This is a genomic window from Planctomonas psychrotolerans (assembly GCF_008642235.1).
GTDB classification, from domain to species: Bacteria; Actinomycetota; Actinomycetes; order Actinomycetales; family Microbacteriaceae; genus Planctomonas; species Planctomonas psychrotolerans.
The window spans coordinates 1,381,143-1,437,587 of sequence record NZ_SJEV01000001.1 but is presented as its reverse complement, the minus strand read 5'-3'; the positions used below and the strand labels follow the sequence as shown (position 1 = coordinate 1,437,587).

At 67.3% G+C, this 56,445-nt stretch carries 57 protein-coding genes and 1 tRNA gene (1 of these 58 cut by a window edge); 23 read left to right on the top strand and 35 right to left on the bottom strand.

The genetic code is table 11. The features are described 5' to 3' along the window. Positions 1-115: 115 nt before the first annotated feature. The 6 genes from EY822_RS06480 to EY822_RS06455 all read right to left on the bottom strand — a co-directional run bounded on the left by EY822_RS06480 (position 116) and on the right by EY822_RS06455 (position 5,834). Positions 116-550 carry a heat shock protein transcriptional repressor HspR gene (locus EY822_RS06480; protein ID WP_150307518.1) on the bottom strand — a complete coding sequence of 145 codons (435 nt, stop codon included), beginning with the start codon at positions 548-550 and terminating at the stop codon, positions 116-118. 64 nt (positions 551-614) lie between these two features. Then, positions 615-1,619 carry a DnaJ C-terminal domain-containing protein gene (locus EY822_RS06475; RefSeq protein ID WP_150307517.1) on the bottom strand — a complete coding sequence of 335 codons (1,005 nt, stop codon included), beginning with the start codon at positions 1,617-1,619 and terminating at the stop codon, positions 615-617. An 8-nt stretch (positions 1,620-1,627) separates the two neighbouring features. After that, positions 1,628-2,266 (bottom strand): nucleotide exchange factor GrpE, encoded by a 639-nt coding sequence (locus tag EY822_RS06470; RefSeq protein ID WP_150307516.1) that lies wholly within the window; start codon positions 2,264-2,266, stop codon positions 1,628-1,630. 2 nt (positions 2,267-2,268) lie between these two features. Continuing rightward, complete coding sequence (gene dnaK, locus EY822_RS06465; RefSeq protein WP_150307515.1) at positions 2,269-4,158, bottom strand: molecular chaperone DnaK; 1,890 nt, start codon at positions 4,156-4,158, stop codon at positions 2,269-2,271. Positions 4,159-4,462: 304 nt separating this feature from the next. Continuing rightward, positions 4,463-5,035 carry a TetR/AcrR family transcriptional regulator gene (locus tag EY822_RS06460; RefSeq protein ID WP_150307514.1) on the bottom strand — a complete coding sequence of 191 codons (573 nt, stop codon included), beginning with the start codon at positions 5,033-5,035 and terminating at the stop codon, positions 4,463-4,465. Further along, a complete protein-coding gene (locus EY822_RS06455) occupies positions 5,028-5,834 on the bottom strand; it encodes an alpha/beta fold hydrolase (RefSeq protein ID WP_150307513.1) in 807 nt (268 codons plus the stop codon). The genes EY822_RS06460 and EY822_RS06455 overlap by 8 nt, the downstream gene beginning before the upstream one ends. A gap of 83 nt (positions 5,835-5,917) precedes the next feature. On the opposite strand from EY822_RS06455, the gene EY822_RS06450 reads away from it, so the two are divergent. Next, the gene (locus EY822_RS06450; RefSeq protein WP_150307512.1) at positions 5,918-7,345 is read left to right on the top strand and encodes an MFS transporter; all 1,428 of its coding nucleotides are present in this window, start codon (positions 5,918-5,920) and stop codon (positions 7,343-7,345) included. Positions 7,346-7,532: 187 nt separating this feature from the next. Here the strand turns inward: EY822_RS06450 and EY822_RS06445 are convergent, their stop codons facing one another. Beyond that, positions 7,533-8,552, bottom strand: coding sequence for a sigma-70 family RNA polymerase sigma factor (locus tag EY822_RS06445; RefSeq protein WP_150307511.1), 1,020 nt, complete (start codon positions 8,550-8,552; stop codon positions 7,533-7,535). Between the two features lie 140 nt (positions 8,553-8,692). Between EY822_RS06445 and EY822_RS06440 the strand changes: the two genes are divergently transcribed. The 3 genes from EY822_RS06440 (at position 8,693) to EY822_RS06430 (ending at position 10,609) form a co-directional block, all read left to right on the top strand. Continuing rightward, positions 8,693-9,409 carry a TetR/AcrR family transcriptional regulator C-terminal domain-containing protein gene (locus tag EY822_RS06440; RefSeq protein ID WP_150307510.1) on the top strand — a complete coding sequence of 239 codons (717 nt, stop codon included), beginning with the start codon at positions 8,693-8,695 and terminating at the stop codon, positions 9,407-9,409. A 191-nt stretch (positions 9,410-9,600) separates the two neighbouring features. Next, entirely contained in the window at positions 9,601-10,098 is a 498-nt protein-coding gene (locus EY822_RS06435; protein ID WP_150307509.1) for a MarR family winged helix-turn-helix transcriptional regulator, read from the top strand. A 67-nt stretch (positions 10,099-10,165) separates the two neighbouring features. Beyond that, the gene (locus EY822_RS06430) at positions 10,166-10,609 is read left to right on the top strand and encodes a DoxX family protein (protein WP_150307508.1); all 444 of its coding nucleotides are present in this window, start codon (positions 10,166-10,168) and stop codon (positions 10,607-10,609) included. A gap of 102 nt (positions 10,610-10,711) precedes the next feature. On the opposite strand, the gene EY822_RS06425 is transcribed toward EY822_RS06430, so the two are convergent. After that, the gene (locus EY822_RS06425) at positions 10,712-12,472 is read right to left on the bottom strand and encodes a glycoside hydrolase family 35 protein (RefSeq protein WP_406610047.1); all 1,761 of its coding nucleotides are present in this window, start codon (positions 12,470-12,472) and stop codon (positions 10,712-10,714) included. 151 nt (positions 12,473-12,623) lie between these two features. Between EY822_RS06425 and EY822_RS06420 the strand changes: the two genes are divergently transcribed. The 5 genes from EY822_RS06420 (at position 12,624) to EY822_RS06400 (ending at position 18,504) form a co-directional block, all read left to right on the top strand. Next, positions 12,624-14,153, top strand: a complete 1,530-nt coding sequence (locus EY822_RS06420; protein ID WP_227497077.1) for an alpha-N-arabinofuranosidase — start codon at positions 12,624-12,626, stop codon at positions 14,151-14,153. Between the two features lie 36 nt (positions 14,154-14,189). Next, entirely contained in the window at positions 14,190-15,194 is a 1,005-nt protein-coding gene (locus EY822_RS06415; RefSeq protein WP_227497076.1) for a LacI family DNA-binding transcriptional regulator, read from the top strand. An 88-nt stretch (positions 15,195-15,282) separates the two neighbouring features. Continuing rightward, positions 15,283-16,266: a carbohydrate ABC transporter permease gene (locus EY822_RS06410; protein WP_227497075.1), complete on the top strand. Its 984-nt coding sequence runs from the start codon at positions 15,283-15,285 to the stop codon at positions 16,264-16,266. Further along, positions 16,263-17,099, top strand: coding sequence for a carbohydrate ABC transporter permease (locus EY822_RS06405; RefSeq protein ID WP_227497074.1), 837 nt, complete (start codon positions 16,263-16,265; stop codon positions 17,097-17,099). The genes EY822_RS06410 and EY822_RS06405 overlap by 4 nt, the downstream gene beginning before the upstream one ends. Positions 17,100-17,262: 163 nt before the next feature. Then, positions 17,263-18,504 carry an ABC transporter substrate-binding protein gene (locus EY822_RS06400; protein ID WP_227497073.1) on the top strand — a complete coding sequence of 414 codons (1,242 nt, stop codon included), beginning with the start codon at positions 17,263-17,265 and terminating at the stop codon, positions 18,502-18,504. Between the two features lie 343 nt (positions 18,505-18,847). Here EY822_RS06400 and EY822_RS06395 read toward each other — a convergent pair whose 3' ends face one another. The 3 genes from EY822_RS06395 to EY822_RS06385 form a co-directional block, all read right to left on the bottom strand. Then, on the bottom strand, positions 18,848-19,879 hold the full coding sequence (locus EY822_RS06395) for an NADPH:quinone reductase (protein ID WP_150307505.1): 1,032 nt from the start codon (positions 19,877-19,879) through the stop codon (positions 18,848-18,850). A gap of 58 nt (positions 19,880-19,937) precedes the next feature. Then, the gene (locus tag EY822_RS06390; protein WP_150307504.1) at positions 19,938-20,981 is read right to left on the bottom strand and encodes an aldo/keto reductase; all 1,044 of its coding nucleotides are present in this window, start codon (positions 20,979-20,981) and stop codon (positions 19,938-19,940) included. 83 nt (positions 20,982-21,064) lie between these two features. Further along, positions 21,065-21,310 carry a hypothetical protein gene (locus EY822_RS06385; RefSeq protein ID WP_150307503.1) on the bottom strand — a complete coding sequence of 82 codons (246 nt, stop codon included), beginning with the start codon at positions 21,308-21,310 and terminating at the stop codon, positions 21,065-21,067. On the opposite strand from EY822_RS06385, the gene EY822_RS06380 reads away from it, so the two are divergent. Further along, positions 21,303-21,551, top strand: coding sequence for a hypothetical protein (locus tag EY822_RS06380; RefSeq protein ID WP_150307502.1), 249 nt, complete (start codon positions 21,303-21,305; stop codon positions 21,549-21,551). The genes EY822_RS06385 and EY822_RS06380 overlap by 8 nt on opposite strands. Before the next feature lie 72 nt (positions 21,552-21,623). Here EY822_RS06380 and EY822_RS06375 read toward each other — a convergent pair whose 3' ends face one another. After that, positions 21,624-22,124 (bottom strand): MarR family winged helix-turn-helix transcriptional regulator, encoded by a 501-nt coding sequence (locus EY822_RS06375; RefSeq protein WP_150307501.1) that lies wholly within the window; start codon positions 22,122-22,124, stop codon positions 21,624-21,626. A 114-nt stretch (positions 22,125-22,238) separates the two neighbouring features. Here EY822_RS06375 and EY822_RS06370 point away from each other — a divergent pair, with 114 nt between their 5' ends. The 4 genes from EY822_RS06370 (at position 22,239) to EY822_RS06355 (ending at position 25,980) form a co-directional block, all read left to right on the top strand. Continuing rightward, a complete protein-coding gene (locus tag EY822_RS06370) occupies positions 22,239-23,183 on the top strand; it encodes an NADP-dependent oxidoreductase (protein WP_150307500.1) in 945 nt (314 codons plus the stop codon). A gap of 114 nt (positions 23,184-23,297) precedes the next feature. Then, positions 23,298-24,944, top strand: coding sequence for an alpha-amylase family protein (locus tag EY822_RS06365; RefSeq protein WP_150307499.1), 1,647 nt, complete (start codon positions 23,298-23,300; stop codon positions 24,942-24,944). A 97-nt stretch (positions 24,945-25,041) separates the two neighbouring features. Further along, positions 25,042-25,335, top strand: a complete 294-nt coding sequence (locus EY822_RS06360; RefSeq protein ID WP_150307498.1) for a DUF4287 domain-containing protein — start codon at positions 25,042-25,044, stop codon at positions 25,333-25,335. A 51-nt stretch (positions 25,336-25,386) separates the two neighbouring features. Further along, positions 25,387-25,980: a GNAT family N-acetyltransferase gene (locus EY822_RS06355; RefSeq protein ID WP_150307497.1), complete on the top strand. Its 594-nt coding sequence runs from the start codon at positions 25,387-25,389 to the stop codon at positions 25,978-25,980. A gap of 91 nt (positions 25,981-26,071) precedes the next feature. Here EY822_RS06355 and EY822_RS06350 read toward each other — a convergent pair whose 3' ends face one another. The 8 genes from EY822_RS06350 to EY822_RS06315 all read right to left on the bottom strand — a co-directional run bounded on the left by EY822_RS06350 (position 26,072) and on the right by EY822_RS06315 (position 33,768). Next, on the bottom strand, positions 26,072-26,611 hold the full coding sequence (locus EY822_RS06350) for a dihydrofolate reductase family protein (protein ID WP_319803462.1): 540 nt from the start codon (positions 26,609-26,611) through the stop codon (positions 26,072-26,074). A 75-nt stretch (positions 26,612-26,686) separates the two neighbouring features. Further along, complete coding sequence (locus tag EY822_RS06345) at positions 26,687-27,862, bottom strand: zinc-dependent alcohol dehydrogenase (protein ID WP_150307496.1); 1,176 nt, start codon at positions 27,860-27,862, stop codon at positions 26,687-26,689. 106 nt (positions 27,863-27,968) lie between these two features. Then, on the bottom strand, positions 27,969-28,847 hold the full coding sequence (locus EY822_RS06340) for a carbohydrate ABC transporter permease (RefSeq protein WP_150307495.1): 879 nt from the start codon (positions 28,845-28,847) through the stop codon (positions 27,969-27,971). Further along, positions 28,844-29,665, bottom strand: coding sequence for a carbohydrate ABC transporter permease (locus EY822_RS06335; protein ID WP_227497072.1), 822 nt, complete (start codon positions 29,663-29,665; stop codon positions 28,844-28,846). Before EY822_RS06335 ends, EY822_RS06340 begins: the two co-directional genes overlap by 4 nt. A gap of 109 nt (positions 29,666-29,774) precedes the next feature. Next, positions 29,775-31,097, bottom strand: a complete 1,323-nt coding sequence (locus tag EY822_RS06330; protein ID WP_150307493.1) for an ABC transporter substrate-binding protein — start codon at positions 31,095-31,097, stop codon at positions 29,775-29,777. Between the two features lie 56 nt (positions 31,098-31,153). Continuing rightward, on the bottom strand, positions 31,154-32,182 hold the full coding sequence (locus EY822_RS06325) for a Gfo/Idh/MocA family protein (protein ID WP_227497071.1): 1,029 nt from the start codon (positions 32,180-32,182) through the stop codon (positions 31,154-31,156). Then, a complete protein-coding gene (locus EY822_RS06320; RefSeq protein ID WP_150307491.1) occupies positions 32,179-32,868 on the bottom strand; it encodes a ThuA domain-containing protein in 690 nt (229 codons plus the stop codon). The genes EY822_RS06325 and EY822_RS06320 overlap by 4 nt, the downstream gene beginning before the upstream one ends. 48 nt (positions 32,869-32,916) lie before the next feature. Further along, on the bottom strand, positions 32,917-33,768 hold the full coding sequence (locus EY822_RS06315; RefSeq protein ID WP_227497070.1) for a sugar phosphate isomerase/epimerase family protein: 852 nt from the start codon (positions 33,766-33,768) through the stop codon (positions 32,917-32,919). 161 nt (positions 33,769-33,929) lie between these two features. Between EY822_RS06315 and EY822_RS06310 the strand changes: the two genes are divergently transcribed. Further along, positions 33,930-34,946, top strand: coding sequence for an AraC family transcriptional regulator (locus EY822_RS06310; protein ID WP_150307490.1), 1,017 nt, complete (start codon positions 33,930-33,932; stop codon positions 34,944-34,946). Between the two features lie 23 nt (positions 34,947-34,969). Here EY822_RS06310 and pdxA read toward each other — a convergent pair whose 3' ends face one another. From pdxA to EY822_RS06290, 4 genes are all read right to left on the bottom strand, one after another. After that, positions 34,970-36,028 (bottom strand): 4-hydroxythreonine-4-phosphate dehydrogenase PdxA, encoded by a 1,059-nt coding sequence (gene pdxA, locus EY822_RS06305; RefSeq protein ID WP_150307489.1) that lies wholly within the window; start codon positions 36,026-36,028, stop codon positions 34,970-34,972. 139 nt (positions 36,029-36,167) lie between these two features. After that, positions 36,168-37,787: an ABC transporter permease gene (locus tag EY822_RS06300; RefSeq protein ID WP_150307488.1), complete on the bottom strand. Its 1,620-nt coding sequence runs from the start codon at positions 37,785-37,787 to the stop codon at positions 36,168-36,170. Further along, positions 37,784-38,806: an ABC transporter ATP-binding protein gene (locus EY822_RS06295; protein ID WP_150307487.1), complete on the bottom strand. Its 1,023-nt coding sequence runs from the start codon at positions 38,804-38,806 to the stop codon at positions 37,784-37,786. Before EY822_RS06295 ends, EY822_RS06300 begins: the two co-directional genes overlap by 4 nt. Before the next feature lie 135 nt (positions 38,807-38,941). Next, the gene (locus EY822_RS06290) at positions 38,942-40,324 is read right to left on the bottom strand and encodes a four-carbon acid sugar kinase family protein (protein WP_150307486.1); all 1,383 of its coding nucleotides are present in this window, start codon (positions 40,322-40,324) and stop codon (positions 38,942-38,944) included. Between the two features lie 102 nt (positions 40,325-40,426). Here EY822_RS06290 and EY822_RS06285 point away from each other — a divergent pair, with 102 nt between their 5' ends. Next, positions 40,427-41,398 (top strand): SDR family NAD(P)-dependent oxidoreductase, encoded by a 972-nt coding sequence (locus tag EY822_RS06285; protein ID WP_150307485.1) that lies wholly within the window; start codon positions 40,427-40,429, stop codon positions 41,396-41,398. Between the two features lie 93 nt (positions 41,399-41,491). Here the strand turns inward: EY822_RS06285 and EY822_RS06280 are convergent, their stop codons facing one another. The 7 genes from EY822_RS06280 to EY822_RS06255 are packed head-to-tail and all read right to left on the bottom strand — an operon-like array spanning position 41,492 to position 48,069. Then, positions 41,492-42,667: a zinc-dependent alcohol dehydrogenase gene (locus tag EY822_RS06280; RefSeq protein ID WP_150307484.1), complete on the bottom strand. Its 1,176-nt coding sequence runs from the start codon at positions 42,665-42,667 to the stop codon at positions 41,492-41,494. 51 nt (positions 42,668-42,718) lie between these two features. Further along, complete coding sequence (locus EY822_RS06275) at positions 42,719-43,606, bottom strand: prenyltransferase (RefSeq protein ID WP_150307483.1); 888 nt, start codon at positions 43,604-43,606, stop codon at positions 42,719-42,721. Next, positions 43,599-43,964 (bottom strand): lycopene cyclase domain-containing protein, encoded by a 366-nt coding sequence (locus EY822_RS06270; RefSeq protein ID WP_150307482.1) that lies wholly within the window; start codon positions 43,962-43,964, stop codon positions 43,599-43,601. Before EY822_RS06270 ends, EY822_RS06275 begins: the two co-directional genes overlap by 8 nt. Further along, entirely contained in the window at positions 43,961-44,305 is a 345-nt protein-coding gene (locus EY822_RS06265; RefSeq protein WP_150307481.1) for a lycopene cyclase domain-containing protein, read from the bottom strand. Before EY822_RS06265 ends, EY822_RS06270 begins: the two co-directional genes overlap by 4 nt. Further along, the gene (gene crtI, locus EY822_RS06260; protein WP_227497069.1) at positions 44,305-46,059 is read right to left on the bottom strand and encodes a phytoene desaturase family protein; all 1,755 of its coding nucleotides are present in this window, start codon (positions 46,057-46,059) and stop codon (positions 44,305-44,307) included. Before crtI ends, EY822_RS06265 begins: the two co-directional genes overlap by 1 nt. Beyond that, complete coding sequence (locus EY822_RS15340) at positions 46,056-46,997, bottom strand: phytoene/squalene synthase family protein (protein WP_227497068.1); 942 nt, start codon at positions 46,995-46,997, stop codon at positions 46,056-46,058. Before EY822_RS15340 ends, crtI begins: the two co-directional genes overlap by 4 nt. A 1-nt stretch (position 46,998) precedes the next feature. Next, positions 46,999-48,069, bottom strand: coding sequence for a polyprenyl synthetase family protein (locus EY822_RS06255; RefSeq protein ID WP_227497067.1), 1,071 nt, complete (start codon positions 48,067-48,069; stop codon positions 46,999-47,001). A 52-nt stretch (positions 48,070-48,121) separates the two neighbouring features. Here EY822_RS06255 and idi point away from each other — a divergent pair, with 52 nt between their 5' ends. After that, positions 48,122-48,640, top strand: a complete 519-nt coding sequence (gene idi / locus EY822_RS06250; RefSeq protein WP_150307480.1) for an isopentenyl-diphosphate Delta-isomerase — start codon at positions 48,122-48,124, stop codon at positions 48,638-48,640. A 119-nt stretch (positions 48,641-48,759) separates the two neighbouring features. Here the strand turns inward: idi and dcd are convergent, their stop codons facing one another. Then, positions 48,760-49,365: a dCTP deaminase gene (gene dcd / locus EY822_RS06245; RefSeq protein ID WP_150307479.1), complete on the bottom strand. Its 606-nt coding sequence runs from the start codon at positions 49,363-49,365 to the stop codon at positions 48,760-48,762. 42 nt (positions 49,366-49,407) lie between these two features. Between dcd and EY822_RS06240 the strand changes: the two genes are divergently transcribed. After that, a tRNA-Gly gene (locus EY822_RS06240) sits at positions 49,408-49,478 on the top strand. A 38-nt stretch (positions 49,479-49,516) separates the two neighbouring features. Beyond that, positions 49,517-49,759, top strand: a complete 243-nt coding sequence (locus EY822_RS06235) for a hypothetical protein (RefSeq protein ID WP_150307478.1) — start codon at positions 49,517-49,519, stop codon at positions 49,757-49,759. A gap of 253 nt (positions 49,760-50,012) precedes the next feature. On the opposite strand, the gene EY822_RS06230 is transcribed toward EY822_RS06235, so the two are convergent. Further along, positions 50,013-50,969: an aldo/keto reductase gene (locus EY822_RS06230; protein ID WP_150307477.1), complete on the bottom strand. Its 957-nt coding sequence runs from the start codon at positions 50,967-50,969 to the stop codon at positions 50,013-50,015. Between the two features lie 133 nt (positions 50,970-51,102). Then, a complete protein-coding gene (locus EY822_RS06225) occupies positions 51,103-51,354 on the bottom strand; it encodes a hypothetical protein (protein WP_150307476.1) in 252 nt (83 codons plus the stop codon). 423 nt (positions 51,355-51,777) lie between these two features. Here EY822_RS06225 and alr point away from each other — a divergent pair, with 423 nt between their 5' ends. The 4 genes from alr (at position 51,778) to EY822_RS06205 (ending at position 55,735) form a co-directional block, all read left to right on the top strand. Next, entirely contained in the window at positions 51,778-52,953 is a 1,176-nt protein-coding gene (alr, locus tag EY822_RS06220) for an alanine racemase (RefSeq protein WP_150307475.1), read from the top strand. Continuing rightward, a complete protein-coding gene (locus EY822_RS06215) occupies positions 52,937-53,944 on the top strand; it encodes a D-alanine--D-alanine ligase family protein (protein ID WP_150307474.1) in 1,008 nt (335 codons plus the stop codon). Before alr ends, EY822_RS06215 begins: the two co-directional genes overlap by 17 nt. A gap of 277 nt (positions 53,945-54,221) precedes the next feature. Continuing rightward, entirely contained in the window at positions 54,222-55,445 is a 1,224-nt protein-coding gene (locus EY822_RS06210; protein ID WP_150307473.1) for an MFS transporter, read from the top strand. 164 nt (positions 55,446-55,609) lie between these two features. Continuing rightward, the gene (locus tag EY822_RS06205) at positions 55,610-55,735 is read left to right on the top strand and encodes a fibronectin type III-like domain-contianing protein (RefSeq protein ID WP_150307472.1); all 126 of its coding nucleotides are present in this window, start codon (positions 55,610-55,612) and stop codon (positions 55,733-55,735) included. Positions 55,736-55,804: 69 nt separating this feature from the next. Here the strand turns inward: EY822_RS06205 and EY822_RS06200 are convergent, their stop codons facing one another. Continuing rightward, a protein-coding gene (locus EY822_RS06200; protein ID WP_150307471.1) for an NAD(P)-dependent alcohol dehydrogenase crosses the window boundary here: on the bottom strand, positions 55,805-56,445 show its 3' portion. It continues 460 nt past the right edge of the window; the window shows 641 of its 1,101 coding nt (coding positions 461-1,101); its start codon lies beyond the right edge, outside the window; it ends in the stop codon at positions 55,805-55,807.

The window sequence follows — 56,445 nt, the reverse complement described above, 5'->3', positions numbered from 1 at the left end:
GGTGCCGCCGGCATCCGCGGGACCGTCCTGCCCCCTATCGGCCGCTCCTCTGAGCTCGCTCACTGCCCCCGACGTTGCGCTGCATGCAACGCGCGATCCGGGTGGATGCGGCCCGCTACTCGAGGCGGTTGGGGCGCCACACCACCAGATCGGTGGGCCGGTGCGCGCGGGTGCCGGCGCGCAACGAGATCACGTCGCCGTCGCCGCGCGCGGCGAACACCCGGCGTCCGGGGCGCTGCAGCAGTTCGTCGGCGAGCGCGCCCTCCAGCTCGCGCACCCGGCTCCGCAGCGCGATCACCTCGTTCTCCAGTTCGAGGATGCGGCTGATGCCCGCGAGGCTCACGCCCTCGGCGCCGAGCCGCGCCACCTCGCGAAGCTGCAGGATGTCGCGCATCGAGTAGCGGCGCGACTTGCCCGCCGTGCGCGTGGGGCTCACGAGACCCAGCCGGTCGTACTGACGCAGCGTCTGCGGGTGCATGCCCGCGAGTTCCGCCGCCACGGAGATGACGAAGATCGGGACGCTCTCGTCCACGGGACCCGGTCCGCTCATGATCCGCTCGTCCTCCCCCGGCGCGGGCGAACCCGCGCCGGTCGGAGGGTCCGGGCGCTCGTGGTCATGCCGATCGCGCACTCTCGAGCAGCCCGTCGCGGGGATTCTCGGCCGGACCGCCGGCGGCGAAGGCTTCGAGGGCCGTGCGCTGCGCATCCGTGAGTCGGCCGGGAACGGCCACCTCGATGCGGGCGAGCAGATCGCCCTCCCCCTTCGCGGTGTGCACTCCCCGACCCTTGACGCGCAGCACCTTGCCGCTCGAGGTGCCGGGCGCGACACGAAGCCGCACCGGATCACCACCGAGCGTGGGGACCTCGATGGTGGCGCCGAGCGCCGCCTCGAGGAAGGTCACCGGCACGTTCACGCGCAGGTTCAGTCCGTCGCGTTCGAACACCGGGTGCTTGCGCACCGTGACGGTGAGCATGAGGTCGCCGGGAGCACCGCCGTCGGGACTCGGCTCGCCCTTGCCGGGCAGCCGGATCTTCTGACCGTTGGTCACGCCCGGGGGGATGCGCACGCTGATCGGCTTGCCGTCCGCGGTCTGCAGGCGCACGGTGTCGCCCTTGGTGGCGGTGATGAAGTCGACCGTCGTCGTCGCGGTGAGGTCGCGCCCGGGGGTCGGACCGCCGAAACCGCGGAAGCCACCGGAGGGCTGGCCGAAGCCGCCGCCCCGATTGGCCCCGCCGAACATGCCGCCGAGGATGTCCTCGAAACCACCCTGCGAGTATGTGGTCCGTCCGCGCTGGGCGCCCCCGCCGAACATGTTGCCGAACACGTCCTCGAAACCGCCCTGGCCGCCCGGGGCGCCGGAGGGCGCACTGAAGCGCGCCCCGGAGCCCATCGCCCGCACCTGGTCGTACTCGCGCCGCTGCTCGGGATCGCTCAGCACGGAATGCGCCTCGCTGATCTCCTTGAACTGCGCTTCGGCCTTCGCATCGCCCGGGTTCGCATCCGGATGATACTTACGGGCGAGCTTGCGGTAGGCCTTCTTCAGGTCTCCCGCAGAGACGTCCTTCGGCACGCCAAGGATCTTGTAGAAGTCCTTGTCGAACCAGTCCTGGCTAGCCATGGTGCGAGCTAGCCGTTGTCCGGCGTGTCCACGACGACCTTGGCCGCGCGCAGCAGCGAGTCGCCGACGAAGTATCCGCTCTCGACCACGTCGGCAACGGTCGCCACGGTGACCTCGGGGTTGTGCTTCTGGAAGATCGCGTCGTGCAGTGTGGGATCGAACGGGTCGCCCACCGCACCGACCGGCGCGAGGCCGAGCGCCGCGATGCTCGACCGGAGCTTTTGCGCGATCGCGGAGAACGCGGTTCCCTCGGCGAGGTCGCCGTGCTTCTCGGCGCGATCGAGGTCATCGAGCACGGGGAGCAGCATCTTGGCCACGTCACCGATCGCCCGACTGCGGTCGAGCTCCCGGTTGGCCTCCGTGCGCTTGCGGTAGTTCGCGTATTCCGCCGTGACGCGCTTGAGGTCCACGAGGTGCTCGTTCTGCTGCGCGGCCGGCTCGGACGGCGCTGCCGCCTCGGCGTTCAGCAGGTCTTCGAGTTCTTCGTCCAGTTCGGTGGAGGACGTCTCCACATCGGGCCCCTCGGCCTCGATGAAGGCGGCATCCTCGACCGGCTGCCCGGTGGACGGGTCCGCGGCGGCTGCCCCGGACCCGTCCTCGGCGCGACCGTCCGCGAACTCGTCGTTGTTGGACTTGTCGGTCGCCATGGTTACTTGTTTCCGTCCTTCTCGTCTTCGTCAACGACCTCGGCGTCGACGATGTCCTCGTCGCTGGAGTCGGTGGCGCTGTCGGCGCCGGACGCACCGTCGGTGCCTTCGGGTCCGGCCGCTCCGGCCGCGGCATCCGCCTGGCTGGAGGCGTAGATGGCCTCGCCGAGCTTGGTCTGACTCTCGTTCAGCTTGTCGAACGCGGTCTTGACCGCGTCGTCGTCGTCACCGGCGAGCGCGCTCTTCAGCGCGTCGACGTCGCCCTGCACGTCGGACTTCACGTCGTCCGGCAGCTTGTCGTCGTTCTCCTTGATGAGCTTGTCGATCGAGTAGGCGAGCTGCTCGGCGCTGTTGCGGGTCTCGGCCGCCTCGCGGCGCTTCTTGTCCTCCGCCGCGTGCTCTTCGCCCTCGCGCACCATGCGCTCGATGTCCTCCTTCGCGAGCGAGGATCCGCCCGTGATGGTCATCGACTGCTCCTTGCCGGTGCCCTTGTCCTTCGCCGACACGTGCACGATGCCGTTGGCGTCGATGTCGAACGTGACCTCGACCTGCGGGATGCCGCGGGGGGCCGGGGCGATACCGGTGAGCTCGAAGGTGCCCAGGTTCTTGTTGTCGCGGGTGAACTCGCGCTCGCCCTGGAAGACCTGGATCGCCACGGACGGCTGGTTGTCATCCGCCGTGGTGAAGGTCTCGCTGCGCTTGGTGGGGATGGCGGTGTTGCGCTCGATGAGCTTCGTCATGATGCCGCCCTTGGTCTCGATACCGAGGCTCAGGGGGGTCACGTCGATGAGCAGCACGTCCTTGCGCTCACCCTTCAGCACGCCGGCCTGCAAGGCGGCACCCACGGCGACGACCTCGTCGGGGTTCACACCCTTGTTCGGCTCCTTGCCGCCGGTGAGCTTCTTGACGAGCTCGGCCACAGCGGGCATGCGGGTCGAGCCACCGACGAGCACCACGTGAGCGATGTCGTTGACCGAGACGCCGGCCTCGCGGATGACGTCCTCGAACGGCTTGCGGGTGCGGTCGATGAGGTCGCTGGTGAGCTCTTCGAACTTCGCTCGTGTGAGCGACTCGTCGAGGTTCGCCGGGCCGTTGGCGGTGAGCGAGAGGTACGGCAGCTGGATGCTGGCGCTCATCGAGGAGGACAGTTCCTTCTTGGCCTGCTCCGCGGCCTCCTTGAGGCGCTGCTTGGCGATCTTGTCGTTGGAGACGTCGACGCCCGTGGACTCCTTGAACCGCTTGATCAGGTGATCGACGATCCGCTGGTCCCAGTCGTCGCCACCGAGGCGGTTGTCACCGGCGGTGGAGCGCACCTGGATGGTGGAGAAGTCCTCGTCCTTACCCACTTCGAGCAGCGACACGTCGAACGTTCCGCCACCGAGGTCGAAGACCAGGATGAGCTCGTCCTCCTTGCCCTTGTCGAGGCCGTAGGCCAGCGCGGCTGCGGTGGGCTCGTTGATGATGCGGAGCACGTTGAGGCCCGCGATCTCACCCGCCTCCTTGGTGGCCTGACGCTCGGCGTCGTTGAAGTACGCGGGAACGGTGACCACCGCGTCGGTGACGGTGTCGCCGAGGTACTGCTCTGCGTCGCGCTTCAGCTTCGCGAGGATGCGGGCAGAGATCTCCTGCGGCGTGTACTTCTTGCCGTCGACCTCGGTGTTCCAGTTGGTGCCCATGTGACGCTTGACCGACGCGATGGTGCGGTCGACGTTCGTGACGGCCTGGCGCTTGGCGGTCTCACCGACCAGCACCTCGCCATCCTTCGTGAATGCGACGACGGAGGGCGTGGTGCGCGCTCCTTCGGCGTTGGCGATGACGGTGGGTTCTCCACCCTCGAGGACCGATACCACCGAGTTGGTGGTACCGAGGTCGATTCCTACTGCACGAGCCATGCGCGTGTGTCTCCTTATGTCGTGGTGCGGGATGCGAAAAGCTTGGGGGTGCGGCCACCCCTCCAAGGGTTGAGCCGCGATGACTCAAGTTTACCGGTCGCGTGATTCGCGTCAAGTTCGCCCGCTGCAAAGTTGATGTGAGCCGACTCAACTCCGTCGCGGTCTCCGCGCTGTCCACGGTCCCTGAACCGAATGGACGCCCAATACGGTCCCTGAGCCTGTCGAAGGGACGGAAGGACGACACACGCGCCGCTTCGACAAGCTCAGCGACCGCATCCCCGGTCGAGGGGATGGAACGCAGCGCTCAGCGCCCGCCCGTCCACCCGTCGAGGGCCGCATGCAGGCTGTCGACGAGGCGAGCGAAGGACGCATCGATGTCGCGGGGCAGGCCGAATCCCCCGGATCGTTCGATGTCGACGAATCCATGCAGAGAGCTCCGCACCACGCGCGCGGCGTCGACCGCGTCATCACCGTCGATCCCGTAGCCGCGCAGGATTGCGAACACGGAGCCCACCACGCGATCCGCGTGGGCAACATGCGGGGCGTCATCCGGCAGGGGCACCCGTTGCGTCGCCGGATACAGTCGGGGCCGCTCGAGCGCATAGGAGCGGTATGCCGCCGCGACGGACCGCAGCGCATCCTCTCCGGCGCGTCCCTCCGTCGCCGCGGCGAGCGCATTCCCCAGTTCCTCCGTGGCGAGCGCCGAGAGGCGGCGGTGCAGCGCGGCGATGCTCGGCACATGCTTGTAGAGGCTCGGCACAGCAACACCCACGCGGGAGGCGAGGGCGGCGAAGGTGAGCGACTCGAGACCGACCTCGTCCACGAGGGCGGCCGCTTCCCGGGTCACCACGTCGGGCGTGAGCCCGGCCCTAGGCACGCGCGAACACCGAGCTGACGAACGCCACGAGGCGCGGGTTGACGAGTTCCGGATACTCGGTCATCGGATAGTGGCCGGCCTCCGGCACCATCAGCAGCTCCGCATCCACCGCAGCCGCGACGAACGACGCCTCCGCCGTCGCGTCCTTCCAGTCGGGATCTCTGGCTCCCATGACCACGAGCGCAGGGCAGCGCACCTCGCCAAGACGGGCCTCGGCCGGTGCGTGACTCGTGCGAGCGGTGCGGCGGAAGGAACGCCAGTGCGTGCCCCGGGAGAAGCTCGCGGACATGGCGGCGCGGTGCTCCGCCATGTCCACCGGCTGGCGGCCGGGAAAGAGCCGGCGGTAATAGGCGCCCCACACGTGCGGTCCCCACGGTTTCAGCAGCAGGGCGCGCATCGTGAGGCCGACGAGCGCATTCGACGAAGGGTTCCGAACGAACGGGGCGAGTAGCGCGAGACCGACGATGGAGTCCGGATGGTCGGCATGGGCGATCACCGCAGCTCCCGCCGCCATGGAGTTGCCGATGACGATCGCGGGGCCGTCGAGGTGCCGCACGAGCGCACCGATGTCAGAGGCGAGAGCCGCGTGGTCGAAGGTGTCGAAGTCGTCGTCGCTATCACCGTGACCGCGAAGGTCCATCGTTGCGACGCGGTACCCGGCGGCAACCAGGGCAGGGACGGTGAAGCGGTAGGCGGAGCGGAGCTCCCCCATACCGGGAACGCAGAGCACGAGGGGGCCGGAGCCGTGGACGTCGTAGGCGATGCGTCCGCGTCCGCGTGAGAGGTGGCTAATGGTCATGTCCTAAAAGCTAATGCAATTAGCCAACCGACACAAGGGGGTAATCGATGGGTTCGCGCGGAAGCCCCAGTAGGTTGTGAGTCATGACCGACTCGCCCCGCACGCCCGCGTCGGTTCCGGAGCCCGACGGAGGGCGAGCCCAGACCCTCGCCGACGGCACCCGGGTTCCCCGCGGGCGCGTCGTCTCGTGGGCCCTGTGGGACTGGGGGTCGGCCGCGTTCAACGCGGTGGTCACCACCTTCGTCTTCAGCACCTACCTCGCGAGCACCCTGTTCATCGACGCGGACATCCTTGCCGCCGCCGGGGACGACGCGCGCGACCCGGCGCTCGTGCGGGCCCTCGCCGAGAACGCGACCGTCATCTCCACGGCACTCGCCATCGCCGGGGTGCTGGTGGCCCTGTTCGCGCCGGTACTCGGCCAGCGCTCCGACGGATCGGGTCGGCGCAAATTCTGGCTCGGCATCAACACCGCCATCGTGGTGCTGGCGATGGCGGCCATGTTCTTCGTGCTCCCCGAGCCGAATTACCTCGTGTTCGGTGCCGCCCTGCTCGCTGCGGGCAATCTGTTCTTCGAGTTCGCCGGCGTCAACTACAACGCGATGCTCGTGCAGGTGTCGACGCCGCGCACGGTGGGACGCGTCTCGGGATTCGGCTGGGGAATGGGGTACGTGGGCGGCATCGTGCTGCTGGCCGTGCTGCTCGCCCTCTTCCTCTTCAACTTCGGAAGCGACACCACCCGCGGAATCCTCGCATTGCCGACGGGCGAGGCCGGTGGATCGCTCGACGTGCGGATCGCCATCCTGGTGGCCGCCGCCTGGTTCGGGCTGTTCGCGCTGCCCGTGCTGTTCCGGGTGCCGGAGATCCCGCCCGCGCGCCGCGAGGCGAAGGTCGGGTTCTTCGCGTCCTACGCGCTGCTGTTCCGCACGATTCGGGCGCTCGCCCGTCGAAGCCCGCAGGTGCTGCTGTTCCTGCTCGCGAGCGCGGTGTTCCGCGACGGGCTCGCCGCCGTGTTCACCTTCGGCGCGATCATCGCCGCACAGGTATTCGGCTTCACCTTCACCGAGGTCCTCTTGTTCGGCATCGCCGCCAACGTGGTTGCCGGCATCGGAACCTTCCTCGGCGGCATCGTCGACGACCGCTTCGGCGCGAAGACCGTCATCCTCGCCTCACTCGTGTGCCTCGTGCTCGGCGGCACATCCGTGTTACTCGTCGGCGACGAGAAGGGCGGATTCTGGATCGCGGGACTCTTCCTCTGCCTGTTCGTCGGCCCCATCCAGGCGTCGAGCCGCAGCTTCCTCGCCCGCATCACGCCGCCCGGACGCGAAGGCGAAATCTTCGGCCTGTATGCGACCACCGGTCGCGCGGTGAGTTTCCTCGCACCCGCCCTCTTCGGCCTCGCCGTCGCGATCACGGGCGACACCCGGTTCGGCATCATCGGCATCGTGGTGGTGCTCCTGATCGGCCTGTTGCTGATGATCCCCGTGAAGCCGCGCCCCGCCGTCATCGACTGACGCGTCGCACGCCGCACGGTCGCTGAGTCGATGAGCCTGTCGAAGCGGCGCACGTCGGGTCCCCACGGTCGCTGAGCCTGTCGAAGCGGCGCACGTCGCGTCCCCACGGTCGCTGAGCCTGTCGAAGCGGCGCACGTCACGTCCCTTCGACAAGCTCAGGGACCGGAGAGGCGATGCAGCCTCGCGGTCAGTCCTCGAGGTACCCGCGATCGGCACGCTGTCGCAGGTGGACGAGGATCTTCGCCTCGAGTTGGCGGATCCGCTCCCGGGTGACGCCGTGGATCGTGCCGATCTGCTCGTAGGTTCTTGTGTGCGCGCCGTCGAGACCGAAGCGCATGGTGATGATGTCGCGGTCCCGGGCGGGCAATGAGTCGATGAGCGAGGAGACGTGCTGATTCATCATCGCGTCCGCCACCAGGTCGAGAGGCTCCGTCGCATTCGCGTCCTCGACGACGTCACCGAGCTCACCGCCCGTGACGTCGTCACCCAGTGCGATGTGCAGCGAGATCGGGTCGCGACCCTGAGCCCGCAGGGTGTTCACGACGTCCACGGACAGGCTCGCCCCGGCTGCGACCTCGCGCATGGTCGGTTCGCGACCGGACTCCGTGCGCAGTTCGGCCTCGACGTGGGCGATCTTGTTGATCGCTTCCACGGTGTGCACGGGGATGCGGATGGTCCGGGCCTGGTTGGCCAAGGCGCGGGTGATGGACTGGCGGATCCACCAGGAACCGTAGGTGGAGAACTTGAACCCGGTGGTGAAATCGAACTTCTCGACCGCGCGAACGAGGCCGATGTTGCCCTCCTGGATGACGTCCATGAAGTGCATGCCGCGGCCGGCGTAACGCTTGGCGATACTGACCACCAGGCGGAGGTTCGCGCGAACCAGGGCCTCCTTGGCCACCTTGCCGTCATGCGCGAGCCACGTGAGGTTGCCGCGGAGTTCGTCTGCGAGGTCCGCATCGGTGTCCAGCCTCTCCTGCGCCAGCACGCCGGCCTCGATGCGCTTGGCGAGGGAGACCTCCTCCTCGGCCGTCAGCAATGGCACCTTCGACAACTGGCGCAGGTAATCCTTCACCGCATCCGTCGAGGCACCCGCGATTCCCCCTGCACGAGACTCGATGTCATCGTCCTCGCCGGGCCCGAAGCGGAGGACGACGTCCCCGTCGGGGGCGGCTGTAGCCGCTGGTGCGTCCCCGGCGAGCGTCATGTGTCATTCCCTCGTGATGGTCGGTGCCACTCCCCCGCGGCTTACGTCGTAAGTCCCGGCGCGAGCTTACAGCGTAAGCACGCTCGCGGGTCGTCTGGGCGCGCACCGAGCTAGGTTGGACGAAAGGAAAAGGTGCAGCTGTGACGGAACGCGGGACGAGGGCCGGAAATCGATCGGCAGCACCCAAACTCAGCCGGGATGTGATCGTGCGGACGGCCCTGGCTCAGATCGACCGGTCGGGCGCGCAAGGACTCTCGATGAGGTCCCTCGCGCAGGAGCTCGGCGTCGAAGCCATGTCCCTGTATCGCTACGTGCACGGGAGGGAAGATCTCCTCGAAGGGGTCGTGGCGCTCCTGATGGGCGACCTCACGTCGAGTCTCGACGACGAGCTCAGTGAGCACTGGCAGGGGTTCCTTCAGACGGTCGCACACGAGGTGCGCCTCATCGCGATCGACCATCCGATGGCCTTTCCGCTGGTCGCCACCCGTCATCCGTCGGCACCGTGGCTCCGCCCGCCACTGCGGAGCGTGGATGTGGTCGACACCTTCCTGAGAACCCTGATCGGTCACGGATTCTCCGATGCCCAGGCCGTGAGCGCCTACCGGTCGTTCAGCAGCTTCCTGCTCGGCCACCTGCTTCTCGAATCGGCGGTCCGCGGGGCGGAGACCGGTCCGGTGGAGGAACCCCTCGACGAAGGGAACGCCGCCATCCCCGAGGGCGACGGCAAGCTCGGGCTGGACGACGCGCCAGAAGTCCGCAGGCTGCGCAGCCTGCTCAGCGAGGATCGTAGCGATGAGGAGTTCGAGATCTCCCTCGAACTCCTGCTCGATCGCTTGAACCGGCAGCTCACGCAATAGTCGCGCCCCCCGAATGGACGCCCGCCCGCCGCCGGCTGGTGCGACCTCGGTTCGGAAGATTCGACCGCCGGGCGACTGACGCGCGGATGACGGCTGGCTGTCGGCCCGCATTTACTTGACGCTTCAAGGATACCGCCGCTGATATACTTGAAGCTTCAACAAGTAGCCGCACCACCGCAGGGAAGGTCGACGTGTCCGAACCACGGTGGTTGACCGACGCCGAGATGCAGGCGTGGCTGCGGGTCCTCCGGCTCGTCATGCTGCTGCCGGGCTCGCTGGACCGTCACCTGCGGCGCGCCGCAGGCCTGACACACGCGTCGTACACGATCCTCGCGATCCTGTCCGACGCACCCGAACGATCGATGAGGATGGCCGAGCTCGCCCGCCAGTCCGCGACGTCCCAGAGCCGGCTCTCTCACGTGGTCGCCGCTCTCGAGCAGCGCGGCTGGGTGACCCGCAGTCCGAGCCCCTCCGACGGGCGCGGGCTGATCGCCGCACTCACCGAGGAAGGCGTGCGAGTGCTCGAGCGAACGGCTCCCGGGCACGTCGCGCAGGTCCGCGCCACCGTCCTGGATCCGCTCAGCCCGGACGAGATCGCCCAGCTCTCGACGCTGCTCGGCAAGATCGTCGACTCGATCGAGGCCGACGACGTCCGCACCACCGACCCCGACGCACCCGCCACCCCCTGAGCACCCGGCACGGCACCGAGCCAACCCGCCCTACGAGCACCACCCCTCACCGACAGGAGAACTTTCCATGCGCACCCTGCTCCACCCCGCCCGCACGACACCGGCCCTCCACGACATCACCCTGCTGCTCGCCCGGATCGCGATCGGCATCATCCTGCTGGCCCACGGCTGGCAGAAGTACAGCGAGTTCACCCTCGACGGCACCACCGCCGCGTTCGGCGACATGGGCGTTCCTGTGCCGGCCGCGGCCGCGCTGTTCGCGACCGTCGTCGAGATCCTCGGTGGGCTGGCACTGATCCTCGGCATCCTCACGCCGGTGTTCGCCGCATTGAACATCGTCAACCTGCTCGGGGCTTTCCTGATCGTGCACGCGGGGAACGGTCTGTTCATCGACAACGGTGGGTACGAACTGGTGCTCGCGCTGATCGCCGGCCTCGTGCTCATCTTCGCCCTCGGCGCCGGTCGGTTCAGCGCCGATCGACTGATCACCCGTCGCCTGCGCGCCTCCTGAAAAACTCAGGTCCAGTGCTCGTCGAGCCACCTCCGTCACTGGTCAGCACATCGCGCCCGACGGAGATCACCGAGCGGATAGGCGCCAAGCACCGAGCACCGCTCAGATCTCGGTGTGTCCGAGACCCGGCGCGGGCACGAGGCGGAGCACCGGGTCGGCGGACGACTCGAGTTCGAGCACGGCCACGTCGTTCCATCCTGCGCGGGTGACGGGTGCTGGCACGTACAGGGTGCGCTGCGGGCCGCGACGCCAGTACCGGCCGAGCAGGAAGCCGTTCACCCAGACCAGTCCCTTGCCCCAGTGCAGGGTGTCCAGGAAGAGGTCGGCGGGTTCGTCAAGCTCGAACGAGGCCGATGCGAGCGACGGTCCCGCTGACGGAGCGCTCCGCTCGGTGGCGAGGCCCGGGATCCGATCGAGGTTCACCGCGCGCGCGGTCCACGTGCCGACATCGATGCCGTTCACGGCGACGCCGCCGATGAGGCCCTTGTGCTCGCCGATGCGAGTCCCGTAGTTCACTCGCCCCTGGTTCTCGACGAGGATGGCCAGCTCTCCGGAGCCGCTCGGCAGCATGATCGCGCGCTCGTGACTGTCCCGCGCGAGCACGCCGACGGGTTGGCCGTTCAGCAGGACCCAGGCGCGGTCCCGCACTTCCTCGCCGATCACGAGGCGAGCGGGATCGGAACCGCCGTCGAGGGACGTCGTGAAGAGGACGTAGCCGTCCGAGAATCCGAGCTCGTCGAATGTCGCCAGGCGATCGAGCGACACGGCCTCCCCCACCCCGTCAGCGACGTCGAGCAGGGACGGTCCGGGTAGCAGCGGTGTCGTTCGTGCGGGGGCCGTGGGTCGCGTGCCCGGCTCCTCCTCGGGAACGGGGAAGTACCGTGCGATCACCTCGCGGAACATCCAGAACTTCTCCGTCGGGTGTCCGCTCTCGTCGAGCGGCGCGTCGTAGTCGTAGCTCGTCGTGATCGCCGCGTAGCGGCCCTTGTCGTTGGCGCCGCTCGTGAGGCCGAAATTCGTGCCGCCGTGGAACATGTACACGTTGACGGACGCGCCGGCCGCCAGGAGTGCGTCCAACTCCGCCGCCGAGGACTCGCCGGGAGTGGTGTGGTGCTGCGTACCCCAGTCGTCGAACCACCCGCACCAGAACTCCATGCACATGAGCGGCCCGGTGGGCTGGAACTCCCGAAGCGTTCCCAGCCGCTCGACCGCCCGCGAGCCGAACGACCCGGTCAGGTGGAGCCCGGGCAGGCTGCCGTCGGCGAGCATGCCCGGGGTCGGCTGATCGATCGTCGTGAGCGGCACGGTGATCCCCGCGTCGCGCGTGTTCCGCACCAGCTCGGCGAGATAGTCCTTGTCCGAGCCGTACGCGCCGTACTCGTTCTCGATCTGCACCAGCACCACCGGACCGCCGACGTCGATCTGCCGCGGAGCGACGATTCCGTAGACCTGCTGGAGGTACTCCCCCACGGCATCCAGGTACTGCGGCTCGGCGCGGCGCACTCCGACGTCGGACGTGCGGAACAACCATGCCGGCAGCCCGCCGTTGTCCCACTCGGCGCAGATGTACGGACCGGGTCGCACGATGGCGTGCATTCCCTCCGCGGCCACCAGGTCGAGGAAGCGCCCGAGATCGAGCCCGCCATCGGCCCGCCACTCGCCTCGCGCGGGCTCATGGGCGTTCCATGCGACGTAGGTCTCGATGGTGTTGAGACCCATCAAACGGGCCTTGTGAATGCGGTCCGCCCACAGGTCGGGGTGGATGCGGAAGTAGTGCAGCGCCCCCGACAGGATGCGCACCGGGCGGCCGTCGAGTTCGAAATCCGTCGCGCCGATGGCGAAGCGACTGGCGGGTGCGGTCATGGGCATCCGTTCGGTGGGGGACGGGGAAGCGTCGACCGCGAGGCGGCAGCGAATCGAAATCACACGCCGCTTCCCGTGTCGAGGGCTGCCACGAACTGGTTTATATCGATACAGTACGACAATCGCGCATCGCATTCGAAGGAGAATTTACGTGACAACCCCCGCAGAAGCCAGAATCGTCATCAATCTCGATGTCCCCGGCGCGGTGATCAGCCGCCACCTGTACGGACACTTCGCGGAGCACCTCGGCCGGTGCATCTACGGCGGATTCTGGGTGGGCGAGGACTCCGACATCCCGAACGAGGGCGGCATCCGCCTCGACGTCGTGGACGCCCTCAAGCGCCTCGGCATCCCCAACCTCCGGTGGCCGGGCGGATGCTTCGCCGACGAGTACCACTGGCGGGATGGGATCGGCCCCAAGGAAGAACGTCCCCGCATGGTCAACACGCACTGGGGCGACGTGGAGGAGAACAATCACTTCGGCACGCACGAGTTCATGCAGCTGTGCGAACTGCTCGGCGCCGACCCGTACGTGAACGGGAACGTCGGAAGCGGCACCGTGCAGGAGATGAGCGAATGGGTCGAGTACCTCACGCGAGCCGGTGACAGCCCGATGGCTCGACTGCGCCGGGAGAACGGCCGGGAAGAACCGTGGCGGGTGCCGTTCTGGGGCATCGGAAACGAGGCCTGGGGATGCGGTGGCAACATGAGCGCCGACCACTACGCCAATGAAGCTCGCCGGTACGCCACGTTCTGCCGCGATCACGGCGACAACCGGCTCTACCGCATCGCGGCAGGCGCTGCCGACGACGACGTGCGTTGGACGCGGTCGCTCATGGAGGCGCTCAACTGCTTGGGCTGCCAGCGCGAGCCGAAGTCGATCTTCCAGGCGGTGTCGTTCCACTACTACACGATCACCGGCCCGTGGGAGCACAAGGGCAGCGCGACCGAGTTCTCCATCGACGAGTACTACACGACGATGAGCAAGGCGCAGGAGGTGGAGCGTGTGCTTCAGGCGCACGCGACCATCATGGACGCCTACGATCCGGGAAAGCGGATCGGACTGGTGCTCGACGAGTGGGGCACCTGGTGGGACGTCGAACCCGGCACGAACCCCGGCTTCCTGTACCAGCAGAACACCATGCGCGATGCGCTCGTCGCCGGTGTGCACTTCGACGTCTTCCACCGGCACGCCGACCGGCTCACCATGGCGACGATCGCCCAGACCGTCAACGTGCTGCAGGCCATGATCCTCACCGACGAGGAGTCGGGCGCACTGGTGCTCACCCCGACCTACCACGTGTTCGAGATGAACCGGGGGCACCACGATGCGACCTCGGTCGCCGCGCACATCGTCGCCAAGCCCGACGCGCGGGCGACGGACGGTCGTACGGTCGAACTCGTATCCGCGTCGGCGTCGGTGAAGGACGGTGCGGGCCTGGTGTCTCTCAGCAACCTGGACGCCGAGGTTCCGCTCGACGTGGTCCTCGATCTCCGCGGTCTCACGGTGTCGGGGGCGAGCGGGCGCGTGCTGGCGGCGGCGGACGTCGCCGCTCACAACGATCCCTCCGCACCGGACGCCGTGGCACCGGCAGCGCTTCAGGTGACGGTGGACGGGCAGGGACTGCGCGTGACGCTTCCGCCGTCCTCGTTCGCCACCGTCTCCTTCGAGGTGGCCTGAGCGCACCACCTCTCGAGCGGCCCGTAGAGTGCCTCCATGGTGACGATGCAGGACGTGGCACGCGCCGCAGGCGTGTCGCCGATGACCGTGAGCAACGTGCTGAACGGGTATCCCCATGTGCGCGAGGACACGAGGGACAAAGTCCTCCGCGCCGTCGACGACCTGGACTACCGGGTGAACGTGGCGGCCCGCAACCTGCGTGCGGGCCGCACGAAGACGATCGGCTTCGCCGTGCCCGAGGCCGATCGCCCGTACTTCGGCCAGCTGGGCGCGAAGATCATCGCGCACGCAGCCACCCGGGGTTACCACGTGGTCATCGAACAGACCGGCGCCGACCGCGAGCGGGAGCTGCACACCATTGCGGGGTCGCGCAACCGGATGTACGACGGGCTCATCCTCTCGGTCGTGGGCCTCGGGACCCGCGACCGGGACCTGCTGCGCACGAACTTCCCCATGGTCATCCTCGGGGAGAGGGTCTTCTCCGGACCGGCCGATCACATCGCGCTGCCCAACACCGAGGGCACCTACGCCGCCACGCGGCACCTCATCGAGCGCGGCTGCCGCGACATCGCGATGGTCAAGGGGAATGACGACCTGTCGGACGCCAGCGTGACTGCCCTGCGTTACGACGGATTCCGGCGTGCTCTGCGGGACAGCGGTCTGGAGCACGACCCCGCCCGCGACATCGCAATCGAGGAGCTCACCATGGCGGGTGGACGGGAGGGAACGATGCGCCTCGTGGACTCCGGCGTCCGGTTCGACGGAGTCGTCTGCATCACTGACACGGTGGCGCTCGGTGTCATCCGCGGCCTCGTCGACGCCGGTGTATCCGTTCCCGGAGACGCGCGGGTCATCGGCTTCGACGGCATCGATGAGAGCGAGTTCAGCGTGCCCCGGCTGTCGACCATCGCCCCGGACCATGACGAGGTGGCCGCCCGCGCAGTCGACCTGCTTCTCGATCGGATCGCCGGCGGGGAGGACTGGCAGGCGCAGGAGTTCGTCGCGTCGTTCCGTCTGATCGAACGCGAGTCGACTGTCTGAGCCGATTTCAGCTGACCGAAAATTTTCTTTACTTTCTGTATCGATCCAGATACCGTACCGACAGCACGTCGATCGAAGGAGATCACAGTTGACACTCACTGACCCGCGTCCGGTCGTGACGCCGAAAATGTCGACCCGCTCGGGTCGCGGAACGCGGTGGTGGCGCGCTCCCTCGTCGCCGTCCGGCTCCTCCCCCGGCGGGAACCGGCTCACGCTCCGTCTCTTCCTCGTTCCCGTGATCATCGTCTTCATCGTGCTGTTCGCGATACCCCTGGTGCAGTCGATCTGGTGGAGCTTCACCGACTTCAACGGGTACAGCGCCGAGACGAACTTCATCGGCCTGCGCAACTACGCGAACGTCTTCAGCGATCCGTCCATGCTCGCCGGCCTGAGCTTCACGATCTTCTTCACGCTGGGCACCACGATCCTCATCACCATCTTCGCGATGCCGCTCGCGGTGGTGCTCAACCGAGCGTTCCTCGGGCGCAACTTCGTGCGCGCGATCTTCTTCTTCCCCGCGATCCCATCCGTCGCGATCCTCGGTCTCGTCTGGGGCTTCATCCTGAACCCCCTCGGCTCAGGTGCCCTGAACTCGCTGCTCAGCTCCCTCGCCGGCATCGGCCCGGTGCCGTGGCTGTCCGACTCGACCCTCGCCCAGATCAGCGTGATCGTCGTCGGGGTCTGGACCAGCACCGGGTGGCACTCCATCCTCTATCTGGCCTTCCTGCAGTCCATCCCGAGCGACTACTACGAGGTTGCGCGGATCGACGGTGCCTCGGCGATCCAGCGGTTCTTCTACATCACGCTTCCGCTCCTGATGCCCGCGATGACGGTGAGCTGGCTCCTGCTGATGACGGGCGGCCTGAAGGTGTACGACCTCCCGTTCACCCTGACCCGCGGCGGACCGGGATATTCGACCTTCACGATCACGCAGACCATCATCCAGAACGGTGTGTCCCAGGCCAAGTACGGCCAGGCCTCCGCTCTCGCGGTGATCTTCATGCTCATCGTCGGAATCATCGTCGCCGCCCAGCTGACCCTCTCTCGCCGGCTCGAAGGGAAAGTATCGTGAGCTCCACCTCATCGCAGGATCGCATCACACGGCCGGGGGCTGTCGTCACCAGCCTGATCATGGTGCCGCTCGGGCTCATCATCGGCCTGCCCTTCTACTACGTGGTCGTCAACACGTTCAAGACGCAGGCGGAGACCACCGCATCACCGTTGGCACTCCCCAGCACGGTGAACTTCGACAACTACGTGACCGTCTTCCAGAACATTCCCGTCGCGCAGGCGTTCATGAACACACTCATCGTGACCGTCGTCTCGGTGTTCCTGATGCTGCTCATCGGGTCCATGGCGGCGTTCTCGATCATCATGCACGCGTCGAAGACCATGACCGTGCTGCTCGTCCTCGCCTTCCTCATCCCCGGCCAGGTGACGCTCATTCCGATGTACCGGCTGCTCACCCAGGCCGGACTCGTGGACTCCCTCCAGGGCCTGATCGTGCTGTACACGGGCGGTTCGGTCTTCTGCTACTTCCTCATCGTCGGGTACATGCGCACACTCCCCGGCGAGGTCATCGAAGCGGCACGGATCGACGGTGCGGGTGATGGGCGGATCTTCTGGAGCATCGCGTTGCCGCTGATCCGTCCGATCCTCGTCACCGTCGGTGTCTTCCAGACGATGTGGGTGTGGAACGACTTCCTCACCCCCGTGGTCTTCATCAGCTCGCCCGAGAAGCAGACGTTGGTGCTCCAGGTCTACAAGGCGGTGGGCGAGTTCTCGACGAACTGGCCGATGTTCCTTACCCTCAGCGTGATCGTGCTCATCCCCATGGTCATCTTCTTCATCACCATGCAGCGGCACATCGTCAGCGGCCTCACGGCCGGAAGCGTCAAGGGCTGACCGCGTCCCGATGGACGCTCGAGGGCGATTCGCGCATCCGTCATCCTCACCGCCGCCCGTTCTCCACCGACCCCGCACGATCCCAACAGCGTTACACCGCACCACCACCACCCCAATGAGAGGTTCCGCAATGAAGCACCTTCCCCCCTCCCACCGCACCCGGATGTCAGGCCCCCGCACTGTCCTGGCCGCTGCCGTGGTTCTCACCACCACGATCGGCGTCTCCGGCTGCAGCAGCGAGCCCGCGGATGACCGCACCCAACTCACCGTTCTGTCCTGGTCGGGTGAGGACGTCATGACTCCGATCGTCGAGTCCTTCGAAGAAGCGAACCCCGACATCAACGTTCAGCTGACCACGGCACCGCCGGTCGCCGAGTACATCTCCACGCTGCAGAACCGACTCGGCTCCAACACGGCTCCGGACGTGTTCGTCATGGCGGCGGAGAACAAGACGAACCTGATCGAGGGTGGCTTCGTCATGGATCTCAGCGACGAACCGTTCATGGACGTCGCCTCGGAGTTCAACACCGCCACCTACACCGGACCGGATGGCGCGGAGTACGGACTGTCGCTCTCCTCGTGGGCGTCGGGAATCATGTACAACAAGGGCATCCTCGAGGAGCACGGGATCACCGAGTTCCCGCAGGACTGGGACAGCTTCACCGAGGCGCTGCAGACGCTCAAGGATGCCGGCGAGGTTCCCTTCCTCGAGTCGTGGCAGGGGTTCCCCACCTCGCTCGGATCGAGCGTCGGACTCGCGAACTACGAGCAGGGTGGAAACGTCGACGCCGCGATCTTCGAGGGAGATGCGACGTTCACCGAGCTGTGGACCGAACCGCTCACGCCGTGGCAGGAACTGTTCCAGGACGGCCTGATCACGACCGACGTGGTCGGTCTCACCGGCGACCAGGTGGTCGATGAGTTCGTCAACGAGCGCGTCGCCATGATCACGGCCGGCCCGTGGAACATCACCGCGGTGCGCGAGGGCGCCCCCGACCTCGAGTTCGACTTCGCCGGCGTGCCCCAGGCCGGTGGTGACCCGTTCTACACCGGCGCTGCTTCCCCCGGGTGGGCGATCTACTCCGAGGCCAAGGAGCCCGAGGCCGCGAAGGCGTTCCTCAGCTTCCTCGCCAGCGAGGAAGGCGTGCAGCAGTTCCAGGAACTGACGAACGACATGACCACGACGTCGAACTTCACTCCGGAGATCGATGAGGCGTTGACGCAGCCCTACCAGGCACTCCTCGACGGCAAGTTCTACCTGCCGATGATCTCCTGGCCGCGCTACCAGGACGCGCTCTACACCGAACTCGTCGCGCAGATCCAGCTGATGGCGCAGGGTCAGGCGACGCCGGAAGCGGTCGGCACGGCGCTGGACGCGAGGCTCACGCAGGAAGAGGGCAAGTAGCACGAGCGACCGAGGGGGGTGTGCCGGGCAACCGGCACACCCCCCTTTTTCTATGCACGTTCGCTGAGCCACGGTCGCTGGGCCCGTCGAAGCGACGTGGGTTACGCCCCTTCGACAAGCTCAGGGACCGTATGGGCGCAGTCCCGACGCAACCCCACGGTCGCTGGGCCCGTCGAAGCGACGCACGTTACGCCCCTTCGACGAGCTCAGGGACCGCATGGGCACAACCCCGACGCAACCCCACGGTCGCTGAGCCCGTCGAAGCGACGCACGTTACGCCCCTTCGACAAGCTCAGGGACCGGATGGGCTCAGGGACCGCATGGGCTCAGGGACCGGATGAGGTCAGGCCGGGGCCACGTCGATGAGCACCTTGCCGACCGCTCCGCCCTCGACCGCGTCGTGCGCGTCGGCGGTGGATGCGAGGTCGAAGCGGTGCAGCGGAAGTCCCGCATCCTCCCCCACCGGGAGCGCGCCATCCTCGAGCGCCGCCGCGATGTCCTCCGCGGCCGCCGCGATCATCTCCGCGCCGACCGTGTACAGCAGGAGGAACTGGTATCGCACATTCGTGGCGAAGTGGTGGCGTACATCGAGGGTCATGGTGTCACCGCCGTTGTTCGCGTAGACGGCGATGCAACCACGATTGCGGATGACGGCCGCGTTCAGTTCGGCGTTCTGCGCCGGTGCCACTTCGACCACGATGTCGACCCCGGCGGGGGCGATGCGGCGGATCTCGTCCGCGGCATCCGACTCGCGGTAGTTGACCGTATGGTGCGCCCCCGCAGCGGTCGCGAGTGCCGCCTTGTCGGCGGAGCTCACGGTGGTGGTCACGGTCGCGCCCGCCCAGCGGGCGAGTTGGATGGCCGCGTGTCCGACCGCTCCGGCTCCACCCGCCACGAGCACGTGCGTGCCGTCGAGAGCACCGGGCGCGAGCCGGCCGGGGCCGTCCTCCGCCACGGTGAGCGCGCGGTGCGCGGTAATCGCGGGTACGCCAAGACTCGCGCCGACATCGAAGCTGGCCGCGTCGGGCAGCGGGAACACCCGCTCAGCGGACAGAACGGCGAACTCCTGCGCGGTGCCGCCCGCGGCGCGCTCATGGGCGGCGAGCGCGAGCCACACCCGGTCACCGATCGCAACGGACGTGACGCCGTCGCCGATCGCGTCCACTACGCCGGCGCCATCCTGGTTCGGTACGACGTCGGGGAACGGCAACGGTTCCCCGGGTCCGCTCCCTCGCCGGGACTTCCAGTCGGTGGGGTTCACGCCCGACACGACGATGCGCACGCGCACCTCCCCGGCGCCCGGTTCCTGCGGGTCGCGGTCGACGAGTCGCAGAACCGACGCCTCACCGGTCTCGCTGTAAATGATCGCCTGCATGTGGTCTCCTTGCCGGTGGTCGTTCGGGATCTCGGACGGTTCGAGCAGAAGGAGTGGCTCAGCGACGGCGCTCCGGGGCGAGCCAGTAGTTGCTGAAGCCGGCATCCTCGGGGTTGAGGTTCGTGCCAGGGGGAACGATCTCGTCGATGCGGTCGAGGGTCGCGTCGTCGAGTTCGAGCGACGCCGCTCCGAGCTGCGATTCCAGCTGCTCCATGGTGCGCGGCCCGATGATGGCGCTCGTGACACCCGGGTGGCGAAGCACGAAGGCGATGGCGAGGTGCACGAGCGGCACGCCCAGGTCGTCGGCGAGGGCGCCGAGCTTGTCCGCGGCCTCGAACTTCGCGGCGATGCCGGGCTTGCTGAGGTCGTAGCGGCTCGGGTCGCGGTCACTGCGGTGGGTGCTCGGCAGATCCTGACCCTTGCGGAACTTGCCGCTCAACCAGCCCCCCGCGAGCGGGCTCCAGACGAGGGTGCCCATATCGTGCCGGTGCGTGGTCGGCAGGAGGTCGGACTCGATGCCGCGCACGAGCATCGAGTAGGGCGGCTGCTCGGTGACGAAGCGCGCGGTGCGACGCTCGCGGGCCGACCATTGCGCCTCCACCACCTGCGACGGCTGGAATGTCGACGAGCCGATGTAGCGCACCTTGCCCGACCGCACCAGGTCGTCGAGGGCGCCGAGGCTCTCCTCGATGTCGGTGTGCTCGTCGGGGCGATGCATCTGGTACAGGTCGATGTAGTCGGTGCCGAGACGCCGGAGGGAGTCCTCCACCGAGCGGATGATCCACCGGCGCGACCCGCCGCGGTAGTTCGGCTGCTGCTTCATGCCGTTGAAGAACTTGGTCGCGAGCACGAGGTCATCGCGCTTGCCCGACTGCGCGATCGCCTTGCCCACGATCTCCTCCGACTCCCCGAACGAGTAGATGTCCGCGGTGTCGATGAAGTTGATACCGGCGTCGATCGCGGCGTGAATGACGCGGATGGAGTCGTCGTGATCCTTGTTGCCCCAGTCCCCGAACATCATGGTGCCGAGGCAGAGGCGGCTCACCTCCACACCGGTGCGGCCGAGGAAGGTGGTGGGCTGGTCCGTGTTCGTCTCTGACATGCGTCCGACGCTACGCCGGGAGCGCGGGGAATGGCGCGGAGCACCGGTCGACCGGGTCGGCTCCGCCTCCTCAGGGTCTTCAATCACCACCTTCCGCCCCACGGCCAGGTGGTGAAATCCGCGCCGAGCTTGTTTACCGGGCTGTCGACGGGGGGATCCGACGCATCGATGTCGTTCCAGGGCCGCTCCTTCCCATACCCCGCCAGGTGCACGATGACATCGGCTCCGCGAAAGCGGGCGACCAGGGAATCGATGTCGGTGATGCTGGCGGCGACGAAACGCTCATGAGGCTGCAGGTCGGCCGACGGCTCGACCAGCGCGGTGCGCACCGAGGTTCCCTACAGCGCGTACCTCTTCTACAAGTGGGGGTCGCACCCCACCGCGAACGGCGAATTCGTCGACGGCGCGGTTCGCGTGCCGACCGGCCCGGGACTCGGCGTCGAGCTGGACCTCGAGCGGCTCGACGCGCAGCACCGGGTCTACCTCGATTCCGGGCGAACGACGCGCGACGACACGACGTACATGCGAAGCATCACCCCGTCGTACGACCCCGCTCTGCCGCGATTCTGATCGGACTGACGCCCACAGAGTTCCGGTAGGCAGTCGAATCCTCCGCCCGGGGTGCAGTGGGCGACCCTCCCCTCAGGAGGTCTTGCGTCTCCGCGGTGCCGCGGACCTCGGGGGCGCCGAGCGCATGTGGTCGCGGACCCTGCCCAACACGTCAGCGAGGGCCTCGACGTCCGTGCGCGCCAGGGGTTCGAACAGCAACTCGTTCAGCACATCGATGTGGCCCGGGAACACGTCGGTGAGGGTATTCCGGCCCTGCTCGGTGATGGTCACCGTGGTGCCGCGCTCGTCATCGGTGGAAGGCGCGCGAGTGACCAATCCACGTTGCTCGAGCAACTGGGCCTGGTAGGTGAGACCGCTGCGGCTGTACACCACTCCGTCGGCCAGATCGGTCATGCGGCAACTGCCCCCGGGCGAATCACCGAGACGCGCGAGCAGTTGGAACTGCACGTAGCTGAGATCGCCGGCAGCCCGCAACTGCTGCTCGACCGTGTGGCGCAGCAGACTGCTCACCTCGATCAGCGCGAAATACGCGCCCAGTTCGGTGGAGTCGAAGGATCGGGAGGGAACGGCCATACCGCAACCCTAGTCGATGCTACGAACTCTAAGCACTTGCTACGAATCCGTAGCAATGCTATCGTCGCCATCAGTTGCTTCACATTCGAAGCGCTATCGAGAGAGAAGACGATCATGAAGGCAGTACGTTTCCACGAACTCGGTGGCCCCGAGGTGCTCTCCTACGAGGACACCGACCAGCCCGTCGCCTCGGAAGGCCAGGTGCTCATCCGCGTCGCCGGTTCCGCATTCAACCCGGCCGACGCCGGCATCCGCGGCGGCACCCTTCCCTTCCCGGTGACCCTGCCGCACGTTCCCGGATACGACGTGTCGGGCACCGTCGTCGCGATCGGGGATGGCGTATCCGGCTTTGCGGCGGGCGACACCGTCGTGGGATTCCTCCCGATGACCGAGAGCGGTTCTGCAGCGGAGTACGTCGTCACGGCGGCGCACACCCTCACCACGGCTCCGACCAGCATCCCGCTCGTGGATGCCGCGGCGCTGCCGTCGGTGGCCCTGACCGCATGGCAGGCGCTCTTCGATGATGCCGAGCTCGAAGAGGGTCAGCGACTGGTGATCATCGGCGCCGGTGGAGCAGTGGGCGGATACGCCGTCCAGCTCGCCAAGCGAGCCGGGGCGTACGTCATCGCCACCGCGAGTCCGCGCAGCCGCGACGCCGTTTCGGCGGCCGGTGCTGACGAGGTGATCGACCACACCACGTCCTCCGTCCTCGAATCCGTGACGGAGCCCGTCGATGTGCTTCTGAACCTCGCACCGATCAGTCCCGACGACTTCGGCGCGCTCGTCGCGCTCGTCCGAGACGGTGGAATCGTCGTGGCCACCACCGCATGGATGACCACGCCGGGCGACGACACCCGCGGAGTGCGCACCGCAGGGGTCTTCGTCCGCGCCGACGTGGACGAACTGGCCCAGCTGGTGGCCCTGGTCGACAGCGGTGACCTCACCGTCGACATCGCGGAACGCGTACCGCTGAGCGATCTGCCGGTGATCCACGCCCGGGCCGCGGCCGGCGAGGTGCACGGCAAGGTCATCGCCGTCCCCGACCTCGGCGCCGAGTGACCCGTCGTCGATCGCACAGGACGGAGAAGAGGGGACCGCCCTCCAGCACCACCAGCGTCGTGACAGGTCGCGCGGGATAGATTGACGGGGCATCGGGATCGACGGGAGTCATTCATGAAGGTCAGCGACATCAGCGATATGTGGTGGAAGACCGCCGTCTTCTACAACCTGAACGTGGGCTCGTATCTCGACTGGAACGACGATGGCACGGGTGATTTCGAGGGCTTGTCGCACCGGCTGGACTACCTGGGCGAGCTCGGCGTGACCTGCCTGTGGCTCGCGCCGTTCTACCCCTCCCCGCGAGCCGACAACGGCTACGACATCGCCGACTACTTCGGGGTCGACCCTCGCTACGGCGATCTGGGTGACTTCGTGGAGGTGGTGAGGACCGCTCACGAACGGGGGATGCGCGTCATCGTCGACCTCGTCGTCAATCACACGTCCGACGCGCACCCGTGGTTCCAGTCCGCACGCCAGAGCCGGGACAGCCCGTACCGGGACTTCTACATCTGGCGCGACGAGCCGCCCGAGGACCAGCGCGCGAGCATGTTCCCCGATGCGGAGGACGGCGTCTGGTTCTACGACGAGGCCGCGGGTCAGTACTACGAGCACTCCTTCTATCGTCACCAACCGGATCTCAATACGGCCAACCCGAAGGTACGGGAGGCGATCGCCAAGGTCATCGGCTTCTGGCTGCAGATCGGGGTCGATGGCTTCCGCGTCGACGCCGTGCCCTTCCTCATCGACAACGGCGGGGAGAACGAGCACGAGTACCTACAGGCCATCCGCACGTTCGTCGGGCGACGAAACGGCGCGGGCGCGTTGCTCGGCGAGGTGAACCTGCCGTACGACAAGCAGATCGCATTCTTCGGCGACGAGGACGGCGACGAGTTGACCATGCAGTTCGACTTCGTCGCCAACCAACGTCTCTATCTGTCTCTCGCCCGTGAGGACGCGGGACCGCTGGTCGAAGCGCTCCGCGCGCGGCCGCAGCTCGCGCGCACCAACCAGTGGGCGAACTTCGTGCGCAACCACGACGAGCTCACCCTTGATCAACTCAGCGAGGACGAGCGGAACGAGGTGTTCGAGGCGTTCGCTCCCGAGGAATCCATGCGCATCCACGGACGAGGCATCGTTCGGCGACTGCCACCCATGCTCGGCGGGGACCCGCGGTGGATCCGCATGGTCTACAGCCTCACGTTCTCCCTCCCCGGCGCACCGGTGCTCTACTACGGCGAGGAGATCGGCATGGGCGAACACCCGACGCTTCCCGGACGGGCCGCGGTGCGAACACCCATGCAGTGGGCCGACAGCCCGAATGGCGCCTTCTCCGGTGCGGACGCGGATGACCTGCCTCATCCGCTCGTCAGCGGCGGCTTCTCCGCCGAACACATCAACGTGTCCGCCCAACTGCACGACCCCGAGTCGATGTTCCACTTCGTCCGCCAGCTCGTCGCGGCATACGCGATCTCACCGGAGATCGGCTGGGGCGACTTCGAGATCCTCCCCCAGCCCCACGCCTGCGTGCTGGTGCACTCGTTGCAGGGATCGATGGGGCGCCTGATCGCCCTGCACAACTTCGCGCCCGATGGACGCAAGGTCACCGTGACGCTGGACGACACGGACGAATCCACGCGCGCCATCGACCTGCTCGGAAACGAGACCTATCTGCTCGATGACGGCGTGCTGAACGTGACCCTCGACGGTTTCGGTTATCGCTGGATCCGGATCGCGCGGACCGGGGACAAGCGCCTGCTCTGACTTTCCGGACCCCAACTGCCCGAGTGACTGCGTTCTTCGGGGGCTGGCGGGTCAGCCGGACGACGCGACAGACTGGGCCGAACAGGGAAGGATGTCGATGTCGTTTCAGGCCTACCTCGACACGGTGGAGAAGAAGACGGGCCTCACCCCGCGCCAATTGATCGACCTCGCGCACGCACGCGGATTCGGCCCGGACAGCGCGGCGGGACCGATTCTCGCCTGGCTGTCGGAGGAGTACGGCCTCGGCCGTGGTCATGGAATGGCTATGGTTCACGTCATCACCACAGGTGACCGCATCGATGGGAAGCATGTGGGGACCGGCGGAACACACAGCGACCCGAAGGACCGCCTCTGGCTCGACGGGGCCGCCACCAAGCCCGACGGCTACTGACCGACGGGGTCCCTCCTCGCAGTAAGGCGTCCGGTGCTCCAAGCTGGGAGCATGCCCGAACTCCCGGCCCGGCTCTTCCCGCGGACTCCTCACCTCGACGGTGATCTCGTCACTCTCCGCGGCTTCACCGCTGAGGACATCGACGCGATGGGCCCCATCCTCGCCGACCCCGATGTCATCCGCCTCACCGGTTCGGCGCACACGACGGCCGAGGTCGAGGCGGCGGCACGGCACCCGGTGCTGGATGAGAAGACGCGCGCGTGGTACGAGTCCCGGGAAGGGCAGGGGGACCGACTGGACCTCGCCCTCATCGACCGACGCACCGACACGTGCGTGGGCGAGGTGGTGATCAACGACTGGAGTCCGCATGATCGCAGCTGCAACCTGCGGATCCTCATCGGCCCCGGAGGACGGAACCGGGGCCTCGGCTCGGAGGCCGTTCGCCTGATGGTCGACCACGCGTTCGCGGTGACCGGCCTCGACCGCATCTCGCTCGAGGTCATGGACTTCAACCCTCGAGCCGTGACCGTGTACTCCCGGACCGGGTTCGTGGTCGAAGGGCGGTTGCGCAGCGCATTCGTCTTCGACGGTGAACCTCACGACGTTCTCGTGATGTCGCTGCTGCGCACCGATCCGCGCCCCTGAGCCCGACATCGGGCTGAGGGCCGCGCGTCCGTCGCGTCGACGAGCGTCAGCCGTATGGAGGAGCTTCAGTGCACGACGTCGTAAACGACCTTCAGAATCCCGTTGCCATAGGCAGCGGATTCCCTGAGCACGAGCCGGCGTTCGCTCTGAGTGCTCCGGCTGAAGATGCTCTTCCCCTCACCGAGAAGACGAGGAGGTTGTAGCGATCGATGAGGCCGGCATCGGCGAGGTTTCGGGCCAGCCCTCCGCTGCCGTGAACGAAGATTGCACCACCGTCGCTCTGTTTGAGCGCGCTGACGTCGTCGATGGACCGCAGGATGGCGGTCTCGCCCCACCCGTCCACCAGCGAATCAGCGTCGAGCGTCGTCGACAGCACGTACTTCGGCAACGCCTGATACGCGAGGTGGTCCTCCGACGTCGACCAGATCGGCGCGAAGGCTTCGTAGCTCCGCCGACCGAAGAGAAGCGCGGTGGTGTCGTCGAGCTCCTCCTCCTTCAGCGAGAAGGCCTCGGGCACGAAAGGCGTGCGGAACACCCACCCGCCGGCGGGATGGCCCTCGACCCTTCCGCCGGGGGAATCCATCACGCCGTCCACCGAGACGAATCCCGTCCACACCAGTTCTCGTGGCACGCCACCCTCCGATCGGCTAGAGCCGCGCCGATCTGGGAAGCAGCGCGGAAGTCCATTCTTCCGCGCTGCTGCGCGTTACGGCGTGAGAACCACCTTGATGCACCCGTCGTCCTTCTTCTGGAAGATGTCGTACATCTCGGGCGCACGGTCGAGCGGCACGCGATGGGTCACGAGATCCTCCACACCCAGCGGGTCGGACGGGTCCTCCACCAGCGGCAGCAGATCGGCGCGCCACTTCTGCACGTTGCACTGGCCCATGCGCAGAGTGATCTGCTTGTCGAACATCGACTTCATCGGCATCGGGTCGGCCTCGCCGGCGTAGACGCCGCTGAGGGACACGGTGCCGCCGCGTCGCACGGCGTCGAGGGACGCGTGCAGGGCCGTGAGGCGGTCGAGACCCGCCGTGTTGAACACCTTCTTGGCGATGCCGTCGGGCAGGACGCCCGCCGCTGCCTCGACGAATGCCGCGACGGGTGCGCCGTGCGCCTCCATGCCCACCGCATCCACGATCGAGTCGGGCCCGCGGCCATCGGTCATCGTGCGCAGCACGTCGACCACGTCGCCGGTCAGGTCGATGGTCTCCACGCCGTGGCGCTCCGCCATCGCGCGACGCTCGGGCACCGGATCAACGGCGATCACCCGGTAGCCGAGGTGGACGCCGATGCGGCTGGCGAACTGGCCGACCGGGCCGAGCCCCATCACGCCGAGCGTGCCGCCCTCGGGCACATCCGCGTACTGCACGCCCTGCCAGGCGGTGGGCAGGATGTCGCTGAGGAAGAGGTAGCGGTCGTCGGACAGCTCGTGGCCGACCTTCGTCGCGTTGAAGTCCGCGTACGGCACCCGCAGCTTCTCGGCCTGGCCGCCGGGAACGGATCCGTAGAGCTCGGAGAACCCGTAGAGCGACGCGCCGGATTCCTTGTCACGGTTCTGGGTGGTCTCGCACTGGGTGGTGAGGCCGCGCGTGCACATGTAGCAGGTGCCGCAGGCGATCACGAAGGGGATGACGACGCGGTCGCCGGGTGCGAGGTTCGTGACGGCGGAGCCGACCTGCTCCACGATCCCCATGTTCTCGTGTCCGAGCACATCACCCTTCTCGAGGTACGGACCGAACACCTCGTACAGGTGCAGGTCGGAACCGCAGATCGCCGTCGAGGTGATGCGGATCACCGCATCAGTGGGGTCCTGAATGACCGGATCGGGGACTTCTTCGACGATGACGTTGCGCTTGCCTTGCCAAGTGAGTGCTTTCATCCGTCAGGTCTACGCGCTTCGAGTCGACGAAGCGGCGGATCTCGCGACTCCCGCACCGGATGCTCAGGCGCCGCGCGCGGCCTGCCAGCGCGCAACGGAGGAGGGCTCAGGCCTTCACCGCTCCCGCCGTCAAGCCTTCGATCAGCTGCTTGCGCAGCAGGATGAAGATGATCAACGTGGGCAGCGCTGCCAGCATCGTGCCGGCAAGGACCAAGCCGTACTCGGTCGAGTACGCCGTCCGCAACGAGTTCAACCCCAGCGTGAGGGTGTATCGCGACGAGTCGGAGACGATCACTGCCGGCCAGAGAAAGTCGTTGTACACGGTGAGGAAAAACCACACGAAGAGCGCCCCGAGAGCCGGGCGGATCACGGGGATCACGACCCCGAGGAAGAGCCGGAACTCTCCACACCCGTCTATCCGTGCCGCCTCCAGGAGCTCGGTCGGTACCGACACGATGAACTGCCGCATCATGAAGATCCCGAAGGCCGGAATCAGGAAGGGGATCGAATAGGCGATGTACTGGTTGGACAGGCCCATTCGGGTGACCTCGATGAAGAGGGGCACCAGGATGATCGCGAAGGGGATCATCAACGAAGACAGCATGATGTTGAACAGAATCTTCTCGCCCGGGAAGCGATACTTCGCGAACGCGAACCCCGCCAGAGCGCAGAAGAAGGTGGAGAACGCTGCGGTGCCCCCGGCTATGAGAATGCTCCTCATGAACCAACCGAAGAAGGGCACCGTGCTGAACAGATCCGTGTAATTCGCGACGGTCGGGCGTTCGGGGATGATCTGCGGAGGCGAGACGAAGATGTCCTCGATCGGTTTGAAGGAACCGGACAACGCCCAGATGAGCGGAGTCAATGCGACGATCAGCCAGAAGAACAGGCCGACATGCGTGCCGATCAGGGCGAGCTTGCGACCGCGGCTCTTGTTGCGATGCGGGGTAACCCGCGCATCCTCGCGATACGACACTGCAGTCATTGTGATTCCTTGCCGATTCCGAATACCGATGCGATGACCCGGGAGATGGCGAACACGACGATGAATAGAAGGACGCCGGCGGCAGCCGCGAGTCCGAACTCCTGACGTTGGAACGCCGCCCGGAAGATGAACTGCGTGATGCTCAATGAGGCGTTGCCTGGGCCGCCATTGGTGAGGATGAACGGCTCCTCGAAGATCTGCGCGGTTCCCGTGAGCACGATGACCACGACGAAGGCGGTGACCGGCTTCAGCATCGGTATGGTGATGCGACTGAACTGGCGGAACGGACCGGCGCCGTCAAGAGAAGCCGCCTCGTACAGCTCCCGGGGGATATTCTGCAAGCCGGCGAGGAAGAAGATCATCAGGTATCCGGTGTATCGCCAAATCAGGACCAGCACGATCGTCACCTTGGCCCACACCGGAGTATCGAGCCAACCGACCGGCGGAACTCCGAGAACGCTGCTGAGGACCCCGTTCACCAGACCGGTCCCCGTGTCGAAGAGGATGTTGAACAGAAGAGCCACGATCACGGGCGACAGCACGATCGGCAGGAAGAACGATGTGCGGAAGAAGCCCTTCCAGCGGACGCCGTGCGCGTTCAGCACCGCCGCCAACCCGAGGGAGAGCGGCAGGACGATGAGCAGGGCGCCGAGGACGTACCAGGCGGTGTTCCCTGCGGCGGCATGGAAGTCGTCATTGGTGAACAGGTTGGTGTAATTGTCGAACCCGACGAACGAGAAGGACCCCAGTCCGGCCCAACTGTGCAGGCTCAGATAGATCGCGAACAGTGTCGGTCCGGCAATGAAGAGCAGGAACACGACATAGAAAGGAGTGAGGAATACGTAGGGAGCGATCTTTACGAAGGACGCCCGCCTCCGTGACGCACGGGGCGCAGTCACCCCGGAAGGAGGGGCAGTCAGTGCCATCTCACGCGCTCTGACTCTCCGTGCTCGCAGCGGCATCTTTGATGGCCTCCGCGGGAGTCTTGCGTCCGGTGAGGGCGGCGGTGATGGCCCCGCCGAGCTCGGTACTGAGGAGCGCCCAGTTCTCACTCTGATACTGGGTCGGCGCGTCCGGCGCGAGCGTCGCGTACAGCTCCATCACCCGCTGCCCGCCCAGGTACGGGTCGGTCTTCTCCAACACCGTCGGGGAGTCCCATGCCGACTTGAGAGTGGGAAGGTATCCCGTCTGGGTGAACCGATCCACCTGTCCGTCTTCGGTACCGTAGGCGTCGCTGAGCAGGGCGATCGCGGCATCACGTTCGGGGATGTCCTTCGACACCGCGAACCCCGTTCCGCCCCACACGCTGGTCGTGTGACCACCACCCGCGAAAAGCGGGAGCGGCGCGAGCTTCCACAGACCGGATTGCTCCGGGGCGTTCGCCTGCAGGATGAAGGTGTTGAACCAATCGGGCATGAAGTACGCGGCCACCTTGTTCTGCTTGAGGAGCGATGTCCCCGGTCCACCGAAGAAGTCACTCACGACGGTGAAGGCACCGTTGTTCGCACCGTCGACGAGGAGCTGCAGCACCTCGACGGCCTCGGGGCTATCGATGGCGAGGTTGCCGTCTTCATCGAAGTAGTGGCCTCCCCGCTGCTGGAGCAGCATTCCGAACCAGGTCGGATCGTCGTTCGCGATCACACCGAGACTCGTGCCGTGCTTCGCGAAGATCTCACCGCCGATCTTGATGTAGTCATCCCAGGTGTCCGCCTGCGGAATCTGCAACTGCTCGTAGAGGTCGGTTCGCTGATACAGCGTGACGAGTGGGAACTGCGACTCCATCGCGTAGATCGCACCGTCGCTCACATACGGCTGAACCCGTGACTCGTAGAAGGCGTCGCGAGGCGCGCCCATCTCGTCGGTCAGGTCAGCGAGCGCTTCACCAGCGATGTTGTTCTTCATGAAGCGTGAGAACTGAGCAATTTCGATACCGAGCAGGCTCGGGAGCGCCCCGTTGGCGGCGTACGCCGCGAGCGCCTTGGTGGTGATGTCGCCCGCGTCGGATTGGAGCTGCTCGATCGTGTAGTCGTACGGCCCGGACTCGGAGAGGCCCTCGGCCCGGCTCGCGAAGAACTTCGTGAAGTCAGGAGCATTGCTCCAGATGTTCAGCGTCACCTCCCCGCTCTCCTGACTGGCCACGCCAGACGTTGTCGGAGCGCAGCTGGCGAGAAGCGGAACCATGGCGGCGGCGCTGGCCATGCCGATGAAGGTTCGGCGTGACAGAGCCGGGTTCGACTGTGAGGAATTCATTGGTGCCTCCTATGTGTGTGTGATGTTCCCCGCGACATTGCGGGCAAGTGCGTGGTTCAGTTCGCCCTGAGGTCGATCGAGCGGTCTGACAGGGGAAGTGTCTTCACGTGGCCGTCCCGCGCCGAGGCATAGGCGGCCATCATGATTTCCGTGTCGAGGTGACCGGAGACTCCTTCGATCTGGGTGGTTCCGCCGTCCGCGATGCTTGAGACGATGTCGGCGATCGCGTCGACGAATCCCTGCCGCGAATCGGGGCGGATGTCCAGATACTGCTGTCGAAGGTCGCTGGATTCGCCGCTTTCGACAGCGAGGGATGCGGAGTTCTCGCTCAGGTGCATGGTTCCCTTAGTGCCGATGACAATGAGGCCGGCACCGGAGGTGTGCGCACCGGTGTGGACCAGAGCCAGCGTGCTGTTGTCCGCGAAGCCGAACTGCAGCAACATGTGATCCTCGACGAAGTGGCCGTAGCGCACGTTGCCGTTCGAGTCGGCGGCCGCGAGGACCCAGGAGACGTCGCGGTCCGCGTTGAGGAAACGGCACATGTCCACCCAATGACTGCCCCAGGACATCAGATCCCATCCATCGCCTACGTAGCCCTCGACTCTCACAAGTTCACCGAGGTGCCCCGCGTCGATGAGCCGACGAGCGCCCGCATAGGGCTGCTCGTACCGGCGCTGATGATTGACGAACAAGCGGGCGCCCGCGGCGTCAGCGGCGGTGACCATCCTGTCGATCTCGTCGACAGAGACGGCCATGGGCTTCTCGCAGAGAATCACTCGCACGCCTGCCTCGATCGCGGCGAGGACCATTTCGGCGTGCAGCGTCGGCCAGGTGCAGACGCTGAGAATGTCTACCTGTTCCTGGGCGAGGAGTTCAGCGAGGCTGGTGTAGGCGGATGCCCCACCCGAGAACGAGGCCAGGGCCTGCGCATTCGCCTCGTTGATGTCGGCGATCGCGACGATGTCGACGTCGGAGCACGCGAGGTAGCCGCGGGCGTGCGAGTATCCGATGGAGAACCCCTCGAGGTTGGCATTGGTAGCGGCGACGGGGGCGCCGGCGCCGACAATTGCTGCTCGATACGTCACTTGTTCCTCCTGGTGTGGTTGTTGTCGTTCAGCACGGATGAGATCCCGCCCCAGAGGTGCTGGCGAAAGGTCGCGTCGTCGAAGGCCTCGGCGGAGTGTCCCAGGGAGGTGTACCACCCGCGCGCGGCACCCACCCGGGTCCGCCAGACAAGTGGATGATCCACGCCCATCGAGGCGCTCCCCGGCGCATAGGTGTCTTCGGAGATGGTCGCGAGTACCTCGACGGAATCCCGCGGGTTGCTCTCGAACGCGTACCACTCCTCGTTCCAGAGCCACGGTTCGGGAACCGACTTCATCGACGCGTCGTCCGGCCGTTCGACCTGAATCGGCGCGGTTTGCAGTTCTGCCGGGTGCTCGCGGAAGCGCGCACCCACCAGCTGACTGAACAGCGGCCAGTCGCGTTCGGCATCGGACGCGGCGTGCACCCCCGCGAAACCGCCGCCGTCCGCCGTGAATCGTTCGTAAGCGGCACGTTGGTCCGCGTCGAGGAGGCCGGTACCGGACGCCTGCATCCAGACGACGGCAGCGGCTTCCGCCAGATCGCTGGACGTGAAGATGCGCGCGTCCTCGGTCGCCACGACCTCGACGCCCGCATCCGCCCCGAGTTGCTCGGCGGCACGAACTCCGGCCTCGAGGGAATCGTGTCGGAAGCCGACCGTACCCGAGAAGATGATGATCGATGTCATGTCAGGCCGCCCGGAACACTGGTTTCGGGATTCTCGTTGCTCGCGTCATCACTTGACCGCGCCGAGGCCGACGAGGTACTCCGCGGAGCCGAGCACCGCGTCGTCGCCACCGACCTCGAGGGTCGAGTGGCCGTCGTACCCGACGGCCTGCAACTCAGCGAAGGCGCCGTCGATATCGATCACCCCGGAACCCACGGCGATCGTCGACATTCCGCACCCGAACACCGAACCCCTCTTCTCCTCCCATTCGGCGCCGAGGTCTTTCCAGTGCACGTGTTGGATGCGATCGCCGAAGGTTCGCACGTACTCGACCGGATCGCTCCCCGCGAGCCACAGGTTGCCGGTATCCAGGTTCAGACCGAGAGCCGGCGAATCGATGCGTTCCAGCAGGGCGGAAGTTCCGTCGATCGTTCCGGTGTACGGGCCGTGCGGTTCCAGAAGGATGGTGACGCCGTAGTCCTCCGCGACGCGGAGAGGCTCGTGGAGCTTCTCCGCGATGGTGAAGATGGCCTCGTCGAAAGAGAGCCCATGGCCGAAAGCCGTGACCGGTTCCCCCTCGGTCGTGACCACGTGCTTGACCCCGATCGTTCCGGCTGCTCGCACCGCCTTCATGATCTGGGACGTCCCGTACCGCCACGGTGCCGTCGGGTCCAGCAGGTCGGAATGCGCGCAGTACGAGGTGATCGTCAGCCCACGCTCGTCGAACAGGCGCTTGATGTCCCACGGGTTGGCGTCGAGACTTGCCACGGCGGTGAACCCGAAGTGGTTCCCCAGTACGGCCCCGTCTCCCGTGTCCGTGACGTCGGCGAAGGAGAATCCCCAATCGCGAACCCGGTCCAGTTGGTGATCGAGCGTTGAGAACGGATCGACCAATGCGAAACAGCCGAGTGTGATGGGCACGGAACTTTCTCCTCTTCGTCGAGACACCGGGGTTGGCGTGCGACATACGCTAGGGACCCGCCCAGCGTTTGTCGTTCACTTTCGACCAGTGATGGTTTGTGCAAACCCGGATGTGAGGAAATCGCTTGTTCGAAAGCGGAGAGTCGCCCTACTGTGACCCTGTGGAGATACAGCCGCTGGCTACGTACGCCGGGCCGACAGGGAAGTTCGTCGCGGACACCTGCGCGCCGCTGCGGCAGGCGAGTGACGCCAACGAGGTCAAGATGTCCGCCTACGGGCGGGGGACGTACCCCGGTGTAGCGCTCGAAGCGGATGCGTTACCCCAGCTCAAGAGCGTCGGTACATGGGAAGCGACGTGCGACCAACAGTGGGGGCTCGACTGGCACAGGAATGAAGGCATCGAGATCAGTTGCCTCACTGCAGGATCTCTCGACTTCTCATGCGAGAGCGAGGAATACGACCTCGTCGCCGGTGACCTGACGATAATGCGGCCCTGGCAACTGCACCGGGTGGGACGCCCGAATGTTCGGTCGTCGACGCTGACCTGGTTCATCATCGACGTCGATGTGCGGAGGCCCAACCAGGAATGGGTGTGGCCGAGTTGGCTGCCGATCCCCGCGAGCGATCTCGCTCGCCTGACCGAACTGCTCAGCCATAACGAGCGACCTGTGTGGCGCGCGAACAAAGCGCTGCTCTCTGCCGTCACGACGCTGGAGCGAACGTTGCGCGGCCAGGTCAGCCAGCCGATGGCGCGGATCGCGACAGCCACGACTGAGGTTCTGATCGAGCTGCGGGATCTGTTGGAGAACGAGACGCCGGTACTCAACCCGTATCTCTCTTCCACCGAACGCACGGTGCGGTGGTTCATCACCCAGCTTCCCGACCGCATCAGCGAACCGTGGACGGTGGAGCAGATGGCTGGCGAGTGCGGGCTCGGCAGGACACGATTCGTCCATCACTGTCGGCAGATCCTGAACATATCGCCGCTTGAACACCTCAATGCTCTCCGCTTGACCCAGGCAGCCGACCTACTGAGCGGAACCGATCTGCGGATGTCGGATATCGCCCACGCCTGCGGATTCGCGTCCAGTCAGTACTTCGCGACGTGCTTCCGGCGACGCTTCAATCGGACGCCGGTGGAGTACAGACAGCATTGTCGTTCAGTCGCGCTCGCGTGACTTGCGACTCCCGCACCGGATGCTCAGGCGCCGCGCGCAGCCTGCCAGACCTCGTCCCAGCCGGGGGCGAGTTGCGCGGCACGACGGCAGGACAGGAGCAGGCTCGCCTCACGGGCGACACCGGTGCCCGCGATGTCGAACGCGGTGCCGTGGTCGACCGACACGCGCACGGTGGGAAGACCCACGGTGATGTTGACGCCGTTGTCGCCGTACACCGACTTGAACGGCGCGTGACCCTGGTCGTGGTAGGTCGCGATCACGAGATTCCACTTGCCCTTCACCGCTCCTGGGAACAGTGCATCCGCCGGGTGGGGTCCGGAGACGCGGAGGCCGGACGCGCGGGCGGCCTCGACCGCGGGCTGGAGGATGTCGATCTCCTCGCGACCGAACAGGCCGCCCTCCCCCGCGTGCGGGTTCAGACCGGCGAGCGCGATCTCCTCGTCGGGACGGCCGAGCGCGCGGGCGAACGCCCCGGCGAGCGTGAGTACCTGGCCGGTGCGCTGGAGCGTCACGTCGTCGATGGCCTGCCGCAGCGACACGTGCGTCGTGACATGGAACACGTACAGGTCACCGGCGGAGAGGACGAGGCTGTAGTTCTCCGCGCCGAACTCCGAGGCGAGCAGCTCGGTGTGACCGGGGTAGGAGTGGCCGCCGGCGTGCAGCGCCGCCTTGTTGAGCGGAGCGGTCACGATGCCATCGACGGCGCCGGCCTTCGCGAGGTCGCACGCGGCGACGACGTAGCGGTATGCGCCGTCGCCCGCGCGGGGGTCGAGCTTTCCGGGTGCGACGTCACCGAGCGGGTCACCGATCTGGATCAACTCGATGAGCCCCGGGTCGTTGGTCGCTTCTGCCGGGCCCGGAATCACCCGTACCGCGTCGGGGTTCCCGCCGATCCACTCCACGCCCCTGCGCATCGCCGCCTCGTCGCCGAGCACCACCGGCACGCACTCGCTCCGCAATTCGGGATGGTGCAGCAGGGTCTTCGCCGTGATCTCCGGGCCGACGCCCGCCACATCGCCCAGCGTGATGCCGAGCACGGGGAGCCGTGCGGGAGGGGGTGGATCCTGGTCGGTGGGAGTCATGGTGCCGCGCTTCCTCGTCGGTGAGTCGTGCCTGCCTCATGTCTACCGGACCGGGCACCATCCGGTGATCGTCCGGGGTCGCGACGGTTGCGCGAGGCGCTCAGCCGGTGGGCCGGTGGGCCGGTGGGCCGGTGGGGCATCACACGGGGATGTCCCGCCGCCGGAACGCGATCACGGCGACGATGGTGCCCGCGGCGGCGATGCCGCACAGCACGATCACCGCGACTCCATCCAGGGGTTCGAGTGGAAGCGCCGACGAGTGGGCGAAGGGACTGAGGTCGCGCACCTCCTGCGGTAGCTGGAGGAGATCGCCGAACTGCCCCGCCACGAGGGCCAGCACCAGCAGCGCCCAGCTCGCCGCGATCGCGACGCGGGGTGCAAGGGCGTACAACAGCGCGCTGGCGGCCACCAGCACCAGCGCGGCCGGCACGTGCGCGAGGGCTGCGGCCAGCGACCCCGGCACCCTCTCCCCCGGTTCCCCGCCCAGCAGAAAGGTGAGACCTGCCGCGCATCCGGCGACGGTGGCGACCACGACCACGGAGAAGAACCCGACCAGCACGTGCCCCAGCAACCAGCGCGCGCGGTGGACCGGCGCCGACAGCACCAACTCGACGCGCCCCTCGCCCTCCTCGGCACGGGCGCGCAGCACCGCCTGCACTCCGGCGGCCGCCGCGAGGACGCCGCAGATGCCAAGGATCGCCGTCGTGAACACGTCGACCGTGTCGGCCCGGGTGCCGGGCAGCAATCGCGCGATCAACTCGCGCAGACTGGCGTTCCCTCCGATCGCATCGGCCACGGTGGGGGCGAGTGCACCCGCGATGCTCCCCAGCACCGCCGCGGCGATGCTCCATCCCACGAGCGTCGGCCACTGCGCCCGAAAGGCCAGACTGACGGCCGAACGCAGTACCGGGGAGGCGGCCGCGCGCCCCGGTCGCTCACGCAGCACGCTCGCCCCGAGATCGCGACCGCGCTGCATGGCGACAGCGACTGCGCCGAGCACGGCCGTGAGCCCGAGGGAGAGAAGCAAGGGCCGGACGTCGGCCTCGCCGAACGGAGAGACGGCCTGGGCCCAGCCGATGGGTGACAACCAGGACGGCCAGGCCGAGTCGACCTTCGTCAGTTCCGCATTCGCTCGCCCCGTGGCATCCCCCCACGCGCGAGCGAGGTAGGCGACCCCGACCAGTGCCGCCGACGCGCCATTCGCCCCGCGGGACGTCGGCATCACCTGGGTGACCACCGCGGCGACGGCGCCGAAGACGAGACCGACCGAGGTCGTTGCGAGCCCCGTGAGAGCCGCCCCACCCGCATCGAGACCCACGGCGAGGAGAGCCGCCGCCACGAGCAGACCGAGCACCACGTCGGCGAGGAGCAGCACCCCGAGCACCGCGATCACTACGGAGGTGCGCCTGAGGGGAAGGGCACCGACGAGTTCGGCTCGCCCCGTGTCCTCGTTCGCACGGGTGTTGCGCACCACGAGAAAGGTGGACATCAGGCCCGTAAGGACGGCGATGAAGGTGAAGCCCTGGAAGAAGAAGACCGACCCGGGCGACGTGCCGTCGGGGGTGCCGCGCAGGAACAGGAACGCGGGATTGGCCGCCGCGACCGCGACGATGGAGGCACGGGCGGATTCCGCGGCGAACTCCGTCACGACGGCCGTCGCCGAGGCGAGGACGAGGGCGGTGATCCCGAGCACCCACGCCGTCAGGTGCCACCGCTCGGTGCGGAGCGTGAACAGGGCGAGTCTCGCCGTGCCGCTCATGAGGTGCCACCGTCTCGGTGACTCGCCCGGCCAGCGGCGGCCGCACCGGTCCCGCGCGTGCGGCCGTCTGTCCCGTCCGTCCCGTCGGGGGCGGTCGGAGCACTGTAGTGCCGCAGGAAGAGGGACTCGAGCGAGGGCGGTGCGACGAGAATGCCCGTCACTCCTGCGCGGCCGAGCGCCGTAAGCACGTCGGCGACCCCGGTGTGATCCACTTCGAAGGAGGCGGACTCACCGTCGCGGGTGAACGCGTGTACCCCCGGTGATCCGGCGACGTCGGATTCCGGCGGTAGGCCCGTGACACGGAAGGACGCCCGAGTGACGTGCCGCAGTTCTGCGAGCGACCCGGACTCCACCGTCACCCCGCCGCGGATGATCGTCACCCGGTCGCAGACGTGCTCGACCTCGCTGAGGATGTGACTGGACAGCAGCACGGTGCTTCCGTCGTCGCGGATGCGGCGCAGATGCTCGCGGAAGACCGACTCCATGACCGGATCCAGGCCGGATGTCGGCTCGTCGAAGATGTAGAGCTCGGCCGGCCGGGCCAGGGCCGCGACGAGACCCACTTTCTGCCGGTTGCCTTTCGAGTACGCCCGCGCCTTCTTGCGCGGGTCGAGCTCGAAGTCGTCGAGGAGGCGGCGACGCAGGCCGGCATCCGCGCCACCCCTCAGCGACGTGAGGAGATCGACGATCTCGCCGCCGGTCAGGCCGGGCCAGAGGCTCACGTCGCCGGGCACGTAGGCGACCGCTCGGCGCACCGCCTCCGCATCGCGCCAAGGATCGCGACTGAGCACCGAGACCGTTCCGCCGGACGCGCGCATCAACCCGAGCAGGATGCGGAGGGTGGTCGACTTGCCGGCACCGTTCGGACCGAGGAATCCGTGCACCTCGCCGCGCTCGACGGTGAGGTCGAGTCCGGCGAGGGCTGTGGAGCGGCCGAATCGCTTGGTGAGCGACGCAGCGGAGATGACGGTGTCTGTTGAAAAGACGGTGTCTGTCGAAATGACGGTGTTTGCGGCCATGATCGGTCCTTCGGGACGAGCACCGCGCCCGCAACCGGTCGGCTCGGGCGCACGCGAGAAACGCGTGCCGACCAGACTTCCCGGCTTACCGGACATCACGGTACACCCGGGAGGCGCTCCTCGACCATAGCTTTTCTATAGCGTTTCCAGCACGTCGATCAGCGTGCGATCGTCGCCGAAACCGCCCGACTTCGTGATCACGCGCAGGCCGGAGAGTTCACCGCCGATCACCTCGCCGAGCACCACGCCCTCGAGCGGTTGACCGTCGACGCGCATGGCGCGGGCGCCGGATGCGTCGAGCACCGCACGCGCACCATCCCCGCCCACGAGCACCACCGTGTCGATGCCCTGCTCGCGCACCAGGCCGAGGGCGACCCGGGCCAGGGAGTCGGCGACCGTCTCGGCACTCGGCCTGGTGCGCGCTGTGACGTCGACCGCGGCGCCGCCGCGCACCGGCGCCGGGCTCAGCAGCAGCGTCACACCCTGCGCACCATCGCCCCGGGCGCCTCGTGGGTTCCGTGCGCCGGACACGAAGCGCGCGGCGGCGGCCCGATCGCGCAGCTCTTCCGCGGTCGGTTCCCGCACCGCCACGTCGGCCGGTCCCCGTTCACGGACCAGCGCGGCCGCCTGCGTGCGCGATACCGCGTGCAACGACGACACCACCACGAGGATCCGCGGAACGGCATCCGTAACATCGGCCCGCTCCGGGCCGATCGGCGCGACCGACAGCGATCGGTGTGGCGGGAGGGGCGCACCCTCGACGGATTCGCTGTCGACCGCGAGCCACACCGCTGCCATGGCGGAGGCGAGCCCGGCGGATCCGACGGGCACCGCGATGCCGCCGAGGGCGTCGATGGCCGCGGCGACCTGCGCAAGCTCAGCGTCGGTGCGGGCATCCATCGTGACCACCGCGCCCGATCGGCCCGCCGAGACGAGGGCGTCGGCGAGCGCGCCTGCTCCCGATGCCCGCACGTGAACGCTGTGGGGAAGCAGAGTGCCGAGGTCGCTCGCCGACATCGCCGTCACCGGATCGGTGGCGGCGGCCGTGTGCGCAACCGGGCGCCCGTGCACGCGCACCACGGCATCCTCGACAGTGCGTCCCATGCGGGGATAGGCCGGACACACCACCGCGAAGCTGCTGGGATGCGTGCGCCGCCACTCCGACAGGGCGCCATCGATCTGATGCGCCACGGACCCCCGCAGGGTGGAGTCGACCTTCACGAACAGGGAATGCGCACCATCGGACACGGCACGGCTCACGGCATGGGCCGTCGCCGACGCCGCCGCTTCCGCCGCCAGTGCGCGGGAATCGGCGGGATAGGCCCGAACAACGGTTCGCGCCTCGGCTCCGGCGGTGTCGGCAGGCGTGTCGGCTCTGACGGCGCCGCGCGGCGCGTCGTCGGACAGGACGATGCGCACGTCGACGGACGGGCCGACGAACTGCACGGCCGAGTCGCCGGCGCCGGTGAGGTCATCGGCGACGATGGCGATCCGCACCTGCCCGCCGTTGGTCGCCACGGGCCCAGCCTAGAAGCAGCCGAGGGTCTGCCGCCCGAGGCCGGTGGCCGGGGCGCGGGCGGAACCGTCGGCCTAGGGTGAAAGAGACAGGAAAGAGGGCGCATGAGTCGCACATCCAGACGTCACCGCAACCAGGTCGTCGTGATCACCGGCGCATCGAGCGGCATCGGTCGGGCCACGGCCCACGCGTTCGCGAAGCGCGGCGCTTCCGTGGTGCTCGCGGCACGGAACGCCGACGACCTCGTCGATGTGGTCGTCGAGTGCCGACGCCTCGGCGGGCAGGCGATCTCCGTTCCCACCGACGTGAGCGACGAGGATGCGGTGATCGCGCTCGCGGAGGCCGCCGTCGCGGCCTTCGGACGAATCGACGTGTGGGTGGGCAATGCCTCCGTCTTCGCCTACGGCACGTTCGAGGACATTCCTGCGGACGTGTTCGAGAAGATCATGGCGACGAATCTGCACGGCCAGGTCTACGGTGCTCGCGCGGTGCTCCCCCAGTTCCGCGCTCAGGGGCACGGCGTGCTGGTGCTCGTCGCATCCATCTACTCGAAAATCGCGACGCCCTATGTGTCACCGTACGTCACGAGCAAGTTCGGCCTGCTCGGCTTCGGCGAGGTGCTCCGGCAGGAGCTTCGCAAGGCCAAGGGCATCGACGTGTCGCTGGTACTGCCGGCCACCATCGACACGCCGATCTACCAGCAGGCCGCCAACTACACCGGCGGCAACGTGCACCCGCTGCCCCCGGCCGTCGCGCCCGAGCGGGTCGCACGGGTCATCGTGCGCCAGGCCCGCCGTCCGCGCCCGGTGACCTACGTGGGTCGCGCGCAGCGCCTCGCAGAGCCGCTGCGCGCGCTGCCCACCCGGCTCTACGACCTCAGCACCACCGCGACGATGGACGTGATGGCCCTGCGCGGCGGAACGGTCGAGCCGACCCCGGGGAACGTCCTCGAGACCCAGCCTCGCGGCAACGCGACGCACGGCGGCTGGCGAGTGCCGCGGTCCCGACTGCTCGCCCTCGCCGGGGTGGCAGGCGCGATGGCGATCGCCATCCGGGCGGGCCGCGGAGGCCGGTGACTCGACAGGCCACATGCGAAGCGCCTCCCACGGATGGGGAGGCGCTTCGCTAAGACGGGACGCCCGACGGCGGTGCCGGCGTGCGTGCGTGCGCTACGGCGTGAGAACCACCTTGATGCAGCCGTCGTCCTTCTTCTGGAAGGTCTCGTACATTTCGGGGGCGCGCTCGAGCGGCACCCGGTGCGTGGTGAGGTCTTCCACCCCCAGCGGGTCGGACGGATCCTCCACGATCGGCAGCAGCTCGTCCCGCCAGCGCTGCACGTTGCACTGCCCCATCTTGACGGTGATCTGCTTGTCGAACATCGACTTCATCGGCATCGGATCGGCCTCCCCCACGTAGACCCCGCTGAGCGACACCGTGCCGCCGCGCTGAACCGCGTCGAGGGCGGTGTGCAGCGCATCCATCCGGTCGATGCCGGCGTTGCCCATGATCTTCTTCGCCACCGGGTCGGGTAGCGCGCCGATCGCGGACTGGGCGAAGGAGATTCCGGGGTTGCCGTGCGCCTCCATGCCCACCGCGTCGACGATGGAGGCGGGACCGCGCCCATCGGTGGCGTCGCGCAGCCGCTCGACCATGTCATCGGTGAGGTCCATGGTTTCGACGCCGTAGCGCTCGGCCATCGCGCGCCGTTCCGGCAGCGGATCCACCGCGATCACCCGGTGACCGAGGTGCACGCCGATGCGGCTGGCGAACTGCCCCACCGGTCCGAGGCCGAGCACGCCGAGCACGCCGTCCTCCGGAAGCTCGGCGTACTTCACGCCCTGCCAGGCGGTGGGCAGGATGTCGCTGAGGAAGAGGTAGCGGTCGTCAGCCAACTCGTGACCGACCTTGGTCGCGTTGAAGTCGGCCAGCGGCACGCGCAGGCGTTCCGCCTGACCGCCGGGAACGGATCCGTAGATCTCGGTGTAGCCGTAGAGCGCCGCCCCGGCCTCCTGATCGCGGTTCTGGGTGGTCTCGCACTGGGTGTTGAGTCCACGGGCGCACATGAAGCATTCGCCGCAGGCGATGACGAACGGGATGACGACGCGATCGCCGGGGACGAGCTTCGTGACGGCGCTGCCGACCTCCTCGACGATTCCCATCGATTCGTGGCCGAGGATGTCGCCCTTGGTGAGGAATGGGCCGAACAGTTCGTACAGGTGCAGGTCGGAGCCGCAGATGGCGGTGGACGTGACACGGATGACAGCGTCGGTGGGCTGCTGGATCACCGGGTCCGGGACCTCTTCGACGGTTACTTTGCGCTTGCCTTGCCAGGTGAGTGCTTTCATGCCCCATGTCTACGCCGGTCGCGGGGGCCTGTCGCGTGTTCCGGGAGCTGCTCAGCCGGTGATCAGCCAGTGCCCGATGAGCAGCAGCGTGACGAAGAATCCGGTGATGAAGTTGAGCAGCAGGAACCGCCGCCACCCCACGTTGGCGTGCGCCGCATCCGCGTCGGGAATGGACCAGAACGGGAGGACGCTCGCCGCGTAGGGCACGGCGAGCAGTGCGCCGAGCGGACCCGGCCAATCGGTCACGAGCATCAGTATGCCGGCGAGGGCATAGGAGAGGCAGGCGAACCGCACCGTGGCGCGGCCGCCGATGCCGGTGGCGATCGACGAGATACCGGCCTCGCGGTCGGCACCGATGTCCTGCACGGCGCCGAATGCGTGACTGGCGATTCCCCACAGGAAGAAAGCGCCGAGCACGGCCCACAGTTGCGCCGGGACGCCCGCGCCGGCGAGCACGAGTCCATAGAGTGCGGGACTGACGAAGTGAACGCTCGAGGTGATCGAATCGAGGAACGGCCGCTCCTTGAATCGCAGCCTCGGTGCGCTGTAGGCGACCACGGCGAAGACGCTCGCCGCGAGTACCAGCCAGGAGAGCGGGGATCCCACCGCGAGGAGGTAGGCCAGAAATGGAACGTTCGTCATCAGCACGGCGAGGAGGATCGGTCGGTGCAGCGACCGATCGAGCACCGCCCCCTCCACGCCGCCCTTGCGCGGATTGCGCATGTCGGATTCGTAGTCGAACACGTCGTTGATGCCGTACATCGCCAGGTTGTACGGCACGAGGAAGTAGAGAGTGCCGAGCACGAGGGTCAGGTCGATCTCGCGCGTGGCCGTGAGGTAGGCCGCGGCGAACGGGAACGCGGTGTTCACCCAGGAGAGCGGACGCGACGAGAGCAGGATGGCGCGGGCGGTCGACCCCCGCGTGCCGAGTTCAGGCATACGTCTCGAGGCCCGAGTTGCGGCGGCGGCGGAGCAGGTACCAGGTGGCGGGGAGCAGGATGAGGGCCGCGATCGAGTACGCGAAGTCCTCGATCGGCGCGATTCCGATGTAGACGCCGAGGAGGGTGTCGGGGTCGTAGCCGACCAGGCCGACACCGATCATCACGTTGTCGAAGATCGCGGTCAGCACGAGAAGCAGCACGATGGGCAGTCGTCGCCAGGTGAAGTACTCGGGGAAGTCGAAGCGGCTGGATCCGTAGGGCACGGCATTGGCCTCCTGCGTGAGCAGGTATCGCCACAGCACGCCGATCGCGGCGACGGGAAGGAGGAAGAAGAAGTTGACCTCGAGGTAGCTCACGCGTTCGCCTTCGCTCGTGCTTTCGCGGCCTTCCGGTCGGCGATGCGGCCGAAGCCGTTGACCATGTTCATGGTCAGGTAGCACAGCAGGGTGAGGAAGAAGACCTCCTCCACGGGCAGCTCCGGCGCGATCTGCAGCCCGGTCATGAACTCGGTCTCTCCGCGGAAGAAGACGCCCTGACTGATGCCGGCGATGTCCCAGAGCAGGAAGAACAGCACTCCGACCACGAGCACGATGAGCGCGCTGCGGGCATCGCGCCAGAAGAACAGCTTCCAGCGGCGATCGATGAGCGCCATGCACGCCAGCGAGATGGCGAGGGCGACGAAATAGAGGATCCCCATCAGCGACGCCGGGAGCGGGCGGGGGCCCTTCGAGCCGTTCCTCCCGTGCTGGCGGACCCATTCGACTGCACCGTTGCGGTGAGCGGCTCCGGCAGAGGACCGGTGGACACGTCACCCCGCAGCCTCTTCACGAGAATCTCGGCACTGATGAGGCACATGGGAAGGCCGATGCCGGGGATGGTCGACCCGCCCGCGTAGTAGAGCCCGGCGACCTTCTTGCTCACGTTGCCGGCACGGAAGAACGCGCTCTGCCGCAGGGTGTGCGCCGGGCCGAGCGCGGTGCCCTTCCACGCGTTGAGGTCGCGTGCGAAGTCGGCCGGACCGATGGTGCGGCGCACGGTGATGCGGGAGGCGAGGTCGGGAATACCGGCCCAGGCGCCGATCTGCTCGATCGCGAGGTCGGCGAGCCGCTCGATGCGTTCGTCTCCGGCGCCGTCCACTCCTCCGGCACCGAGGTCGGGGTCGGCCGGGATGGGAACGAGCACGAAGATGTTCTCGCTGCCCTCGGGGGCGACCCCGGCATCCGTCGCGCTGGGTCGGCACACGTACAGCGACGCGGGGTTGGGCACCGACGTCTCGGTGTGCGCCGATCCCCGCGTGCCGGGGAAGATGCGGCCGAAGTTGTCATGCCAGTCCGACGTGAAGAACAGGGTGTGGTGCTCGAGTTCCGGCAGCCCGCCCTCGACACCGAGGTAGAGGAGCAGCGCGCTCGGGCCCGCCAGTGTGTCGTCCCAGTACTTCTGCGGATAGGTCTGCAGGGAGTACGGCAACAGCGACGTCTCGGTGTGGTGCAGGTCGGCGGCCGACACCACGACGTCGGCGGCGAGTTCGTGCGTGACGCCCGCGGCATCCCGGTACTCGACACCGCGAGCAACGGCGCGGCCGGAGCCCGCCGGCTCGGTGCGGATGCTGGTGACGCTGCTGCCGGTGCGGATGTCGACGCCCTCGGCTCGGGCGAGGTCGGCGATCGTCTCGATCACCCGGGTGAAGCCGCCCTGCGGGTAGAGCACGCCGTCCTCCATGTCGAGGTGGCTCATCAGGTGGTACATGCTCGGGGTGAGGAACGGGGACGACCCCAGGAAGACGGCCGGGTACCCGAGCACCTGGCGGAGCCGGTTGTCGGTCACGAACCGGGCGGCGAACCGGTCGAGCGGCTCGAGCAGCAGTCGCGCGAGGCGGGGCGTGCGGCTGAGCACGTCGCGCTTCACCAGCGGGGTGAACGACTCGAACGTCGTGTACAGGAACCGCTTCTTGGCCATCTCGTAGGTATCCCGCGCGGAGTCGAGGTAGCGCGCCATCCGCGGCCCTGAGCCCGGCTCGATCGATTCGAACAGGGCGAGGTTGTCGTCACGGTTGTCGGCGATGTCGAACGTGGTCGTCTGCTCCGACGGGTCGCCCTCGAAGTAGACGCGGTACCCCGGTGCGAGGCGGGTGAGGTCGAGCTGTTCGGCGGCGCTCGTGCCGAGCAGCCGGTAGAAGTGGTCGAACACCTCCGGCATGAGGTACCAGCTGGGCCCGGTATCGAAGCGGAACCCGTCGCGCTCCCACACCCCGGCGCGGCCGCCGACGGTGTCCTGCCGCTCCAGCAGGGTCACGGCGTACCCGTCCCGGGCCAGCAGCGCCGCGGAGGCGAGCCCCGCGATGCCGCCACCGATCACGATCGCCGAGGGGCGTGGTCCGCCCGCGGCTCCCCCCGCGGCCGGTACCGGTTCGGGCGCGACCGCATCGACGGGCGGAGGGGAGAACGAGGTCATGGGGAGTGCCTTCCTGCGCGCACGGAGCGGACCGAGGCGGGCGATCGCCGCTCGGACAGAGACGAGGACCGGGGCGGTCGGCCTGCCGCGGCCGCCGCGGCGATGCGCAGCTTCACCGGGTTCGGCACGCGCACCCGCTCGTCAAGGAGGGAGCGGGCCGGGGTTCCTCGCAGGCGAGCGGCGAGCTCGGCGAACAGGCCCTGGGCGAGCGCCACCGCCCGGCGGCTCGACGGGGGCAGCAGGGGGATGACGGCCGCGGAGGCCCGGAGGTCGTCGTCGATGTCGTCGAGCAGCCGGTGCTTGTCCGCCTCACCGAAGGTGGTCACATCCACGTCGGGGAAGTACGACCGGCCGAGCGTGCGGTAGTCCGCGGCGAGGTCGCGCAGGAAGTTGACCTTCTGGAACGCGGCCCCGAGGCGCCGGGCACCATCGACCAGTCGGGCATCGGTCGCGGCGTCCACCGGGGCGCCGCGGAGGAACGCCCGCAGGCACATGAGACCCACCACCTCGGCCGAGCCGTATACGTAGTCGCGGAACGACTGCGGGGTGTGCAGGGTGGCGGAGAGGTCCATCCGCATCGACGCGAAGAACGGCGCGGTCAGTTCGGTGCCGAATCCGGACGCCCGGGCCGTCGCGGCGAAGGCGTGCACGACGAGATTGGTGCTGTAGCCGCGGCGGATCGCGTCGTCGGTCTCCCGCTCCAGGGCATCGAGCAGCGCGGCGATCTCGTCGGAGCGCACGTTGGCGCCCGCGGCGACACCGTCGACGATCTCGTCGGCGATCCGCACCAGGGCGTAGATGTTCTCGACGTGGTGGCGCACATCGGCGCCGAGCAGTCGCGACGCCAGTCCGAACGACGTGGAGTAGCGACGGATCACCAGGGCGGCCGTCTCCTGGGCCACCCGGTCGTAGAGGGCGAGATCGGTGGAATCCGCCACGTCACCGCACCCGGTCGAGCACCGCGTCGACCACGGGAGCGAGTTCGTCGCGGAGCGCCTGCGGCACGGCCGGGGAGTCGAGCGTGGCGATGGCTCGGGTGGCGTGATCCCGCGCCAGCGATTCAGCGAAACCGCGGGCACCGCAGGACTCGAGCACCGACCGCACCAGCGCCGCCTCGCCGCGGCTGAGATCGGCTTTGCCCACGAGTCGGGAGATCTCCGACCACTCGCGACTGCCCGCGGCATACGCGATGAGCACGGTTCGCTTGCCCTCGCGGAGGTCGCCCAGGGTGGTCTTGCCCGTCTCGTCCTCGTTGCCGAACACGCCGAGCACGTCGTCCACCATCTGGTAACTGATGCCGATGTCCCGACCGAATGCGCCGAGCGTGGCCACCAGTTCCTCGCTCGCGCCCGCGAGCACGGCCCCGGCCTGCAGCGGGCACTCGAAGGAGTAGACCGCGGTCTTCAGGCGGGCCATCTGCAGCAGGTCGTCGATCTCGGCGATGTCGGAGTCGAGGGAGAACTCGACGTCGATGAGTTCACCCGCCGCGGAGGCGAACAGCGCGTCGTCGAGGATCTCGAGCAGGCGCGTGCGGATGCCGTCGGTCACACCGCTGCGGTCGATGAGCCGGTAGGAGTTGAAGAGGGCGAGGTCACCGGCGATGACGGCCGCGGACATCCCGCGGTGCTCGGCGGTGGGCATCGGGATGCCCTGGGTGGTGGCGATGTCGCGGTAGCTGCCCGAGATGTTCGGGATGCCGCGGCGGATGAAGTCGCGGTCGATCACGTCGTCATGCACGATGAGAGCGGTGTGCAGCAGTTCGAACGCCGCTCCGACGTAGGCCGCGGCCCGGGTGTCCTGGCCGCCCAACGCCTCGTACGCGGCCATGACCATGCGCGGCCGGAACCGCTTGCCGCCCGCGGTGTTCGCCTCGATGGCTTCCCAGAGCTTCACGTACTCGGCTCCGAAGGGCGCCGCACGGTTCTTGGCTAGGCTGAAGAAGCGCGACAGCACGGCGTCGACCTGTTTCTGTCTCTCCGTTGAGAGGGCGTTCAGGTCCGGAGCGTCCACTCCCTGAATCTAACATTAGACAGCGCGCTGACAATCGAAGGATGGTGAGAGGGTGACGCCAGAACTTGTCGTTCTGCTCGACGAAGACGGCACCCCCATCGGCACCGCCGAGAAGGCCACGGTGCACAGCACCGAGACGCCGCTGCATCTGGCGTTCTCGTGCCACATCTTCGACGAGGCGGGGCGCATCCTCGTCACCCGGCGAGCGCTCAGCAAATTGACCTGGCCGGGAGTGTGGACCAACTCGTTCTGCGGGCACCCGGGGCCGGACGAGTCTCTCGAGGATGCGGTGCACCGGCGGGCGGAGCAGGAGCTCGGTATCCGGCTCGACTCGGTGGAGGTGGCGCTGCCGGACTTCCGCTACCGCGCCGTCGACGCATCCGGGATCGTCGAGTACGAGATCTGCCCGGTGTATCGGGCGACCGCGTCCGGTGCGCTGAACGCCCGCCCGAGCGAGGTCATGGACGCCGAGTGGGCGGACCCGTCGTCCTTGCTGCAGGCGATCGACTCCACGCCGTGGGCGTTCAGCCCGTGGCTCACCCTGCAGCTCCCGGCCCTCCTCCGCGGCTGAGGGCGGTCCCTGGCCCCTCGAAGGGACACTCCCCGCTCCCTATACCTATCCCCGCTCCGTATATATGGGTGGGGACGAGGCGAACCGGGAGCGGCGAGCGATCGGGGCGAGCGAGCCGGTCAGTCGGTGGCGCGCCCCGCGTCGGTCACCGAGACGTCGGTGTGGCGGAAGTTCAGGTGCGAGCGCGAGGCGGTCGGACCACGCTGACCCTGGTACCTCGAGGCGTAGATCCCGGACCCGTACGGGTTCTCCGCGGGTGAGCTCAGCCGGAAGAAGCAGAGCTGGCCGATCTTCATCCCCGGCCACAGCTTGATCGGCAGGGTGGCGACGTTCGACAGCTCGAGGGTGACGTGGCCGGAGAACCCCGGGTCGATGAACCCCGCGGTCGAATGGGTGAGCAGCCCCAGGCGGCCGAGCGAGCTCTTGCCCTCGAGGCGCGCGGCCACGTCGTCGGGCAGTGTGACCAGCTCATACGTGGAGCCGAGAACGAACTCCCCCGGGTGCAGGATGAACGGCTCGCGGGGCTGCGCCTCGATCAGCCGGGTGAGGTCGGGCTGGTCCTCCGCGGGGTCGATGTAGGGGTACTTGTGGTTGTCGAAGAGGCGGAAGAAGCGGTCGAGGCGCACGTCGATGCTCGACGGCTGCAGCATCGTCGGATCGTAGGGGTCGAGCGCGATCCGGCCGGTGTCGAACTCGGCCTTGATGTCTCTGTCACTCAGCAGCACTGGTATAGCCTATTGCCGTGCCGCCACGCCCCGGCGGCGCGCGCGAGTGTAGTTCAATGGTAGAACTTCAGCTTCCCAAGCTGATAGCGCGGGTTCGATTCCCGTCACTCGCTCTGGTGTCCATAACGACACGTTGTGTAGCGTCACACGCATGATGCGGCCAACCCGAAAAGCCCCGATCTGGGCGATTGCGATGTTCATCGTGATGGGCACTGTTGCCGTCTCTTGGGGAGTGGTGCAACTGTGCATCAGCACACCCGCAGAGCTGCAGACGTGGTCGTACGGACGTGGCCTGCCGCTTCCTCTGTGGGGCTGGATCACTCTCAGCATCGTGATCGGAGTGTGGATGCTCGCAATGGCGGGCTGGTCCGCATACTGGCGCCGGCGCTGGTGACTGTCACGCTACCCGGTGCATCCTTGGGGGCTCGCATGCACCCAACATCGGCGCGGCATGGACCGGATCGAGCGACGCCACCGCGACAACGGTGTCATGACGCCGGGATCGGCTCGAGGGCCCTTCGGCCACAGCTCGACGCCGCTCAGTACGCGGATGCCGACGCTGCGATTCTTGTCGGGCGTCGTCGACTTCGTCGTCTCAACCGACCCGAAACGCTCGGATTCACCTCCGCGCGTTGCCGCCCAGACGCTCAGTGTCGTAGCGCGGGAGCGGACGTGGTGGCGTTCGAGAGGGCAGCGAGCTCGTCCGTACTGAGCTCGAGTGTCGCTGAGGCGAGCAGATCGGGCAGTTGCTCCACGCTCCGGGCGCTGGCGATCGGAGCGACGATCGTCGGCTGCGATCGGAGCCAGGCGAGCGCAACCGTTGTGACGCTGACGCTGTGAGCGGCCGCGACCTCGTCGAGTACCGGCAGAACAGCCGCGTGAGAGTCGAGGTATGCCCGAGCACCGCCCGCGCGGGGACTGTCGATCTCCGAACCTTCTCGGTACTTACCGGTGAGGAACCCTGACGCGAGGGCGGAGTAGGGCAGCACAGCGAGCTTCTCCCTCTCCGCGATGGCCCGCGTCTCATCCTCATACCCTCGCTCGACGAGGTTGTAGAGCGGCTGCAGCGCGACAGGTCGGTGAAGTCTCTCGGCGTTCACGATGTCGAACAGCTCGGCGATCCGCGCGGGGCTGTAGTTGGAGATCCCGATGTAGCGCACTTTGCCGTCATCGACGAGCTGCGAGAGCGCGGTGATCGTCTCCTCCAACGGCACGGAGGTGTCGTCGAAGTGGGCGTAGTACAGGTCGATGTGGTCGGTGCGCAGTCGCTCGAGTGAGGCATCCGCGGCTGCGACGATATTGGCAGCGGAGAGCCCCGAGAACTCGGGGTGCTGACTGACTTTCGTCGCGATGACGAGCTCGTCACGGACACCCCGCTGGTGCTGCCACTCGCCGATGATCCGTTCGGACTCGCCGCCCTCATTGCCGGTGGCCCACGAGGAGTACACGTCGGCCGTGTCGATGAAGTTCCCGCCTGCCGCACGGTAGTGATCGAGGATGTCGAGCGACGATCGATGATCGGCCGTCCAGCCGAATACATTGCCGCCGAGATTGAACGGGAAGACGGACAGGTCCGAGGCGCCGAGCGGGATAAGGTTCGTCATTGCGATGTCTCCTGATTCTGGGCGCCGATTCGGGCACGTGTGGAAACTACCGGAGTTTCCGGCTGGGAGCCGAAGGTGGTGACCCTGACCGGACTTTCGCGACCGCGACAGCGCTCTGCGTCAGCGCTCTGCGTCAGGCGGCCAGAACGCGGTCGTTGTGCAGGACCGGGCTCATGCGGCTCCAGATGTACTCCCATGTGGAGTACGGGAGCCGGAGCTGCAGACTGCCGCCGACGTGATGGGTCTCCACATCGGGGAGCGGTTCCGGAGTGTGCAGCAGAGCCGCCAGGATGGGCGCGGCGAGCGGCTCACCACGGTGATCCCAGAGGTGCTGTTTGAGCTCAGCGGGAAGCGACTCGAACCAGGCATGCTCTGTGGGTGACATGTTCCGCTCCTTCGGGTGGTGGGTGTGGGTGTGGGTGTGGGCGTGGGCGTGGGCGTGGGCGTGCGTGTGGGCGTGGGGCTGGGCCGTGGCCGCGGGCCGGCATGATGTACCGACCCGCGGCGCTTCCCGGGGGAGGGGAAGCGGAGGTAGCGCGGCTCGGGGAGGCACGCGTTACCGAAGCGGATGGGGAGGCCGCTGGTCTTGCACCGGTCGGAGGACCCGGTGTGTTATCACTGTAACCGGGTGCGGACAGACAGATCAGTATGTTCGCACAATGACCGACCCCCAGTTCGGGTGCCCGGTGATTCGAGCGGGTACCTGCGGACGACCGTCTTCTATCCGACCGGATGACTTCCGCTAGACCACAGGATGATGCCGGGCAGCGCCCCCGCCGCTTAATGTCGGCGACATGGAGTCCGAACGATGACCAAGTCGCTGTCGCAACTGAAGGTGGATGCCGCGGCGATCGCGGCCAACACGCGGTGGTTCGCCGACCGCACCGCCGGAGGTCTCCTCGCTGTCGTCAAAGCAGACGCGTTCGGACACGGGGACGTGGTGCGCACGGTCACGCGGGCCGGCGCGACGTGGTTGGGGGTGGCGACACTGGACGAGGCCTTCCGGGTTCGGGCCGTCGACGCGAACACTCCCCTCATCTGCTGGCTGACGTCCCCGAGCGATGATTTCGATGCAGCTGTACGTCAGCGCATCGACGTGGCCGTGCCGAGCGCTGCCCATCTCCACGCGCTGGCCGCGGCCGGAAGACGCGCCGGAGTCGCGGCCCGCGTGCACCTGCACATCGACGTCGGCATGGGCCGGGACGGGACCCCGGTCGGGGAGTGGTCTCCGCTCTGCTCCATCGCCCGTCATCACGAACGGACCGGTGCCGTCGATGTGGTCGGCATCATGGGGCATCTCTCATCCGCGGATCTGCCTGGATCCCCCCAGACGAGGATCGAGGGGATGGTCTTCGCGAACGCCCTGCGGACTGCGGTACGGCGTGGACTACGGCCTCGAGTCCGACACCTGGCGGCCACCGCGGCCATCATCACCGGTGCGGCCAAAGGCCACAATCTCGCTCGAATCGGAGCAGGTCTCTACGGCATTGATCCGTCGAACACCAGCGATGTGCTGATGCCGGCGCTCGAACTGACCACGCGGGTGGTCCACGCCCACGGTGCGCGGGCCCACACCGGCGTGGGTTACGGGCACGACTACGTCACAGCAGGGCCGACACGACTGGCGCTCCTGCCCCTGGGATACGCCGACGGCTTGCCGCGGTCCGCTGCCGGCCGTGCCGAGGTTCTCATCCGGGGCCGTAGACGTCCCCTCGTCGGACGTTTCTCGATGGACATGGTCGTCGTCGACACCGGCACCGATTCCGTGCAGCCCGGCGAGCCCGTGACCGTTTTCGGAACCGGTGACGACGGCGCCCCCACCGTCACCGAGTGGGCCCGCTGGGCGGGCACGATCCCCCACGAAATCGTGACGGGAATCGGGACACGGGTGACACGGGTTCCCAATGTCGATGTCCCATCCGCCACCGAACGTCCGGCTCCCGTCCCCCACAGAGAGAAGGTGGCCCATGGCAGCCTCGCCTGACATCCCCGGTCACCCCTCCCCGCTGGGAAGCGGACGTCGCTACCACGTTGCGGTGATCGGCGGTGGTCGTAGCTCCGAACACGACGTGTCGGTGGCCTCCGCACTCGGCGTAGCGACCGCGCTCCGCGAACGGGGCCATCGCGTGACCGAGTTGACCATCGGACGCACGGGCGAGTGGTGCCAGGGAGGTCGTGCAATCGAGGCGGGAACCGCTGTGCAGTTGCTGACCGGCTGCGATGTCGCCTTCCCCGTTCTGCATGGCGTGCACGGAGAAGACGGAACCGTGGCCGGTCTCCTCGACATGATCGGCGTGCCCGCTGTCGGTTCGCCCGTGCGCCCCGGCGCACTCGCCATGGACAAGGCCGTCACCAAGCTCCTCGCGCGGCACATCGGTGTAGCCGTCGCCGACGGGGTCACGGTGACCTCCGTAGATGCGGCTACCGCTCTCGCGAACATCGCCTTCCCTGTGGTCGTCAAGCCGTCATCGGGTGGTTCGAGCCACGGGGTCTCGATCGCCAATGGCACCGACGACCTCGCACCGGCCGTCGAGCTGGCACTCACGTTCGACCGCGAAGCCGTTGTCGAGGCCTTCGTTTCGGGACGCGAGATCGACATCGCCGTGTATCGCGATGCCCGCGGCGTCCTCCGCGCTGGCGCAGCGCTCGAGATCTCCGTCGCGCACGGCGAGGTCTTCGATGCCGAGTCGAAGTACGACGGAAGTGCGCGCTTCGTCGTGCCCGCGCCCCTCAGTAGCCCGGAACGTCAGCGCATCACCGAGCACGCTCATCGTCTGTACGACACGTTCGGATGCCGCGGAGTGGCCCGGTTCGACTTCTTCCTGACCAACGACGGTCCGGTGCTGAACGAGATCAACACCTCTCCCGGCATGACGGAGCAGTCCCAGGTCCCCCGCATGTACGGCGCCCTGGGAATGTCCTACGATGAGCTGGTCGACGAGCTCGTGGCCGCAGCATGTGAGCCCGCTCGCTGAAAGGTGGCGAGTACGCACTGCTTCATCAGCGTTGGCTCGAGCAGTAACCAAGCCTCGACATATCGACGGAGCACGACCGAGAGAAGACGTGATCGGTTGCGATCACCGCAGCAGTGTCGCTAACGTCGCCTGCATGACCTGTCACTGAGTGATCTGCCACCACTCGCCCTGCACGTATAGCCAGGGCTCCGTCGACTCTCGTTGCTAGGGCTCCGTCGACTCTCGTTCGACTCGTCATCCCGGGGAGCATGATGCTCACGCGCGAATCTGCCACCATATGACAGCGGTGACAGGTGGCCTTGTAGGGGATCCCCTCGTCCGCACCTTCGTCGCATGGACCTTCGTCCGCGCCATCCTGCACAACGGCTGGTGGCTGCTCGTCAGTCTGTACATGGTGATCGATGTCGGCTTGTCGCCATCAGAACTCCTGCTGATCGCTGCAGCGCAGGGAACCGCGGCGGTACTCTTCGAACTACCCGCGGGCGTCCTCGCCGACGCCTTCAGCCGCAAGTGGGCGATCGTGCTCTCCCATGCCCTGATGGGTATGGCGATGATCAGTACCGGACTGTTCCCTTCGTTCGCCCCGCTGATGCTGTCGCAGATGCTGTGGGGTATCTCGTGGACGTTCTCAAGCGGATCCGACATCGCATGGATCACCGACGAGTTGCAGCTGCCCGACCGTATGCATCATGTGCTCACCAGACAGGCTCGCTGGCAACTCGCCGGTGCCGGCGTCGGTATGGTCGCGCTCGGAACGCTTGGTGCGCTGATCGATCGGGCGACTGTCATCGTGGCCGCCGGTGTTGCGATGCTCCTGCTCGGGCTGGTGGTGGCCTGGCTCTTCCCGGAGCGCAATTTCATGTCAATCCGAACACAACGGTGCCGTGGATCTCTCCGCATCCTCCGGCACGGGGTGAGACTCGCCTTCCGAGACAAGACCATTCTCGTGCTCGTCATCGTCACCATGCTCGTCAACGGAGCAGCTGACTCCTTCGGTCGCATCTACCCGGTGAAGCTTGTCGATGTCGGTCTTCCCGAAGGCAATGAAGGCACTGCATGGTTCACCGGTATCAGCATCGCCGGCTTCGTCACCGGCGCACTCACCCTCAGGATCATCGAGAACCGCATCCATTCGGAGACTGGAGCGCGCGGAGTGATGGTACTCGGCGGAATCTCCGGTGCTATCAGTCTCGCGCTGTTCGGGTTTGCCCCCGACATGCAGATGGCGATCGTGGCCGTCCTCGTCGCCAACGGTGTCGCCGGTCCGATCTTTCGTACCGTAACAACCATTTGGGTGAACAGGCGCACCACGAAGGAGGTCCGTGCGACGACGCATTCCCTCCTGGCGCAAGCGGAATACGTGGGCGAAATAGCCACCGCCGGAGTTCTCGCAGTCATCGCCGGACTCGCGGGACCGGTGGGGGCATTTGTTCTCACCGCAGCGCTGTTCGGCGTCAGCGCTGTCGTGGTCCTCCTAGCCGGCCGTGATCAAGACATCTAACCCATGCCGAGGAGTGATTGGGGTGCAGACGCAAACCACTCATATCTCGACGTCGGGCTCGATTCGATACGGTTTTCCGCGAATGGATCGTCACCGTCCTGGTGGTCGGGGCTTGGTGCTCGTCCGTCACCAGACCCTCCTCTGATCCCGTCTTCGCTCCACCGATGCGTGCGTTCTCCTACTGGGATAGCGCGGCCGACGCGTGGGTGACGCCGACCGGAACGGTTCCGATCTACGTCGGAACCTCCTCGGGCGACATCCGCCTGCATGGCACCGCCACCATCCGGTAACAGAGCGCACACGAATGGGGCCCGCATCCTGCCCGGGACGCGGGCCCTTTCGTCCCCGAATCGGGCAGCCTAGAAGGTGACCACCGGCTTGAGGGTCTCACCGCTCTCGCTATCAGCGAAGGCCTGATTGATGTCGGCGAAGTCATACTTCTTGACGAGCTTGTCGAAGGGGAACACGCCTGCTTCGTAAAGCGAGATCAACCGGGGAATGAACGTCTGCGGCACGGAGTCGCCTTCGATGACCATGCTGATCTTGAGTCCGCTGAGCAGCAGGTTGCCGATATCGATCGGTGACTCGGTGCCGGGTGCGGCGGCACCGACCAGAGCGCCGTGGCCGAGGGTGCCGAGAGAGTTGGTCATCTGAGTGAAGACGGACTTGTTGCCGGTGGTGTCCAGTGCGTAGTTCGCGCCGCCCCCGGTGATCTCGCGGATGCGTGCGACGGCATCTTCATTCTTGCTGTTGATCGTGTGGGTGGCTCCGAGGCTCTTGGCGAATTCGAGCCGGCTGTCGATGATGTCCACGGCGATGATCGTCGTCGCGTTGGCGACGACCGCGGCGAGCAGACCGGACATGCCCACCGCTCCGGATCCGAAGATGACGATGCTGCTTCCGGCTTCTGGCTCGAGAACGTTGAGCACCGCACCCGCGCCCGTCTGGACTCCGCAACCGAGCGGACCCATGAGTTCCAGCGGTGCTTCTTTCGACACCT

What these genes read in the sequence shown, in the direction of transcription:
- EY822_RS06480 (WP_150307518.1), bottom strand. Translation starts at nt 550, where the DNA reads ATGAGCGGACCGGGTCCCGTGGACGAGAGCGTCCCGATCTTCGTCATC.
- EY822_RS06475 (WP_150307517.1), bottom strand. Translation starts at nt 1,619, where the DNA reads ATGGCTAGCCAGGACTGGTTCGACAAGGACTTCTACAAGATCCTTGGC.
- EY822_RS06470 (WP_150307516.1), bottom strand. Translation starts at nt 2,266, where the DNA reads ATGGCGACCGACAAGTCCAACAACGACGAGTTCGCGGACGGTCGCGCC.
- dnaK (WP_150307515.1), bottom strand. Translation starts at nt 4,158, where the DNA reads ATGGCTCGTGCAGTAGGAATCGACCTCGGTACCACCAACTCGGTGGTA.
- EY822_RS06455 (WP_150307513.1), bottom strand. Translation starts at nt 5,834, where the DNA reads ATGACCATTAGCCACCTCTCACGCGGACGCGGACGCATCGCCTACGAC.
- EY822_RS06450 (WP_150307512.1), top strand. Translation starts at nt 5,918, where the DNA reads ATGACCGACTCGCCCCGCACGCCCGCGTCGGTTCCGGAGCCCGACGGA.
- EY822_RS06445 (WP_150307511.1), bottom strand. Translation starts at nt 8,552, where the DNA reads ATGACGCTCGCCGGGGACGCACCAGCGGCTACAGCCGCCCCCGACGGG.
- EY822_RS06430 (WP_150307508.1), top strand. Translation starts at nt 10,166, where the DNA reads ATGCGCACCCTGCTCCACCCCGCCCGCACGACACCGGCCCTCCACGAC.
- EY822_RS06425 (WP_406610047.1), bottom strand. Translation starts at nt 12,472, where the DNA reads ATGACCGCACCCGCCAGTCGCTTCGCCATCGGCGCGACGGATTTCGAA.
- EY822_RS06415 (WP_227497076.1), top strand. Translation starts at nt 14,190, where the DNA reads ATGGTGACGATGCAGGACGTGGCACGCGCCGCAGGCGTGTCGCCGATG.
- EY822_RS06400 (WP_227497073.1), top strand. Translation starts at nt 17,263, where the DNA reads ATGTCAGGCCCCCGCACTGTCCTGGCCGCTGCCGTGGTTCTCACCACC.
- EY822_RS06395 (WP_150307505.1), bottom strand. Translation starts at nt 19,879, where the DNA reads ATGCAGGCGATCATTTACAGCGAGACCGGTGAGGCGTCGGTTCTGCGA.
- EY822_RS06390 (WP_150307504.1), bottom strand. Translation starts at nt 20,981, where the DNA reads ATGTCAGAGACGAACACGGACCAGCCCACCACCTTCCTCGGCCGCACC.
- EY822_RS06375 (WP_150307501.1), bottom strand. Translation starts at nt 22,124, where the DNA reads ATGGCCGTTCCCTCCCGATCCTTCGACTCCACCGAACTGGGCGCGTAT.
- EY822_RS06370 (WP_150307500.1), top strand. Translation starts at nt 22,239, where the DNA reads ATGAAGGCAGTACGTTTCCACGAACTCGGTGGCCCCGAGGTGCTCTCC.
- EY822_RS06365 (WP_150307499.1), top strand. Translation starts at nt 23,298, where the DNA reads ATGAAGGTCAGCGACATCAGCGATATGTGGTGGAAGACCGCCGTCTTC.
- EY822_RS06360 (WP_150307498.1), top strand. Translation starts at nt 25,042, where the DNA reads ATGTCGTTTCAGGCCTACCTCGACACGGTGGAGAAGAAGACGGGCCTC.
- EY822_RS06355 (WP_150307497.1), top strand. Translation starts at nt 25,387, where the DNA reads ATGCCCGAACTCCCGGCCCGGCTCTTCCCGCGGACTCCTCACCTCGAC.
- EY822_RS06345 (WP_150307496.1), bottom strand. Translation starts at nt 27,862, where the DNA reads ATGAAAGCACTCACTTGGCAAGGCAAGCGCAACGTCATCGTCGAAGAA.
- EY822_RS06340 (WP_150307495.1), bottom strand. Translation starts at nt 28,847, where the DNA reads ATGACTGCAGTGTCGTATCGCGAGGATGCGCGGGTTACCCCGCATCGC.
- EY822_RS06330 (WP_150307493.1), bottom strand. Translation starts at nt 31,097, where the DNA reads ATGAATTCCTCACAGTCGAACCCGGCTCTGTCACGCCGAACCTTCATC.
- EY822_RS06320 (WP_150307491.1), bottom strand. Translation starts at nt 32,868, where the DNA reads ATGACATCGATCATCATCTTCTCGGGTACGGTCGGCTTCCGACACGAT.
- pdxA (WP_150307489.1), bottom strand. Translation starts at nt 36,028, where the DNA reads ATGACTCCCACCGACCAGGATCCACCCCCTCCCGCACGGCTCCCCGTG.
- EY822_RS06300 (WP_150307488.1), bottom strand. Translation starts at nt 37,787, where the DNA reads ATGAGCGGCACGGCGAGACTCGCCCTGTTCACGCTCCGCACCGAGCGG.
- EY822_RS06295 (WP_150307487.1), bottom strand. Translation starts at nt 38,806, where the DNA reads ATGGCCGCAAACACCGTCATTTCGACAGACACCGTCTTTTCAACAGAC.
- EY822_RS06285 (WP_150307485.1), top strand. Translation starts at nt 40,427, where the DNA reads ATGAGTCGCACATCCAGACGTCACCGCAACCAGGTCGTCGTGATCACC.
- EY822_RS06280 (WP_150307484.1), bottom strand. Translation starts at nt 42,667, where the DNA reads ATGAAAGCACTCACCTGGCAAGGCAAGCGCAAAGTAACCGTCGAAGAG.
- EY822_RS06275 (WP_150307483.1), bottom strand. Translation starts at nt 43,606, where the DNA reads ATGCCTGAACTCGGCACGCGGGGGTCGACCGCCCGCGCCATCCTGCTC.
- EY822_RS06265 (WP_150307481.1), bottom strand. Translation starts at nt 44,305, where the DNA reads ATGGGGATCCTCTATTTCGTCGCCCTCGCCATCTCGCTGGCGTGCATG.
- crtI (WP_227497069.1), bottom strand. Translation starts at nt 46,059, where the DNA reads ATGACCTCGTTCTCCCCTCCGCCCGTCGATGCGGTCGCGCCCGAACCG.
- EY822_RS06235 (WP_150307478.1), top strand. Translation starts at nt 49,517, where the DNA reads ATGATGCGGCCAACCCGAAAAGCCCCGATCTGGGCGATTGCGATGTTC.
- EY822_RS06230 (WP_150307477.1), bottom strand. Translation starts at nt 50,969, where the DNA reads ATGACGAACCTTATCCCGCTCGGCGCCTCGGACCTGTCCGTCTTCCCG.
- EY822_RS06225 (WP_150307476.1), bottom strand. Translation starts at nt 51,354, where the DNA reads ATGTCACCCACAGAGCATGCCTGGTTCGAGTCGCTTCCCGCTGAGCTC.
- alr (WP_150307475.1), top strand. Translation starts at nt 51,778, where the DNA reads ATGACCAAGTCGCTGTCGCAACTGAAGGTGGATGCCGCGGCGATCGCG.
- EY822_RS06215 (WP_150307474.1), top strand. Translation starts at nt 52,937, where the DNA reads ATGGCAGCCTCGCCTGACATCCCCGGTCACCCCTCCCCGCTGGGAAGC.
- EY822_RS06210 (WP_150307473.1), top strand. Translation starts at nt 54,222, where the DNA reads ATGACAGCGGTGACAGGTGGCCTTGTAGGGGATCCCCTCGTCCGCACC.
- EY822_RS06205 (WP_150307472.1), top strand. Translation starts at nt 55,610, where the DNA reads ATGCGTGCGTTCTCCTACTGGGATAGCGCGGCCGACGCGTGGGTGACG.